We start from the raw sequence: 57,671 nt of genomic DNA on the forward strand, positions 1-57,671 counted from the left end.
GCAGAACCCGTTCTCCGTGGTCGGGTAGCCCTGCCGCGCCGTGTGCATGTCGAACGGCACGGAGCCGTAGTGCATCATCAGGTCCGGCCGGTCCAGGTCCGGCTCGGTGGCCGCGAAGATGCCGATCTCCCACCACTGTGTGGAGGACGTCGTCATCGGCTGCTTCGCCTCCCACTGGATCACCCCTTCGGGATGGTCCTGCATGTGCGAGCCGACGCCGGGGGCGTCCACCAGCACGTCGATCCCCACCTCCGCGAGGTGCTCCGCCGGGCCGATCCCCGACAGCATGAGCAGCTTGGGCGAATCGATGGCGCCCGCCGAGAGGACGACCTCGTGCCGCGCGGTGAACGTCCGGTGGTGGATCAGGTCCGGGTCGAGCACCTCGACGCCCGTGCACCGGGTGCCGTCGAAGAGCAGCCGCCTGGCGCGGTGCTCGGTGAGGATCGTCAGGTTGGGCCGGTCGAGGATCGGGTGCAGGTAGCTCACGGACGACGACGAGCGGACGCCGTCCTCCCGGGCGTTGATCTGGAAGAAGCTCGCGCCGGTGACGACCGTCGTGCCGTCGTTGAACTGCACGCGGGGGATGCCCGCCTGCTCGCACGCGTCCAGGACCGCCACGCCGCACGGGTCCGCCTGTGGGACCTGGCGGATCCGCACCGGGCCGTCGTGGCCGTGGTGGTCGCCGGGCTGGTCGTTGTTCTCGAGCTTCGTGTAGTACGGGCGGGACTCCTGCGCCCGCCAGCCGGTCGCGCCCATCGCCTCCCACTGGTCCAGGTCCTCGGCCGGCGCCCAGAACGCGATGCACGAGTTGTGCGAGGAGCAGCCGCCGAGCACCTTGGCACGCGCCTGGCGCATGAACGAGTTGCCGTTCGTCTGCGGCTCGATCGGGTAGTCCCAGTCGTAGCCGGACTCCAGCAGCCCCATCCAGCGGTCGAGCCGCAGGATCGCGTCGTCGCCGACGTCGGACGGCCCCGCCTCCAGCAGCGCGACCGTGACCGTCGGATCCTCGCTGAGCCGGGCGGCGACCGCGGCGCCGGCGGAACCGCCGCCGATCACCACGTAGTCGAAGGTCTGGTCAGTCATCGGTGCCTCCGAACCAACCGGTCACCGCCGGGCGCAGGTTCTGGTAGATGTGCTTGGACTCCTGGTACTCGCCCAGACCGGCCAGGCCGAGCTCTCGCCCGAACCCGGACTGCCCGTAGCCGCCCCACTCCGCCTGCGGCAGGTAGGGGTGGTAGTCGTTGATCCAGATCGTGCCGTGCCGCAGCCGGTTCGCGACCCGCTGGGCCTTGCCCGCGTCCTGCGACCAGACGGCGCCGGCCAGGCCGTAGATCGTGTCGTTGGCGATCTCGACGGCCTCGTCCTCGGTGCTGAACGTCTCGACGGTCACCACTGGACCGAACGCCTCGTCGACGACGGCGGAGCTGCCGCGCCGGACGCCGTCGAGCACCGTGGGCAGGTAGTAGAACCCCGCCTCCAGCTCACCCGTGCCCCACTCGCCGCCGCAGCGGACGACCGCGCCCTCCTCGACCGCCTTCGCCACGTACGCCGTGACCTTGTCCCGGTGGGCGGCGGAGATCAGCGGACCGGTCTCCGCGGCGTCGTCGAACGGGCCGCCCAGCCGGATCTGCCGGGCCCGGCGCACCAGCTCGTCGACGAAGCGGTCGTGGATCGACTCCTCGACCACCAGCCGTGCCCCGGCCGAGCACACCTGCCCCGAGTGCACGAACGCTCCGTTGAGCGCGTTGTCCACCGCGGCGTCGAAGTCGGCGTCCGCGAAGATCACGTTCGGGTTCTTTCCGCCCAGCTCCAGGGCCACCTTCTTGACGGTGGCCGCGGCGCTCGCGGCGATGACCCGGCCGGTGAGGAGGCCACCGGTGAACGACACCAGGTCGACATCCGGGTGGCTCGACAGCGGCGCGCCCGCCTCGGGCCCGGCGCCGAGCACGAGGTTGGCGACGCCGGCCGGGACGCCGGCGTCGGTCAGCACCTTCATGAGCAGGACCGCGGTGTGCGGGGTGAGCTCGCTCGGCTTGAGCACGAACGTGTTGCCCGCCGCGAGGCAGGGCGCCACCTTCCACACGGCCTGCAGCAGCGGGTAGTTCCACGGCGAGATGAGGCCGCACACCCCGACCGGCTCGTGCACCACGCGGCTGAGCACGTCGGCGCTGCCCGCGTCGACGACCCGTCCGGCGTCGGCGCCCGCCAGCTTGGCGTACCAGCGGAAGCAGGCGATGCAGTCGTCCATGTCGATGCGGCTCTCGACCAGGCGCTTGCCCGTGTCGTGGGACTCGGCGAGGGCGAAGTCCTCGGCGCGTTCGCTCAGCAGGTCGGCCACGCGGTGCAGCAGCTCGCCGCGCTCGGGCGCGGTCGTGGACCGCCACGGGCCGGCGTCGAACGCCCGGCGGGCCGCGGCGATCGCGCGCTCGGTGTCGGCGGCGGCCGCCTCCGAGACCTCCGCGACGAGCGAGCCGTCCGCCGGACAGCGGATCTCGCGGGTACCGCCCGCGGCCGCGGCCTCCCAGGTGCCGTCGATGTACAGGGTGGTCGGTGTGCTCATGGTGGTGCTCCCGGTCGGGACGTACGGGACGTGCGGGTGTGCGGTGGTCAGCTTTCGATCGGTTCCGTGTCGTGCGTCGGCGAGCTGCTCGCGTGCAGGAACAGCAGGTGCCGCTCGTACTGGTCGAGCACGTCGGCGATGAGCTGTTCCTTCGCGTAGTCGGTCACGTCGTAGCCCTGCGTGCCCTCCGCGAGCAGCACCTCGACGCGGAAGTACGTCTCGTCCTGGTCGGACGTGTTCATACGGAACGTCGGCGTGGGGTGCGCCTGCGGCCACAGCGTGTAGGTGAACGGGGCCTCCTCACCGTGCTCGACGGTCAGGGTGATGGCCGGCAGCCCGGTCTCGCCCACCGTCGCCTCCGTGCAGGACGTCGTGATGCCCTGCTCCTCGAGCGCGGCGGACACCTCGGTGAGGGCCGGGCGCACCGTCTTGTCGATGAACCGCAGCACGTGGCGCCGATCAGGGAAGCTGACCAGCCGCTTGAGCCGCTGCCGCCAGCCCGGCGCACCGGCCGCGCCCGGTTGCCCGATGCGGCCCGACAGGCTGGCCGGCAACGCGGTACGCAGGGTGTCGAACTTCTGGCCCTCGGTACGCAGCACCTTGTAGAGCGCGAACATCACACCGAACATCACGAGCGAGAACGGCAGGCCCATGATGATCGTGCCGGACTGCAGCGTCGAGATACCGCCGGCGAGCAGCATGCCCATCGTGAGGAGACCCGTGGCCGCCGCCCAGAAGACGCGCAGCCAGACCGGCCCGTCGTCGCCCGCCTGGTGCAGCTTGGAGGTCAGGTTGGACAGGACGAGCGCGCCGGAGTCGGCCGACGTCACGTAGAAGAGCAGACCGATGAAGATCGCCAGGCCGATGGTCGCCGGCGCGGCGGGGAACTGCTCGAGCAGGGCGTAGATGCCCGACGCCGGGTCGTTCATCGCCGCGTCACCGAACGCGGCACCCTCCGCGCCGCCGTTGCGCATGTGGTCGAGCGCGCTGTTGCCGAAGATCGACACCCACAGGAGCACGAAGACGAACGGGATGGTGAGTGTGCCGACCACGAACTGGCGGATCGTCCGGCCGCGGGAGATCCGGGCCAGGAACAGGCCGACGAACGGTGCCCAGGCCACCCACCAGGCCCAGAAGAACAGCGTCCACGCGTTCATCCAGTCGGTGGGAGCGACGTACGCATAGGTGTTCAGCGTCATTCCCGGCAGCTGGGAGATGTAGTCGCCGATGTTCATCACGAGTCCGTTGAGCAAGAACGTCGTCTTGCCGGTGACGAGCAGGAACAGGATCAGTGCGAGCGCGAGCACGACGTTGAGCTCGGACAGGCGCCGCACGCCGCGCTGCACGCCGGAGACCACGGACAGCGTGGCCATCACGACGGCGAGCGCGAGCAGCGCCACCTGAGCGCCGACGCCGATCGGAATCCCGATCAGGTCGGACAGCCCACGGTTGAGCATCTCCACGCCGATCCCGAGGGTGGTGGCCAGGCCGAAGATGGTGCCGAGGACGGCGGCGACGTCGACGGCGTCGCCGAGCTTGCCCCAGACCCGGTCACCGAACAGCGGGTGCAGCACGGAGCGGATGCTCAACGGCATGTTGCGCCGGTAGGCGAAGTAGGCGATGGCCATGCCCATGAGGGCGTACATGCCCCAGCCGATGATGCCGTAGTGGAAGAGCGTCCAGACGATCGCCATCCGGGCAGCCTCGACGGTGCCGCCCTCTCCGACGGGCGGGGCCAGATACTGGCTGGCGGGCTCGGCCACCGAGAAGAACATCAGGTCGGTGCCGATGCCCGCGGCGAACAGCATCGCGGACCATGTGAACAGGCCGAACTGCGGCTTGGACTGCTCCGGTCCCAGCTTGATGCGGCCGGCTCGGGAGAGGGCGACGCCGATGACGAAGACCAGGAACGCCGCGGCGGCGATGAAGTAGTAGGCGCCGAACCAGTCGGAGATCCAGGTGACGACGACACCGATGTACTGCTCGGTCCGTGCCGGCCAGATGATCGCGGCCAGGCCGACCACGAGGATCAGGGTCGCCGATCCGAAGAACACCGGTGGGTTGATGCTGCTGTGTCGGCGCCTCTCGGGCGGGCTGTCGGCTGCTGCGGTCGGACTCTCGGTCTTCGCCGGGCTGCTCATGTTTTCCTTCGTCGGGGGCTTCGGGCGATGACCACCGTACAACTACTGAAAGTTCACCCCCCGGTCGAAGTCACACCGGCGCGAGCCCCAGGTTGCGGCCCGCGAGGCCGCGGCGGCGCTTCGCGAGCCCGCGGGCGACGTCGGCCAGCACCCGGGCGCCCGGTGAGTCCGGCGCGGTCAGGACCACCGGCGTGCCGTCGTCCCCGCCCTCGCGGACGGCGACGTCGAGCGGGATCTGGCCCAGCAGCGGCACGTCCTTGCCCACGAGCTCGGTGAGCCGGGCCGACACCTTGGCGCCGCCGCCGGCGCCGAAGATCTCCAGGCGGGTGCCGTCGGGCTGCTCCAGCCACGACATGTTCTCGACCACGCCGACCACACCCTGCTGCGTCTGCGTCGCCACCGACCCCGCGCGCTCCGCGACCTCGGCGGCCGCCGTCTGCGGCGTCGTGACCACGAGGATCTCGGACGACGGCAGCAGCTGCGCCACCGAGATGGCGATGTCGCCGGTACCCGGCGGCAGGTCGAGGAGCAGCACGTCCAGATCGCCCCAGAACACGTCGGCCAGGAACTGCTCCAGCGCGCGGTGCAGCATCGGCCCACGCCAGACGACCGGCTGTCCCGGTGGCACGAACATGCCTATCGAGACCACCTTGACGCCGTGCGCGATGGGCGGCAGCAGCATGTTGTCGACCCGGGTCGGCTGCCGGTCGACGCCCAGCATGCGGGGGATCGAGAAGCCGTAGATGTCGGCGTCGATCACGCCCACCGAGAGGCCGTCCGCCGCCATGGCCACCGCTAGGTTCGCCGTGACCGACGACTTGCCCACGCCGCCCTTGCCCGACGCCACTGCGAACACCTTGGTCATCGAGCCCGGCTGCGAGAACGGGATGACGGGGTCGCCCGCGCCGCCGCGCAGCATCGAGCGCAGCGAGGAGCGCTGCTCCGGCGTCATCACGCCCAGCTCGACGTCGACACCGGCCACGCCGTCGACGGCTTCCGCTGCGGCCGTCACGTCCTTGATCAGCGTCGACTTCATGGGACAGCCGGCAACCGTCAGGTCGACGCCGACGGTCACGTGGGCGCCTGGTTCGGCGGTCGAGCTGGTCGCGACCACTACCGACCGGACCATGCCCAGATCGGTGATGGGACGCCGGATCTCGGGGTCGAGCACACTGGTCAGCGCGTCGCGGACGCGCGCCTCGAGTGCGGGGGAGTCGACTGGGGTCATGAATCGATCCTATGGGCCGGGTCCAGGGGGCCCGGAATCAGCGGGCTCTTTCATGCCTTTGCAATGAATGACACTAGAAAACGGTACGCTGCGTCACCACCAAGGGTGAGGAGGCCCCATGACCGAGTCACGCGTCCCCGCGCGGGTCCGGCGTGTCGCCTCCGAGGACCAGGCCCGCGAGCTCGCCGCCGCGCTGCAGCGGCCTGGCCGCGACCAGCCCGTGGTGGTGATCTCGACGCCCGCCGGGCGCGACGTCCCGTACGTGGACCCGAAGCGGGTGCTCGACGACGTCGCCGGGCTCGCCGAGGTGGTGGTGATCCCCACGGGCGACGTGTCGTGGGCGTTCTCGTCCGGCATGCCGCCGGACACCCAGGTCTACGGCGGTGCGTCCCGTGTCTACGGCACGGACCTGGAGTGGGTGCACCATCCGCGGCGCTCGCCCCTGCACTTCGCCTACTCCGCGGACGAGGACGAGCGGGTGCGGGACCGCCTGGTCAGCGACGTCATGCGGTTCGCGGTACGCGAGGGGATCGTCGGCGCTCCCCGGTCCGCCCCGGACACGGCGACCACCGAGGGCAAGGTGCTGGGCGTGCTCGGCACGCGCGCCCTGATCAGCACCGAGGACGGCGGCCAGGCCACCGTCGCGGAGGAGCTCGTCTTCGCCGACGTCGCGCTGGCGCGGGTGCTCGCGCCGGGCATGCGGGTCACCGGAGTGCTGGACCCGGCGCGCCGCCTCCTCGACATCCGCGGCATGCTGCCCGACGGCGACGCGCTGCGCCGGGTGGTCAACGCCACCTACCGCGTGGGTCACGTGGTGCTCTGCCGGGTCGAGGTGGTCGAGCAGGACGCGGTACGGATCGCGCTGGCGCCCGGTGTCGTCGTGCGCGTGCGCCGCGCGGAGATCACCGGCAACGACCTGGACCTGCTGAGCGACCTCTTCACGCCGGGCGAGGTCGTGGCGGCCCGCCGGGTGCCCGCGCCGCTCGACGGCCTGGCGCTACGGCTGGACGACGTCGACGAGACCGAGGACGAACCGGTCCCCGCGATCGCGCTCCTGGACGACGGGCCACCCTGGCTGGAGCTGCCGCCCCCGCTGCCGATCGAGCCCGCCGACACCTCGCGCCCCTCGCTGGCCGAGCCTCGCCGGCTCCCGTTGGTCGAGCTCGTCGAGACCGTCCGCCCCTCGCTGGTCGAGCCTGTCGAGACCTCTGATCCCTCGTTGGTCGAGCTTGTCGAGACTCCGCCCACGCCCGCCGACCTGTTCGGTCCGCGCCAGACGGAGCCGGTCCTCGAACGCCGGAGCTCCGATGCCGGCCCGGTGCCCACACCCCCGGGTGTCCAGCGGGCACCGACCCCCGGCGACGTGGCCGCACGGCACGCCGGCGGGCACGACGCGCTGCCGTCGCCCGCGTCGGCCGAGACACCCGCGGAACCGCCGGGCAAGGCGGCGCGCGACCTCAGCCTCTCCCTCGACGCGGCGCGGGCCCAGGTCTCCGCGCTCGGGAAGGAGCTGCTGGACGACAAGGTCAAGCGGCGCCAGGTTGAGCTGGAGGTGGACCGCCTGCTCGGCCGGGTCGGCGAGCTCACCGAACGGCTCGAACGCAGCGAGCGCCGCGCCGAGCAGCAGGCGACAGCCCTCCGCAAGGCGCGGCAGGAAGCGGCGCGGCTCCGCCGTCGGCTGGGGGATACCGGGGTCGAGGTGCCCGAGGACCGGCACTTCGTCGATGACGAGGAACAGCTCCGGTTCGAGGTGCTGAGCGAGTGGGCCCGGGCGATCCCGGCCGCCGACAAGGCCGGGCGCCCCCTCGCGGAGTACACGCTCGGCTCGCGGTTCCTCGCCTCCGTGACCGACGTCGAGGGGGTGAGCCGCGACCGGGTGGTCTGGACGCTCGTCATGGTGCTCACCGGGCTGGCGCCCGGGATGAACGGTCTGCAGGTCCACCGCCTGCGGACGGGCGCCGGCGGCGACGACCCCGCCAGGCACCGCGACGACGGAGCCGTGTGCTGGCGGGTGTCGTTGCAGGTCAACACCCCGTCTGCCCGGAGGCTGCACTACTGGAAGCTGCCGGGCGGGTCCTACGAGCTGTCGCGCGTCGTGCTCCACGACGACGTCGAGCCTTAGTTCCCGGTCCACGTCGCCGCCGGACCGGCCTGCCGGGCCGGCGGTTGCTCAGGCGGACAGGGTCGAACCGAGCGCCCGGGTCTCGTCGAACCCCGGGAGCACGAGGAACGTGGCGCTCGCCGTCGGGGTGACGAACTCCGTGAGCGCGTCGGCCTCGTCGAGCCGGTGCTGCGTGCGGACGAACGTGTCGAGCTCGCGCTGGAAGCAGACGAAGAGCAGCCCGGTCTCGCCGGGGTCGTCGCCGACGGCGGGCGTGGCGAACGTGTAGCCGCGCCGGAGCATGAGGCCGCTGCCCGTGAAGGAGGGGTGCGCCGCACGGGCGTGGGACCGCGCGGGCACGAGGTACTCGCCCGCGGGGGTCTTGGCGTGCAGGTCGACGTCGTCGGACAGGGTGCCGCCGGACAGCGGGGCGCCGTCGGAGCGGCGTCGTCCCATGACGGCGTCCTGGCCCTCGGGCGGCAGTCCGGCGAACCGTTCGGTGTCCAGGACGAGCCGCCGCACCACGCAGACGGTGCCGCCGGCCACGCGGGGGTCGCCGCCGTCGTCCGCCGTGGGCAGCCAGACCTCGCGAGCCAGCTCGTCGTCGCCGTGCGGGACGACTATGCCGTCGTGGAAGCCGAGCGGGTTCCGCACGACGGTGCCCTCGCCAGGTCCGCGAAAGCAGGGCTCGGACCAGCGGAGAACGGTGTCACCGAGCGCGGTGCGGAGCTCGCGGAGCGCGGTGGGCAGGGCCAGCGGGTCGGAGCCGTGCAGGGCGAGCAGGAGGTCGCCACCCTGGCGGCGCGGGTCCGTCGATCCGTCACCCGCGAACGCGGGCAGCTCCGTCGCGCCGGGGAGGCCGGGGTCGATCCCGGCGACGAGCCGGGGCCCGAGGCCGACCGTGACCGTGAGGTCACCGGGGCCGTCGGGGAGCGGCCCTGCGCTGTTCGTGACGGTGAGGATCGCCGCACCCAGGGCGGCGAGCCGTGGGCCGAGCGCCCCGGGGCCGTCCGGCAGGTCGAGTACCGCGAGCAGCCCGAACCGTTGCGGTGTGGCAGGCCGGGCGATCCCGGCCTGCGTGGCCCCGGTGGCCTCCACTCGGTCGGACGGCGGTTCCGGCGTGTCCGTGTCGGCCCGGGCGGACGTCAGCGTCCGGCCGTAGGCGTCCGGGCCGCCGAGCGCCCCGGCGGCGGCTATCCCGCCGGCCGTCGCCGCCAGGCCCGCGATCGCACCACCGGTGCCGAACAGGAGCTCTCGCCGGCTGACGCCGCTCATCCGTCATTCCTCGGGGTAGCAGGGAACGCACTCGGGTCGACGTCCTTGAGGACCGCCGGGACGGTCTGCGTGGCGTCCTCGAGGGTGACCTCGGCCCACTGCTCGCCGAGACGTACGTCCACCCGGTGCGCGACGCCGCTCTGGTCCACCCAGTAGTGGATGCCCGCGGTGTCCGGGTCGGCCCTGTCCGTCTGTCGGTCGGTCGGTCCTGCGAACACCGTGACCTCCTGCTCACCCGCGGTGTCCTCGCGCAGCCAGAGCGCGCCCCCCTGCCGGATGAGCAACGGGTTCTCGGGGCGGTCCGCGCCCAGGCCCGCGAGCACCGTCAGCACGACGGCGAGCGGCGAGGTGCGTGCGTCCAGCTTCCCGGCCTGCCAGCCGTCCAGCGACGTCACGGGTTCGCCGAGGTGGTCGCCGGCCCTCGTCGCGAGGACGCGGCCGTCCCAGACGACCTGGTCGGACGGTACGCCGTCGGCCGAGACGAGCCCGTAACCGGTGTGCGTCGTGTAGTCGTACCAGCCCTCGAGGGCCACCGCGTGGCCCTGGTCGGTGTACGTCGCCGTGACCTTGCGGCTGCCCGCGTCGAAGTTCCGGAACCGGACGCTCGCGAGCCGCTCGGACTCGGCCACCGTGACCGGGCGTACGGCGCTCTCCGGCGCTGCCGGTCCGGCGGCGCCCGCGGCGTCTCCACCGCCGGAACAGGCAGCGGTGAGCAGCAGCGTCACCGCGACGAGAGCACCGGCGACCTGTCGCCGCGTCACGCCACACCACTTCGTTCGGCGAGCAGGTCGGCGGCGGGAACGCCGTCGGGCAGCACTGCGTCGTCGGTCACGGCGGCGGGCAGCGGGCCGGGCACCGTCTCGACGTCGCTCATCCCGGGCTGGGGCGGTGGTGCGGGCACCTTCAGGAAGCTCACCCCGGGCGGAACGTCCACCCCGGGCAGCGCGTCGGGCGAAACCGTGGCGAGCGGCGACGTCGTCCCGCAGCGCGTACGGAGGTTCTCCGGCAGCGTGGACGGTCGCCCGCCCGCGCAGTTGTCCCGGGCCGGCGCCCGCTCCGCCGAGATGTTGGCGATGTCGACGCCGTTGGCGTCCAGGCCGGCGGCCGTCCAGGCGCCGTCCATCCGGTTCCCGACGGCCGCCAGGTCCTCCGTGTTGGCGAGCAGGACCCCCGCGCGCGGGTTCCCCGCCACGAGGTTGTCCCGCAGCACGTTGTCGCGGCCGCCGCTGATGCCCACGCCGATGCCGAAACCGCCCTCGGCATGTGCGGGAGAGTCGGCAGCGTCGTTCGAGCTGATGACATTGCCCACAATGGTATTGCCGTGCTGGGGCGTAAATGCCTCCAGATAGTTCGACAGCAGCGTCATCCCGATCCGGTTGTGCGAGAACCTGTTCCCGGTCACGACGACCGAGTCGGAGGCGTTGGCATTCTCGAAACCAACGGCATTGCGCTCGGTCACGTTATTGGTCACGAGAATGTCACAGTCCCTGCATTGCCCCACGTAGATGCCGGAGTCGGCGGAACCGGAGGCGTAGGAGTCCGCGATGACGCCGTGGCGGGCGTCGAACGCGTAGATGCCGTACAGCCCGTTGTTCGACGCCGTGACGTTCCGGATCGCGAACCGCTCGACGGGCGGGAACCGCGCGGGGTCGAGTCGTTCGTAGCCGTCCAGGCCGTGCGCGGTGGGGCCCGCCTCGTCGTGCATACCCGTGACGAGCACGCCGTAGTACATCGTGCGGCGCACGGTGAGGTTCTCGATGCGCACCCCGTCGGCGGTGGCTATGACGCCGGAGCTGCGCATGCCCCCGCCGTCGATGACCACCTCGTTGCGATCGGTCCCGCGGAGCGTGACGTCGTCCGTGCCGATGAGGACCTCCTCGGCGTACGTCCCCGGTGCGACGAGCACGAGGTCCCCCGGGGCCGCGGCGTCGATGGCCGCCTGGATCGTCTCGAACGCCTCGGGTACGTGCAGGACGCCAGGTGTCCCGTCGGCGGAGGACGTCGGCCCGGCCGCGCAGGCCACGACGGTAAGGACGGACGCAATTGCGGCGGTTCGGGGGATATATCCGAACAATGATTTTAAGTGCCTCTTCGGTGGCATGCGCGGAGTGTAGGCAGGCGCGCCTGCCGCGCACCTGTTGAACCGCAATGTGCCTGCTCCGAGACTTGTGTGCTCTGGGCACCCATTTTTTGGAGTTCCGATTCGTTCGGGAATGCACTCGGTTGCATTCCGGTGCGTCGCGGCAGAGTTTTCGGACAATACGCGAGCGGTAGCGCTCTCGACTTGCACTGCCTACTCGCGTGACATCTCATGACGTCGGATTGACGAGATGCGTAAAAGGCATTGTCCGTTTTATGACAGGAGAAAAAGACATGGGAATTCGCCAGCGCTCTGAGCGCGGTGCGCATGGGTGGTGGGCCTCCTGGGCCGGAGCTCATGAACTCACCCCGCGGCTCGACGTCCGACGAATCGGTGTCTCGTCACCGCGCAGCCTCGTTGCCGGCGGCGGAGCGCTCGCGCTCGCCGCAGTGCTGCTGGTCCCGGGAACGGTCCCGTCGGCCTCGGCGGCACCGGACGACGTGATCGCCGCGGGCCAGGTCTGGGAGGACAACGACGGCGACGGCGCGTACGACGACGACGGCTCCGACGGGTTCCTCGAGCAGGGCGTCGGCAACGTCACGGTCACCGTGACCGACGCACTCGGAAACTCCGCGACCACCCGCACCAACCGCATCGACGCGGCCGGCGGCTGGTCGATGACCGAGGGCGAGTTCACCGACCAGACCGGTGAGGTGCCCCACGTCGCGGACGGCGCGGACACCGCCGAGCTGCGCGTCACCTTCTCCGACATCCCCGAGGGCTATGCGTCGTGGCTGGCCGGGGACCTCGCGGACAACGGCACGTCCGTGCAGTTCGTCGCCGCGGGCGACCAGTCCGTGGACTACGCGGTGCTGCCGCCGGAGGACCACCGCCCCCAGTCGCCGGACGTCGTCACGGCGATCCACTCGGCGGGCGACCCGCTGGCCGAGGGGACGACGGGGCAGCCCGCGCTCGTCGTCACCGACTGGGCGACCGCCCAGGACACGGGCAAGCGCGACATCGCCACCGTCGGCGACGTCGGCACCGTGTGGGGCACCGCCTACGAGCAGGCCGGCAACGCTTTCCTGGCCTCGGCCGTGTACCGCAGGAACGCCGGCCTCGCCGAGCACCGGTGGGACGGTTCGACGGACCGGGCCCTCGGCGCCATCTACCGGATCCCGGACGCCGTCGACCCCGCGACGGGTGACGTCGCGGCAGGCATCGGGCCCGTGGGCGGCGTGGAGGCCTGGTTCTCCCTGACCGACCTCGGGATCGACGTCGGCACGGTCGCCTCGAACGCGGACCGCGCGCTGGCGGCCGGCGTCGACCCGACCGCCGACCTCGACGGGTTCACGAACGCCGCGAAGGTCGGCCTCGGCGGCATCGACACGTGGACCGACGGCGTCACGACGTACCTGTACGTGATGAACCTCGCCGACAGCAACCTGTACCGGATCGACATCTCGCCGACGAACCCCGTCAGCCCGGACTTCGACCCGGCCTTCGTGCCGGCCGCGGGCGACGTCGAGCAGATCGCGCTCGGCCTCGGTGCCGGCCAGCGTGCCTGGGCCGTCGAGGTGCAGGGTGACGAGGTGTTCGTGGGCTGGGCCGACACCGGCTCCGCACCCGGCAGCTGCGCCACCACCGCACCCGGCGAGTCGACCGACAACTGGCCGCAGTGCGGCTCCACGGAGCCGCTGCGCGGCTACGTGGGCAAGGTCCCGGTCGACGGCGGCGCCGTCGCGCAGGTGATGGACGTGGACCTGGGCTACCCGCGCGGCAACCCGATGTCCTACTGGGACGGGACGCAGCAGGGGAACGCCGAGCGGCACCCGCAGATCCGGCACTGGAACTCCTGGACCGACGTCTGGACGTGGGACAGCGCGGACGCGAACGGTGACGGCTGGCCCGACGGATCGGTCGGCTTCAGCAAGACCGCTGCCGGCGACCCGGACGGGGCCCAGGCCTATCCGCAGGCGATCATGTCCTCGATCACGTTCAACACCGCCGGATACATGACGGTCGGCATGACGGACCGCACCGAGCTGCAGGGCGGCAACCGGCAGTGGGCGGCCGACACCGGCCAGGACGGCGGAACGCCGCCGGAGATCGTCTTCGAGACGATCGCCCAGGGCGATGTGCTGCTGGCCGGTCGGAACGCGGACGGGACGTACACGCCCGAGACCGGTGCCGCGGCGGAGGGGACCGGCCTGGACGGCGAGACCACCCAGTGGGCGAACGGCACCGCGCCTATCCTCGCGTCCGGTCCGGGCGGCAACGAGTTCCACGGCGACGACCAGGGCCTTGACGGAACCGTCTCGGGCGTCACCCACGAGGAGATCGCGCTGGGCGCCGTGCTCGACGTGGCCGGTGCGACGGACGTGGCCTCCACGTCGTTCGACCCGCTCGCGACGCTGCGTGTGCAGGGCCTCATCTGGTTCGCCGACGGTGACGGCGCGGCGACGCGCGGAGTCGAGTTCACCGAGGACGACGGGAACACCGGACGGCCGACCGTCAGCTTCCAGAAGGGCGGTGGCCTCGGCGACCTCGACGCACTGATCCCGCCGGCTCCGGTCGAGATCGGCAACCGCGTGTGGTTCGACGGCAACGGCGACGGCCTCCAGGACGCGGGCGAGCCCGGCATCCCCGGTGTCACCGTCGAGCTGGTCGACGCCGCTGGCGCCGTCGTCGGCACGCAGGTCACCGCTGCCGACGGGACCTACTACTTCTCGTCCGACGCCACCGACACCGCGCACTTCACCGAGCTGGTGCACGGCGCGGAGTACACGGCGCGGTTCGTCACGCCGACCGACGGCGACCTCGCCGTCGACTACCAGGGTGCGGCGGTCACGGTCCCGTGGTCCGACGTCCTGTTCACCACGATGCAGGCGACCTCCGGCGACAACCCGCACGCGGAGACGGACAACGCCGACGGCGTGAACCCGCGCCCGGAGCCCCTGCCCGACGCGCCGGAGGCAGCGGAGGACGCGGACCGGACCGACTCGAACCCGGACCCGGCGACCGGCGAGTACACGTTCACCCTGGGCGGCTACGGCCAGAACGATCACTCGATCGACGCCGGTGTCGTGATCCTCGGCTCGATCGGTGACTGCGTCTGGTCCGACCTGAACGGCGACGGCATCCAGGACGAGGGCGAGCCCGGTGTCGAGGGCGTCGTGGTGAACCTGTACGACGTCGACGGCAACCTGGTCGACACGACCACCACGGACGCCGAGTGCGCGTACCTCTTCGAGGGCCTGCCGCTGGGCGACTACACGGTCGAGTTCATCGCACCGGACGGCTCCGTGCTCTCCCCGCAGGCCGCGGGCGATGACCCGGCGGTCGACTCGGACGCCGACCCGGCCACCGGGATGACGCCCGTCGTCTCCCTGACGCCCGGCAACCCGGTCGACCTCGATGTCGACGCGGGCATCGTCCCGACCGACGAGGTGCTGGGTTCGATCGGTGACTGCGTCTGGTTCGACGAGAACACCAACGGCCTTCAGGACGACGGCGAGCCCGGCGTCGAGGATGTGACGGTGATCCTGTTCGGGGCCGACGGCGACGAGGTGTCCCGGACCACCACGGACGCGGACTGCGCGTACCTGTTCACCGACCTGCCGCTGGGCGACTACGCGGTCGGGTTCACGGACCTGCCCGACGGGATGGCCTTCACCGAGATGGGTGCCGGGGACGACCCGGCGGTCGACTCGGACGCCGACCCGGTCACGGGACAGACGGGTTCGTACACGCTGACCGAGGAGGTCCCGGACCGCCTCGACGTGGATGCGGGCATCTACGAGCCGACGGAGCCGCTCGGTTCGATCGGTGACTGCGTCTGGTCCGACCTGAACGGTGACGGCATCCAGGACGACGGTGAGCCCGGAGTCGAGGGCGTGACCGTGACCCTGTACGACGCCGAGGGTGCCGAGGTGGCGACCACCACCACGGACGCCGACTGCGCGTACCTGTTCACCGGTCTGCCGCTGGGTGACTACGCGGTCGGGTTCACGGACCTGCCCGAGGGCTCGACCTTCACGACTCCTGGTGCCGGGGACGACCCGGCCCTGGACTCGGACGCGGACCCGGAGACCGGGACGACCGGCACGGTGTCGCTGACCGAGGAGGTCCCCGACCGCCTGGACGTCGACGCGGGTGTCGTCTCGCCCGATGCGGTGCTGGGCTCGATCGGTGACTGCGTCTGGTACGACGAGAACACCAACGGTCTGCAGGACGACGGTGAGCCCGGTGTCGAGGGTGTGACCGTGGTGCTGTACGACGCCGAGGGCATCGAGGTGGCGACCACCACCACGGATGCCGACTGCACGTACCTCTTCGAGGAGCTGGCGCTCGGCGACTACTCGGTCGGGTTCACGGACCTGCCTGAGGGCGCGACCTTCACCCTGCCGGGTGCCGGGGACGACCCCGCACTCGACTCGGACGCCGACATGGAGACCGGGGTCACCGGCACCGTGTCGCTGACCGAGGAGGTCCCCGACCGCCTGGACGTCGACGCGGGTGTCGTCTCGCCCGAGGCGGTGCTGGGCTCGATCGGTAACTGCGTCTGGTCCGACGACGACGCCGACGGCATCCAGGACGACGGCGAGGCCGGCGTCGAGGGTGTGACGGTGGTCCTGTTCGGGGCCGATGGCGACGAGGTGGCTCGTACCACCACGGACGCCGACTGCACGTACCTGTTCACCGACCTGCCGCTGGGTGACTACTCGGTCGGGTTCACCGACCTGCCCGAGGGCAAGACGTTCACCGTCCAGGGTGCCGGCGACGACCCGGCGCTGGACTCGGACGCGGACCAGCTCACGGGCCGGACGGGCACGTACTCGCTGACCGAGGAGACTCCGGACCGTCGGGACGTGGACGCGGGTGTCGTGTCGCCGGACGAGGTCCTTGGTTCGATCGGTGACTGCGTCTGGTTCGACGAGAACGAGGACGGTCTCCAGGACGACGGTGAGGCCGGAGTCGAGGGTGTGACCGTGACCCTGTACTCCGCCGACGGCAACGTGGTGGCGACCACCACCACGGACGCCGAGTGCGCGTACCTGTTCACGGGCCTGCCGCCGGGTGACTACACGGTCACCTTCGGGGGCGTTCCCGAGGGGATGTGCTTCGTGGCACCGGGGGCCGGCGACAAGCCGGCACTCGACTCCGACGCCGACCCGAAGACCGGTGAGACCGGACCGGTCGAGGTGACCGAGGGCAACCTCGACCGGTCGGACATCGACGCCGGCCTGCGTGACTGCGCCGAGGCTACGCCCGGGGAAGACCCGGGCGAGATGGCCAACACCGGCGCGAACGTGGCGCTGATCGCGCTGCTGAGCGTGCTGCTGGTCGCCGTCGGCACGATGCTCGTGGTGTGGCGTAACCGGCGTCGGAACGCCTGACGGTAGGTGAACCAGAGCGGACGGCCCTCGCACCCACCCAGGGTGCGAGGGCCGTCCGCTGTCCATGGAAGGCCTACGGCTTCTCCTCCAGCTCCTCCAGCAGGTTGCGGATCTCCGAGCGCACGAAGTCCCGGGTGGCGACCTCCGAGAGGGCTATCCGCAGCGCCGCCATCTCGCGCGCCAGGTACTCGGTGTCCGCGAGATTGCGTTCGCCGCGCTGCCGGTCCTGCTCGGCGGTGACCCGGTCGCGGTCGTCCTGCCGGTTCTGCGCCAGCAGGATCAGCGGTGCCGCGTAGCTGGCCTGCAGCGACAGCATGAGCGTGAGCGCGGTGAACCCGTTCGCGGCGCTGTCGAACCGCAGGTTCTCCGGGCCCCACGCGTTCCACACCAGCCACACGATGCAGAACACCGTGAGATAGATGAGGAACCGGGGCGTGCCGAGGAACCGGGCGATGCCCTCGGTGGCCTTCCCGACGGCGTCCTGGTCCATCCGGAACCGGGGGACCAGGCTGCGGCGCTGCGCGAGCGGGGTGTCCAGGCGGTCAGCCACGGTTCGCCTCCTGTCCTGTCGGCTCCTGTCGCAACGTCTCCCTGCGTGCGGACTCACGACGTGCCGAGGGCGCCGCCTGCGCGGCGATCGCCTCCAGCCGTTCGTCGTCGCTGCCGCGCCAGTCGTCCGGGAGGATGTGGTCCAGCACGTCGTCGACGGTGACCACGCCCAGCAGCCTGCGCTGGGCGTCGAGCACCGGGAGCGCGAGCAGGTCGTAGGCGGCGAGCAGGCGCGTCACCTGGCCCACCGAGGCGTCATGGGTGAGCCACTCGGTCTCGGCGTCCAGCACCGACGCGACGGCGGCGTGCGGCGGCTCGCGCAGCAGCCGCTGGAAGTGCGCGACGCCGAGGAACCGGCCCGTGGGCGTCTCGAGCGGCGGCCGCACCACGAACACCATGGAGGCCAGCGCCGGCGGCAGCTCGGCGCGCCTGATCTGGGCCAGCGCGGTGGCGATCGTGTCGTCAGCGCCCAGGATCACCGGCTCCGTGGTCATGAGACCACCCGCCGTGTCCTCCGCGTACTCCAGCAGACGCCGGACGTCTGCCGCCTCCTCCGGCTCCATGAGGTTCAGGAGCTGTGCCGCCTGCTCCTCGGGCAGCTCGTTGAGGAGGTCGGCGGCGTCGTCCGGCTCCATCGCCTCCAGCACGTCGGCCGCACGGTCTCGGTCCAGACCCGACAGGATCGACACCTGGGCGTCCTCCGGCAGCTCCTCCAGCACGTCGGCGAGGCGCTCGTCGTTCAGCGCGCTCGCGATCTCCAGCCGGCGTGCCGGCGCCAGCTCACGGATCACGTCCGCGAGGTCGGCGGCCCGCATGTTCTCGTACGCCTCCAGCAGACGAGCGGCGCCCTGCTCGACCGACCGGCTGGTGAGGTCCTGCACGGCGTCGACGGGAACCGTCAGGGTGGAGCCGCGACGGAACGGGGCAGACCCCCGCGCGGACCGGCGCCGCACGAACAGCTGGTCCACCAGCCAGTCGCCCGTGCGCTGCTGCGCGATCGAGACGTCCTCGATGGTCACCTCGCCCGAACCGTCGGTCAGCTGGACCCGGCGGTCCAGCAGCTCGCCCAGCACCATCGACTCCATGGCCCGCTGCTCGAACCGCCGCAGGTTCACCAGGCCGGTACTGATCACCTGGCCCGAGTCGATACTGGTCACGCGGGTCAGGGGGAGGAAGACGCGGCGTCGGCCCGGGACCTCGACCACGAGGCCCACCGCACGCGGCGCGCCCTTGGCCCGGACCAGCACGACGACGTCACGGACCCGGCCCACCTGGTCCCCGATCGGGTCGAAGACCACCGTCCCGGCCAGACGTGCGACAAAAACCCTGCTGCTGGCGCTCACGCTGGTCAGCCTACGACTCGCCCCTGGGCCACGCTCCTCGCCACCAGCCGCAAGGTAGGAGAGACTATGAGGCATGAGCATGTCTCGCCCGGGAGCCGTCCCGAAGGTCCCGACCCTGCCGGCCGGCGACGAGGTCGCCGCGTACTCCACCTACCTGGAGGCGCAGAAAGCAGTCGACTACCTCTCCGACAACAAGTTCCCCGTTGAGAACGTCACCATCGTGGGCACCGACCTGCGCATGGTCGAGCGCGTCACGGGGCGTCTGACCTACGGCCGGGTGGCGCTCGCGGGTGCCCTCTCCGGCGCCTGGTTCGGCTTCTTCGTGGGTCTGCTGATCACCCTGTTCGCGGGCGAGGCGGGCTTCCAGGTGATGTTCGCCGGGATCGCGCTCGGTGCGGGGTTCGGCCTGCTGTTCTCGATCCTGTCGTACACGTTCACCGGCGGACGGCGTGACTTCACGTCCTCGTCGCAGATCGTGGCCGCGACGTACGCGATCCTCTGCGGGCACGACCACGCCAGCGACGCGCGGGCGCTCCTGATGCGCTCGCCGAGCGGGCTGGGCAAGTCGCGCGGCGCCGCAACCGTGGGCGTCCCGGCGCCCGTCACGCCGCCGGTGCCTTCCGCTCAGATGCCTGGTGCTCCGGGTGCTCAGGCTCCTGGTCCGCAGGTACCCGGTGCCGAGCCCGCCGCTACGCCGACCCGCCCGACCGACCCGCGCTGGGTCACGCCGTCGGGTGAGCCTCGGTACGGCGCGATGCGGCCTGGTGCTGGTGCTGCTGGGGCGGCGCCGGCCGGGACGCCGTCTGATGCGCCTGCGGGCACGCCCGCCGCTACGACGGATGCGCCGGTCGACGCGCCCTCGGACACGTCGGCGCCGACTGGGTCGGTGACCCCGCCGGACCAGGCGGCGTCCGCCGCGGACGGCCAGCGACAGGACGAGTCGGACGACCAGGACGACGAGCGGACGACCCGCACGACGCCCCGCTACACCAACCCCTACGCCCCGCCGAGCGACGACCAGAAGTAGCTCAGGCTGCGTCGAGGTCGGCAGTCTGCTCTGAGGTCGGCAGTTGGCATCGAGGTCGGTCCAGCGCTGGACCGACCTCGATGCCAACTGCCGACCTCGGTGCGAGCGCTCAGCGAACTGCCGATGTCACGGCCCTGAGCGTCAGGCCGGTGGTAGGAGTGGGTTGATCCGTGCCTTCTTCACCACGTCCGGCGGCATGTGTTCGGTGAATCTGGCGAGCATCCCGCGGACATCACGCTTGTCCGATGCACTGGCGCGTTCCACGGTGACACCGGCGCGGCGGATGGCCTCGATACGGAACTTCTCGTCCATGAACTCCTGGGCAGGGTCGTGACCAGGGCGAACGCCGTCGGTTCGGTACTTGACCAGGCCGTCGAACTCGATGCCCAGATTCCACTGGTCGTAGCCGATGTCGGTGTGAAAGAGCCCGCGCTCGGTCTGGACCGGCATCTGGGTGACAGGCCTGGGAAGTCCCGCGCGCAGGAGCTCGTACCGGACCCAGGTCTCCCAGGCTGACTGAGCGCCTTCGTCCGCCAGCTCGATGACAAGCCGGGCCCGTCGAACGCCGCGCTGACCGGGTCGGGCGTCGAGCATCTTGAGCAGGTCCTCCCGTTCGACACCCAACGCCAAGGCGGAGTCGGCGATCACGAGGGCTTCCAGCGGATGCAATGTCAACGCGCAGTCGACGACGGTGCGCGCGAGCGATGTGACCGGCAGGCCCTCGGCCGCCGTGACCTCGTCGGGCGAGAGCTTTCCGCGGTGCCGCGCGATGTCTTCGGCTGAGCGCCCCGAGGCCCGATACCGCTGGTAGACATGCGTGCGGTCCGGCACTGTCCAGACAAGGCAGCCCAGGATCAAGGCCGCGGTCGTATGGCTGAAGACATGATCCGAGCGCAGCTGAGAGTGCAGGGCGCGGGCGCGCGCCAGCTCCCTGTTCCGCTTCTCACGCGGTGCCGACGACGACTCCGGACCGTCGACGTGGATCTCGTGCGCGTCGCAGTAAGCGCCGTGCCGGACGCGGATGAGGGTGCCCCGGCGGCATTCCTTCGCCAAGTGGTTCTTGTCGTGCTCGCGGGCCAGGATGACGCCGGGGATCGAAACGGCGGTGCCCGGGACTCGTGCGGTGTTCATGGCACGAGGTTGCCGCGTGGCGGGGAGGTGTGTGCTGGTTGGCAGCCTCGCTTGTGCACGGACTCGGCTTGGCGGCGCCTGTGGTCACACTCGAACCGTTGTGGCGCCGTGCCGATGGGCCGCCGGGGCTCCCGCGCGCCGTGCCAGTCCTGGCGCCTGTGCCGAGGTCGGCAGTCCGGCACCTCGGTGCGAGCGCTCAGCGAACTGCCGACCTCAGCGCCCCAGCTCAGCCACCACGGCGCCTCAGCGCAGCGACGCCATCCAGGCCTCGACGTCCTCCGGACGCCGGGGGAGCGCCGCCGACAGGTTCTCGTTGCCGTCGGCGGTGACCAGCACGTCGTCCTCGATGCGCACACCGATCCCGCGGAACTCCTCGGGCACGGCGAGGTCGTCGGCCTTGAAGTAGAGACCCGGCTCGATGGTGAACACCATGCCCGGCTCCAGGACGCCGTCGAGGTAGAGCTCGCGGCGCGCCTGCGCGCAGTCGTGCACGTCGAGGCCGAGGTGGTGCGACGTGCCGTGCACCATCCAGCGGCGGTGCTGCTGGCCGTCGTCGGAGAGCGCGTCGGCGGCGGTGACGCCGTCGGGCAGGAAGCCCCACTCCTCGAGGCGGGCCGCGATGACCTCCATGGCCGCCGCGTGGACGTCGCGGAACCTGGCGCCGGGCTTCGCGACGGCGAACGCGGCGTCGGCCGCGTCGAGCACCGCCTGGTAGATCTTGCGCTGCACGTCGGTGTACTCACCGTCGACCGGCAGGGAGCGTGTGATGTCCGCGGTGTAGAGCGAGTCGACCTCGACGCCGCCGTCGAGCAGCAGCACGTCGCCCGAGCGGACCTCGCCGTCGTTCCGGATCCAGTGCAGCGTGGTGGCGTGCTCGCCCGAGGCCGCGATCGTCTCGTAGCCCACGGTGTTGCCCTCGAGCCGGGCGTGGCCGTCGAACGTGGTCTCCACCACCCGCTCGCCGCGGCGGTGCTCCTTCGCGGCGGGCAGCGCGCGCACGACGGCCTCGAAGCCCTCGATGGTGCGGGCCACGGCCTCGCGCATCTGCTCGATCTCGTGCTCGTCCTTGATGAGCCGCAGCTCGGACGTGGCCTCGACGAGGGTCTCGTCGGTCACCGCGTCCTCGTCCTCACCGGCCTCCAGGCGCAGCTCCTCGACGAGCGACTCGACCACGTCGTCCGCGCCGGTCACCACGAGGAGGTGCACGCCGCCGTCGCCCACGTCCTTGGCCAGGGCGTCGCCCAGCTCGTCGATGTGGCGGGCCTCGATGCCGGTGAGCGTCTCGACGTCCGCCAGCGACGGGCGGGCGCCGACCCAGAACTCGCCGTAGCGGGCGTCGGCGTAGAACTCCTCGTTGTCGCGTGGCGCGAGCGGGCGCACGTAGAGCACCGCGTGGTGGTTGGTGCCGCCGTCGCCGGCGCCGTCCTCGACCGGGTGCAGCACCAGCACGGCGTCCGGTTCGTGGTCGGTGCCCAGGCCGGTGAGGTGCGCGAACGCCGAGTGCGGCCGGAACCGGTAGTCGGTGTCGTTGGAGCGGGTCTTGAGCGAACCCGCGGGGATCACGAGGCGCATGCCCGGCAGCCGCTCGGAGAGCGCCGCACGTCGGGCGACCGTGTACGGCGCGGCGGCCGACGCCGTCAGGCCGAGCTCGGCGCGCGGGGCCCACTGCGACATCACGAAGTTCTTGAAGGCGGTGGAGCCCGGGCGGTGTGAACGGTTGGCCCCGCGGTCGGCGGTTCCCTGCTCGTCAGGCTGCGAAGTGGTGGTGGGTTCGCTCATACGCCCAGTGTTTCACGCACGCCGGTTGAAGTCCGCAAGCGCCCTGGTGAGCACCCGGTTGAAGGCCGCGGGGGCCTCCATGTTCACGTCGTGCCCCGCACCGGGGATGACCACGAGTGACCCGTCGTGGGCCGCGGCGAGGTGGCGCTGCTCCTCGATGCGCATGGCGTCGCGGGCGCCGTTGACGAACCAGAGCGGGATCCGTGCGGCACGCACGTTGGCGATCGAGGAGCGTCCCGCGAGGTGGGTCAACGCGTCGGTCACGACGTCCCAGGTGGGCCGGTACATCTCGGCGGTCTGCTGCGGGGCGATCTCGACCTGTCGCAGGTCGGAACCGCCGGGGGCGCTCCGCAGGGGGCGGAACGGGAGGCGCACCGAGGGTACGGACAGGCGCGGACGGTGCACGCTCGGGTGCACCACCCGGCCGGTCAGCCGGCGTCCGAGGTAGGCGGCGTTCGCGACGCCCCTTGCGACGTCCCGGTAGAGCCGCACGGGCTTGCCCTTCGGGTCCGAGGTGCAGCCCGCCGCGAGGATGCCCACCAGGCGGTCTGCGGCTCCCTGTTGAGCGGCCCAGGCGAGGGATGTGTAGCCGCCCAGGGACAGCCCGACCAGTGCGATCGGCCCGGAGGGGAGGGTCGCGACGGCGTCGTCCAGCGCCTCGAAGGCGCCGTCCATGGTGAACCGGTCGTGGCGTCGCGCGCCGTGCGCTGGTAGGTCGACGGCGACGGCCGCGTGGCCGGCGGCACGCACGTGCCGCACCTGGTTCTCCCAGATGGCGCCGGAGCTGCGCATGCCGTGCACGAAGACGACGCTCGTCGGAGCGTCCTGCGGGGTCTGGTTGCTCGTCATCCCTTCGATGATGCGGGAAAGGCTGGGGCGGGCGGCGTACGACGGCGGAACGGTCGGTGAACGGTCTGTGTGGGCCTGATGCTTCTCGGTCAACAGGGCCGACGACGCCCGGGGTGCCGCACCTCACGCCGCTCGTGACGCCCGACGGGCCCTTGGCTCTCTACCCTTGTGGAGTGATCGACCTCCATACGCACTCCACCGCGTCAGACGGCACCGACTCGCCAGCGCGTCTGGTCGAGGTCGCCGCACTCGCCGGTATCAAGACGCTGGCCATCACCGACCACGACACGACCTCGGGCTGGGCCGAGGCCGCCGAGTCGGCCGGGCGTTTCCAGATAGGCCTGGTGCGCGGCGCCGAGATCTCGGCGCTCGCCCGCACCACCGGCTGGGGTACCGGTGTGCACCTGCTCGCTTACCTGTACGACCCGACGCACCCCGACCTGGTGGCCGAGACGGAGCGGACGCGCGACGACCGCACGTCCCGCGCCCGGCGCATGGTGGCCCTCCTCGGCGAGGACTACCCGATCACGTGGGACGACCTGCTCGCCCAGACGAAGCCCGGCACGACGATCGGCCGCCCGCACATCGCGGACGCGCTGGTGGCGGCAGGTGTCGTGCGCGACCGGGACGAGGCGTTCGCCACGATGCTCCGCACCGGCACGCGGTACTACGTGGGCCACTACGCGCCCGACGCCGTCGCTACCGTCAAGGCGGTCCGGGCAGCGGGCGGGGTGCCGGTCTTCGCGCACCCCGGGGCCGACGCGCGCGGGCGGGTGGTCCCCGACTCGACCATCGAGGAGCTGGCCGCGGCCGGGCTCGCGGGGCTCGAGGTGGACCACCGCGACCACACCCCGGACACGCGCCGCCGTCTCCGCGACATCGCCGAGTCCCTGGACCTGCTGGTCACGGGGTCGAGCGACTTCCACGGGTCGGGCAAGCGCAACCTCATCGGCGAGAACACGACCGAACCCGAGGTGCTCGAGGCGATCGTGGAGCAGGGCACCCTCGAGGTGCTCCGGTGAGCTGGTTCGACGTAGCGCTCTTCACCGAGGTCTTCGTGACGCTCTTCGTGATCATGGACCCGCCGGGCACCGTGCCGGTCTTCCTCGCACTGACCTCGCGGATGACCGCGCACGACCGCAAGCGCGCGGCGCGTACCGCGATCTTCGTGGCCTTCGGCGTGATCGTGGTGTTCGCGGTGTTCGGCCAGCTGCTGCTGGAGCACATGGGGATCTCGCTCGCGGCGCTCCAGGCGTCGGGCGGGCTGCTCCTGCTCCTGGTCGCGCTGGAGCTGCTGATGGGCAAGATGGACGCCGGTGGGACGGACGCCGGCGGGGCCGCCAAGAACGTTGCCCTGGTGCCGCTCGCGACTCCGCTGCTCGCCGGCCCCGGCACGATCGTGGCCACCATGGTGTTCGTGCAGCAGGGCGTGAGCGCCGGCGAGTCCGCCACCGGGCACTACGCGTCGATCGGCATCGGCATCGTCGCGGTGTGCGTCTGCACCTGGGCGGCCATGCGGTTCGCCGGTCTGGTGCACAGGGTGCTCAAGGACTCCGGCGTGACGCTGGTGACCCGCATCGCCGGTGTGCTGCTCGCGGCGATCGCGACCCAGATGATCGCGAACGGCGTCATCGAGTTCGTCCGCATGGTCTGATCCGTGTCAGACACACAGGTCACCCGAGTGACCTGTGTGTCTGACACGTCAGATGTCGATGGTCTCCAGGGTCACCGACACCGGCTTCTCCGGGTCGAGGCTCTCGGCCTGCCGCACCTTCTTCTTCATGGGCAGCACGTAGCCGCCGTCCTTGTCGCTCGGGAAGACGGAGGTGGTCCAGGTGGTCTTCCCCACGGTCACCCGCACCCGGATGGAGCCGAACCCGCGCGGCGGCAGCGGGAGGTCGGCCAGCTCGTCGGAATGGTCGGGCGGCACGGTCACGAACCACCAGGAGTCGGTACGCACCTGCCACTGCCACAGGGGAGCGGTGAACTCGATCTGCACGGGTAGCAACCTACGCGATGGGCCGCGAAGCAGAGCGCTTGTCCGAGTCTCCCTGGAGTGCCCAGGGAGAAGACTCGGACAAGCGCTCTGCTTCGCGGCCCATCGCGGATCGCCGGGGTCAGCTCTCCGTCTGACCACCACGCGTACGACGGCGGTTGCGGCTCCGGCGGCGGCGCTGGCCGCCGTCCTCGTCGCCGCCCGACGTCGGGAGCTCACCCGACGCCGCGCTGTCGCCGCTGGTCACGGCACTGCTTGTCGATGCGCTGCTCGTCGGTGCGCTGCTGGTCGCGGCGCCGCCGTCGGGCCGCGAGGTGGAGCGAGACTCGCTGTGCGAGCCGCCCTGCCGCCCGCCCGAGCGGGACGCGCCGGAGCGCGGCGCCCCTGAACGAGGCGCGCCGGAGCGTGAGCCGCCGGAGCGGGATCCGCTGTTGCGCTTGCCCGTCTCGCCCAGGTCCTCGACGTCCTCGGCGTCCAGCCCCGCGAGGTGCTGCGCGGACCGCGGCAGGCGGCCCTTGGTGCCCTCGGGAATGCTCAGGTCGGCGAACAGGTGCGGCGACGTGGAGTACGTCTCGACCGGCTCGGGGTACCCGATCTCGAGCGCCTTGTCGATGAGCGACCAGCGCGGCACATCGTCCCAGTCCACGAAGGTGACGGCGGTACCGGTGTTGCCCGCGCGACCGGTGCGGCCCACCCGGTGCAGGTAGATGCGCTCGTCCTCGGGGCACTGGTAGTTGACCACGTGCGTGACGTCGTCGACGTCGATGCCGCGGGCGGCGACGTCGGTCGCGACGAGCACGTCGATCTTGCCGTTGCGGAACGCGCGCAGTGCCTGCTCGCGTGCGCCCTGGCCCAGGTCACCGTGGATCGCGCCGGCCGCGAAGCCGCGCGTCTGCAGCTCGTCCGCGACCTTGGCGGCAGTGCGCTTGGTGCGTGCGAACACGATGCTGCGGCCGCGGCCCTCGGACTGGAGCAGACGGGCGAGCACCTCGATCTTGTCCAGGGCGTGGGCCCGGTAAACGACCTGCTTGATGTTCTTGACCGTCGCGCCCTGGTCGTCCGGCTCGGCGGCCCGGATGTGCGTGGGCTGCTTCATGTAGCGGCGGGCCATGGAGACCACCGCGCCCGGCATGGTCGCGCTGAACAGCATGGTGTGCCGCTGCGCGGGGGTACGGGCAAGGATCTTCTCGACGTCGGGCAGGAACCCGAGGTCGAGCATCTCGTCGGCCTCGTCGAGCACTACGGTCGCCGCACGGAGCAGGTTGAGGTGACCCTGGTTCAGCAGGTCGATCATGCGACCCGGCGTGCCGACCACGACGTCGACGCCGGTCTTCATGGCCTCGATCTGCGGCTCGTAGGCACGGCCGCCGTAGACCTGCACGATCCGCACGCTGCGCCGCGACGACGCCGCGCTCAGGTCGTTCGCCACCTGCACGGCGAGCTCGCGCGTGGGGACCACGACTACCGCCTGCGGCTTGCCGGGGGCGACGAGCTGGTCGTAGCCGGGCTCGCCGGGGGCGACGACGCGGTGCAGCAGCGGCACGCCGAAGCCGAGCGTCTTGCCGGTACCGGTCTTGGCCTGGCCGATGATGTCGTGCCCGCTCATCGCGACGGGAAGCGTCATCGCCTGGATGGGGAACGGGTGGGTGATGCCCGCGTCCTTGAGCGCGTCGACGATCTCGGGGCGGACGCCGAAGTCCGCGAACGTCACGTTCTGCGCCTGGATGGCGGACGGGCTGGAGTAGTCGGGGCCCGAACCGGTAGCCGGCTCGGGACTTGTCTCAATGACCGCGTCTGCGGCCGGGGTGTCTGTGGTAGTCACTGGCGCCTTCATCTCTCGCGGCGCGGTGGGCCCTCATGGCCCGGCGATCGCGCCTTCGTGCGGCAGCCGATCGTGAAAATCATCGCGCGCCGGGTATGGACCCAGGCTGCGCGTCCTGTCGGGGCGGCCTCTGGGAGGCCGAAGCACAGGCTCGGGGGTCGGAACGTGACGACCGGGCAACCGATGTACGGGATTCATGGTACGCGCACGATGTTTCCGAGTGGTTAGCGAAACACGGTGAATAGCCCAGTTAGTAACCAACGCCACGTGGCGGACGGCGCGTGCGGGTGTGCCGTCCGCCACATGGTGTGGGGTAGAGCTTGCTCAGACCGCGCCGAAGCCGACCTTGCGCTGCTCCTCGGAACCGATCTCGACGTAGCCGATCGCGGCGCCGGGGACGATCACGAGGCGGCCACGCGAGTCGGTGAGCTCGAGGGTGCCACCGGCCAGGGCCTTCTTGACGGCAGTCGCGACGGCGTCCGCGTTCGCATCCGTCTCGACCACGACCTCGCGAGGCAGGTTCTGCACACCGATGGTGACGTCCACTTTTACTCCAGTTCGGTCGGGGATTGCGCCGTGTGCCCGGTGATCCGGGGACCCGGCCTGTCGATCCTAGTCACGCGTCGGCGCCGTCTGCCCGCGGTTTCGCCGTGAGCCGACAGGAGAGTTGGCACCTGCCCCGGACGGAGGAGCCGCGAGCCCGCCGGTCCGCATTCCTGTGGACAAGGGCATGGGCGCGCGGGCGCGTGCGTGGCACCATGGTCGGCGTGAGCAGACAGTCCTCCGCACGGCGCGCCGGTCGGCACGCTCGTGGAGGTGCGCCCGCCGGGCTCCTGACGGAGGGCGTGGCCGCGAGCCGTTCCGTGGCGCGGAAGGTGCGTCGCCGCGCCGCGCAGGACCCTCGGCGGGCGGCGGTCGCACTCAGCCTCTGCCTGGTGGCGGGGCTGGGTGGAGGCATCGCGGTCACCATGAGCACGGAGCCGGACGCGTCCGCAGCGGTCGTGGCCGGGGCCGTCGAGGACAGCCTGGGCGCCGAGGCTGCCGCCGCGGTGCGGAACGCGTACGAAGCGGCGAGGTCCGGCGAACGGACGTCGCCCCCCGCGACGACGACGGCGCCGGATGCCGTCTCGGCGGCCGAAGCCGCCTCGGGGACCGGGGCAGGCGTGGGCACCGCCGCCGAAGGGTCGCTCGAGCCGCCGGCCTCCGAGCTGCCCGAACCCCAGGCCGCGGCCTCGGGGGGAGTGCCGTCCGTCGAGAAGTCGGCGCCGCCGTCGCCCGGACCGAGCCCTCGCGCCGCCACCAGGCCGACGGCGGAACCTGGCTCCGGCCTGCTCGGTACGAGCGTCGCGGTGGAGGAGGAGCTGTCCGGGAGGCTCGTCGTGGTCGGCGGGTCTCGTCTCGCGCCCGCCGAGGGGAAGGTTTGGCGTGTCCAGATCGCCGTCGAGAAGGGTCTGCCGGTGGATCCGGAGGTCTTCGCCGAGTCGGTGCTGGCCACCCTGAACGACCCGCGCGGCTGGAACGCCGCTGACGGATCTACCTTCGCCTGGACCGACTCCGACGACTACGACGCACGTGTGGTGCTCGCGAGCCCCGGGACGACCGACCGGCTCTGCCTCCCGCTGGACACGATCGGCGAGCTCTCGTGCGGCATCGAGGAGACCGCGGTGCTCAACTTCAAGCGCTGGGCGACGGGCTCCCAGGCGTGGGAGAGCACCGGGCGCTACCGGCAGTACCTCGTGAACCACGAGGTGGGGCACGTGATCGGATACCGCCACGACCTGTGCGCCGGTGAGGGCGAGCACGCGACGGTGATGGTGCAGCAGACCACCACCACCAGCGGCTGTGTCCCGGAACCGTGGCCTGTTCCCGACGCGCCGGTACCCGACGGGGACTGAACACCCCTCCACAGGACGAAACAGGCATTGCCGACTCCCCAGCGCGGGGCGCCGGGGAGTGTCAGTGGCTCGTGGTTCGATCGTTCGCGTGACACCATCCCTCGCTCTCGCACCTCGGCTGACGCCGCCCGGGCACCGTCCCGACGCGGCCGGATCTGCGCTGGTCGAGGGCGGTGTGCCGCTCGACGACACCCAGGCGGCAGCCGTCCAGGCCGCGCTGAGCAACCGGGCGACGCTGGTCCTCGGGGCGCCCGGGTCGGGCAAGACCACGGTCACCTGCGAGGTCGCCGTGCGGGCGCTGGACTCGGGCGTGCAGCCCGAACGTGTACTGGTCCTCGCCTCCTCCCGACGGGCCGCGGCGCGCCTGCGCGACGAGGTAGCGGCCCAGGCCGGGCGCACGGTCGGCGCGCCGATGGTTCGCACGGCGTCGTCAGCCGCGTTCGCGGTGCTGCACAAGCGTGCCGCCGCGCTCGAGCAGCCGACGCCGACCCTGGTCTCGGGCCCGGAGCAGGACCTGGTGCTCGCCGAGCTGCTCGCCGGTCACGTGGCTGGTGAGGGACGGCCGCTCGCGCTGCCTGCCGGTCTGCCCGAGGAGTCGCTCGGCCTGCGCGGCCTGCGCCAGGAGCTGCGTGACCTGCTCATGCGTGCCGCCGAGCGAGGACTCGGTCCCGTCGAGCTGGACGAGATGGGGCGCGCGAACGGCCGCCCCGAGTGGGTGATGGCGGCGCAGATCTACGAGGAGTACCTCGACACGATGGCGCTGCGGCTCGGCACGCCTGACGCCGGGCCGCGCTACGACCCCGCGGTGGTCATCGACGAGGCTGCCGAGTCGCTGCGTTCCTGGGAGGACGAGGTGCCGGGCATGGCCCGGCCCACATGGGACCTGGTGGTGGTCGACGACTACCAGGAGGCCACGGCGGCGACGGTCCGGCTCCTGCGCGTGCTGCACGACGACGGCGCACGGCTGGTCCTGCTGTCCGACCCGGACTCCGCGGTCCAGACCTTCCGTGGTGCCGCGCCGGGGCTCACGGGCCGTGCCGCGGCGCCGGCCGGCCCCGGTCGAGCCTTCGGCGCGTTCGACGCCGAGACGATGGTGCTCGGGACGGTGTGGCGGCAGCTGCCCGAGCTGCGTGCGGTCACGCGCGCGGTGACGAACCGGATCCCGGTGTCTGCGAGTGCCGTGCACCGACGGGCGACGGGGTATGCGCCCGCCCCCTCGGAGCCACCCACCGGGGCCCCGGCGTCCGTCCAGGTGGCGGTGCTCTCGGGCGCGGCACAGGAGGCGGCCTGGATTGCCCGCGAGCTGCGGGCCGAGCACCTGCTGCGCGGCACGCCCTGGGAACGGATGGCGGTGATCGCCCGCAGCGGTACGCGGTTGGCGGCCCTACGGCGTGAGCTGGTCTCGGCGTCGGTGCCGGTCGCGCTGCTCGGGTCGGACCTCCCGCTGCGGGACGAGCCCGCGGTGGCGCCGCTGCTGGCGGCCGTGAAGACGTGCGCGGGCGCGCCGCGCGGGAGCCTCGAGGCACTGATCGCCGAGGAGCTCGACGGCGGCGAGCCGGTCCTGGACCCCGAGACGGCCGCACACCTGCTCGTCTCGCCGATCGGCGGGCTCGACGCCGTGGCGCTGCGCAGGCTGCGGCGTGCGCTGCGGTCGGAGGAGCTGTCGGCGGGCGGAGGCCGCACGTCGGACACCCTGCTGGTCGAGGTGCTGGCCGATCCGGCGCGTGCGGCTCTGCTGCCGACGCAGGTGCGCCGCGGGCCGCTCGCCGTGGCACGGGTGCTGGCCGCCGGGCGCGAGGCCGCAGGGGAGCCGGGCGCCACGGCGCAGACGGTGCTCTGGGCCGTCTGGGCGGCGACCGGTCTGGCCGAGCGGTGGAGCGCCTACGCCCTCGCCGGTGGTCCGGCGGGCCTGCGGGCCGACCGCGACCTCGACTCCGTGCTCGCGCTGTTCCGCGCGGCGGAGACCTTCGTGGACCGGATGCCGGGCGCACCGGTCGCCGCGTTCGTCGACTACCTCGCATCACAGGACCTCCCGGCCGACTCTCTGGCTGCGTCGGCACAGGGTGCGGGCGCCGTCGAGGCGCTCACGCCGCCGGGGGCCGCCGGGCGAGAGTGGGACGTGGTGGTCGTGGCCGGTGTGCAGGACGGCGTCTGGCCCGACCTGCGACTGCGCGACTCCCTGCTGGGCTCGCAGGCGCTCGTCGAGCTCATCGCCGGCCGGTCGGAGGACGGCCGGGTCGTCGGCGCGGAGGCTCGGCGGCAGGTCCTCACGGACGAGCTGCGCGCCTTCGCGGTAGCGGTCTCCCGCGCCCGACGGCGCCTCCTGGTCACCGCCGTGGAGGACACGGAAGAAGCTCCCAGCGTGTTCTGCGACCTCGTGTCGCCACGGAACGACGGCGGCGACGGGCCCGACCCCCGGCGCGTGCCGGTCGGCCCGCCGCTCGACCTGCGCGGCGTGGTGGCCGCCGCCCGGACGGAGCTGGTGCGCGCGGCCGCGCTCTCCACGCCGGGCAACCAGCCTGCCGCCGTCCTCCTCGCCGACCTCTCGGCAGCGGGCGTCGCCGAGGCGGACCCGAGCACCTGGTACGGCGTCGCCGGGGTGTCGAGCGAGGTCCCGCTGTGGGGTGTGCAGGACACGGTGAAGGTGTCGCCGTCGAAGGTCGAGACGGTGACCACGTGCGCCCTGCGCTGGGCGCTCGAAGCCGCGGGCGGCACCAAGCCGGACGCCACGCACCAGACGCTCGGCACGCTGCTGCACTCGATAGCGCAGAGCTATCCGAAGGGGTCGCTCACCGAGCTGAAGAAGGAGCTGGACCGGCGCTGGCCGGAGCTCGCGCTGCCCGAGGGCTGGCCCTCGCTGCAGCTCCGCAAACGGGCCGAGCGCATGGTGGAGCGGCTCGCGGACTACCTCGCCGACTCGGGTGAACCGCTCCTCGTGGAGGCCGACTTCGACCTGCAGGTGGGGCGCGCCCGGCTGCGCGGCCAGGTCGACCGCGTCGAGGACGCGGGCGACGGCGGCGTGACGGTGGCCGACCTCAAGACCGGCAAGTCCGCGGCCAGCAAGGACAAGGCGGCAGAGAACCCGCAGCTCGGCGCCTACCAGCTCGCCGTGGAGGAGGGCGCGCTCGACCTGCCCGACGGCACGGTCAGCAAGGGTGCGAGCCTCGTCTACGTCGGCACCGAGACCGTGTCGGCGAGCGTGCGGAACCAGCCCGCCCTCGTCCCGGACGAGGACGGCAACAGCTGGGCGCGCGACACCGTGGAGGGCGCCGCCGACACGATGGCCGCAGCGAAGTTCGCGGCGAAGAACAACGACCTGTGCGAGGTGTGTCCGGTGCGGCGTTCCTGCCCGCTGCAGCCTGAGGGACGGAAGGTGGTCGAGTGACCAGGCACGAGCCGGAGATCCGGCTGTCCGCGCGCGCGATCGCCCGGCTGCTCGGCCGCCACGAGCCCACCGACGAGCAGGTCCGGGTCATCGAGTCGCCCCTGGAGCCGGCGCTCGTCGTCGCGGGTGCGGGCTCCGGCAAGACCGAGACCATGGCCGCGCGCGTCGTCTGGCTCATCGCCAACAAGCTGGTCCAGCCCGAGCAGGTGCTCGGCCTGACTTTCACGCGCAAGGCCGCAGGCGAGCTCACCCAGCGTGTGCAGACACGGCTGGCGCAGCTCAACCGCGCACTGGGCGAGGAGTCGGGCGAGGCACTCGCCGGCCTGGACCTCGACCGGCCCACCGTCGCCACCTACAACGCCTACGCCGCCTCCCTGGTCGCCGACCACGGTCTGCGCCTCGGCGTCGAACCGAGCGCCCGCCTGCTCGGCCAGGCCGAGCAGTGGCAGCTCGCCTCCCAGGTGGTCGAGTCCTGGGACGAGGACCTCGGCACCGACAAGGCGGTCAGCACCGTCACCGGCGCCGTCGTGGCCCTGTCCGGCGCGCTGGGCGAGCACCTCGTCGACCCCGCCGACGCCCGCGACCGCCTGACCGAGATGGCAGAGCACCTCGAGTCCATCCCGCTCGGACCGAAGCAGAAGAAACGCACCAAGGACGTCGACAAGCTCATCAGCTCGGTCGCCGAACGGGCCCGGTTCGTGGACCTCGTCGTCGAGTACCGCCGCCGCAAGCGCATCGCCGAGGCGCTCGACTTCGGCGACCAGGTCGCCTTCGCCGCCCAGCTCGCCCGCGAGGTGCCGCTCGTGGGCGCCGCCGAGCGCGCGCGGTTCGAGGTGGTGCTCCTCGACGAGTACCAGGACACGTCCTACGCCCAGGTCGAGCTGCTGTCCGGCCTGTTCGGCGGCGGCCACCCCGTGACCGCCGTCGGCGATCCGCACCAGTCCATCTACGGCTGGCGCGGCGCCTCCGCGGCGGGCCTCGCCCGCTTCCCGGGCCGCTTCCAGCGCGACGACGGCGTCCCCGCCGCCGTGCACTACCTGTCCACCTCCTGGCGCAACGACGCCGCGGTGCTCACCGCCGCGAACATCGTGTCGGGCCCGCTGCGCTCGCGGACCGGGGCGGGCACCAACGTCGAGGTGCCCCCGCTGGACCTGCGGCCGGGTGCGGGCGAGGGGGTGGTGTCGGCGCACGTCGCGGCCACGCTGGAGGAGGAGGCAGAGGCGGTCGCCGAGTGGGTGGCCGCACGCTGGCGTTCCGGCGCCCACCCGGACGGGCGGTCGACCGCCGCCGTCCTCTGCCGGGCCCGAGCGCAGTTCCCCACCCTCGAGGTGGCGCTGCGCCGTCGCGGTCTTCCGGTCGAGGTGGTCGGCCTCGGCGGTCTGCTGTCCACGCCCGAGGTGGTCGACGTCGTCGCGCTGCTCCAGGCCGCGCACGACCCGTCCCGCGGTGACTCGCTGATGCGCCTCCTGACCGGCCCGCGCCTCAACCTCGGAGCCGCCGACCTCCATGCGCTGGGCTCCTGGGCGGCGGACCTGGCGCGGATGGACGACCCGCGCACGGCCGCGGCGTCCGCGGCTCGGGTGGACGGCGCGGACGGTTCTGACGGCGACGTGGACGACGATCCCCGTGTCGTCGAGGGCGACGTCTCGGACCACCGTTCGATAGTCGACGCGCTCGACGACCTGCCGCCGGCCGGGAAGCCGGCTCGCGACGGCCGAGTGCTGTCCCAGGACGCTCACCTGCGGCTGACCGCGCTGGCCCAGCTGCTGCGGGACCTGCGTGGCCTCACGTACCTGTCGCTGCCCGAGCTCGTGGTCCAGGCGGAGCGCGCCCTTGGCCTCGACGTCGAGGCGGCCACCGCGGCCGCCCTGACCAGCGCCGGTGTCGGTGGAGCGGTGAGCGATCGTGGCCGCGAGCACCTCGACGCGTTCCGGGACGTGGCCGCGTCGTTCGCGCAGTCGTCGGACACGGCCACGCTCGGCGCGTTCCTCGCCTGGCTCGGCGTGGCGGGGGAGAAGGAGCGCGGCCTCGACATGCCCGTGCACGAGCCTGACCCGGACGCCGTCCAGGTGATCACGGCGCACGCCGCCAAGGGGCTGGAGTGGGACGCGGTGGCCGTAGCGGGCCTGGCCGACGGGGCCTTCCCGACGTGGGACAGGGGTGCGCGGTCGGGGGAGTCGTCGTCGGGCTGGCTGTCCGACCTGGGCGAGCTGCCCTACCACCTGCGCGGCGACGCGGACGACCTGCCGAACTTCGGCTGGGAGCGTGCCTCCGACACCAAGGACCTCGTCGCGCTGCGCGACGAGTTCAAGTACGAGTGCGGCGAGCACCGCCTCGCCGAGGAACGCCGGCTGGCGTACGTGGCGTTCACGCGCGCCCGGCGCGAGCTCTTCCTCACCGCCTCGTGGTGGGGTTCGGCGAGCCGCCCGCGGGGCGTCTCCCCGTTCCTCGCCGAGCTGGCCGACGCGGGTCTGGTCAACACCGACCTGTGGGCCCCCATGCCGGCCCCGGACGCCGAGAACCCGCGCAACGCGGAGGAGCTGACGGCGGTCTGGCCCGCTCCGGACGGGGGCCAGGACCAGGCCGGGACCGCGCCGGACACGGCCGGAGGCCAGTTGCTGACCGCCCGGGGCGTGCTGCGTGCCACCGCCGAGCGCGTGGACGAGGCCGCGGAGGAGCGCCTCGTCGCCCTGGCCGCCATGCGCCTGCCTGCCGATGCGCTCACCGCGCCGCGGGGCGCCGTCACCGACGCCGCAGGCCATGACCTCGTCGACCTCGCCCGCATGCTCCTTGCCGAGCGGGACCGGCACGCCGACCGAGAGATCGCCTTCCCGGCGCACGTATCGGCGTCCGGGCTGGTGCGGCTCGCCGCGGACCGCGAGGCGTTCGCCCTGCAGCTCCGCCGCCCTGTGCCGGTGCAACCGACGGTGCACGCCCGCCGGGGTACCCGATTCCATGAGTGGGTGGAGCAGTTCTTCACGTCGGCCACGCTGCTCGACGTCGACGACCTGCCCAGCGCCGAGGACGAGGACCTGCCGGAGGACACCGACCTCGACAAGCTGCGCGACACGTTCCTCGGCTCGGAGTGGTCGGCTCGCACGCCCGTGGCGGTGGAGGTCGACGTCGAGACGCCGGTGGCCGGCGTCATGCTGCGCTGCCGCATGGACGCCGTCTTCCGGGACCCCACCACAGGACCGGCCACCGGATCGGACGCAGTGGTGGTCGTGGACTGGAAGACCGGCCGCGAACCGCTCGACGCCGCGGCCCGAAGCGCCCGCGAGGTGCAGCTCGCCGTGTACCGCCTGGCGTGGTCACGCTGGACGGGATTGCCGTTGGAGCAGGTGAGCGCCGCGTTCTACTACGTCGGCTCGGACACGACGGTCCGTCCGGAGCGCCTGCTCGACGAGGCGGAGCTGGAGGCGCTCATCCGCGGCGAGTGACCACGTGCCCTCTGACTACGCGCCCTCTTCGAGCGTCGCCTCGTCCAGGTCCTCCAGCATCGACGTCGCGTCCTCGACCACCTCGGGCAGCCGGTGCCGTACGCCGTGCAGCAGCCACCGCGCGAGCGCCAGCTCACCCACGAGCATCGCGCGCTCGGCCAGGCGAGGATCGCTCAGCTCGGTGCGCCGCAGTTGATATGCCTCCATGATCGAGTCGACCGCTTCGAGCGGAGCCGCCGCGATGAGCCACGCGAGGTCGTCGGCGGGGTCGGCTACGCGGGCCTCCGCCCAGCCCGAGATCGCGACCACCCGCTGCCGGTCCACGAGCAGCTGGTCAGGGGCCAGGTCGCCGTGCGCGACCACAGGCTTGAACTTCCAGAGGGAGACGTCCTCGAGGGCCGTCTCCCAGCGCCGCAGCAGAGTGGGCGGGATCCGGCCGGTCCGCGCGGCCTCGTCCACCTCGGTGAGCCGACGCTCGCGGTACTCGGACGCCGTGTAGCTGGGTAGGCCGCAGGTCTCCACGACTGACGTCGGCAGCTCGTGGATCGCGGCGATCGCCCGGCCCAGGTCTGCCGCCAGGCCGGGGCCCGGCTCCAGCGCCTCGACGTCGAGGGTGCTGCCGATGATCCGCCGGTGCACTACTGCCCGGCCACCTTCCGGCAGCAGCGCGTAACCCGCGACCTGCGGCACGACGAACGGGAGCACGCCCGTGTCGATGTACAGGCGAAGTGCGTCCAGCAGCTCGATCTCGGCCTCGAGCGCCGCGCCGGCCACCGTGCTGCGGGGCGCTCGGACCACCCACTCCTGGTCGTCCTGGCCCGTCACGACGGCGACGTCGTAGTCGCCCGCGAGCTCGCCGACGCGCACCGACTGGGCGTCGAGACCAGGTACGGCGGCGGTGGAGAGGGCGGCGAGAGCGAGGGGCGTGCGGGACACGTGCTCAACCGTATTGCAGTGTTCGCGTGCCATGGCACAGCGCGGTGGTGTGTCCCCGCTCCAACGGGGGACACACCACCTTCTGGGACCGGGGAGCGCTACGTGCGCGCGGGCGTGCGCGGCCGCGCGTGCATGAGGGCATGGCCCGCGCCGAGGGTGATGAACAGGCCGCCGGCCCACCAGACGCCCGAGGTGAGCATTCCCGGAGAGAGAGCGGAACTCACCAGCGCCGCGCCGCCGACCAGGGCCAGGATGACCCCGGCCCAAGGCTTGCCGAGGGCCATCAGCACACCAAGAGCGGCGAAGCCGCCGGTGTAGAGCACGGTCTCGAGGTTCAGGTCCCAGCTGCCGACGAGCGCTCCGCCGATACCAAACGCCATGGGCAGAAGGGCGAGCACACCTCCGGCGATGCGCCAGCCGGCTGCGGGCGGTCCGTTGCGGGCGATGACCGGTACGACGAGTGCGCCCCACGCGATCCAGGCGGTGGGCGCGAATGCCCAGCCCTCGGGGAAGACGAAGCCCACGACCGACAGCATGACCGCTACCGCGGCGGTGAAGACCGTACGGGCACGCGGGGAGGCGAAGTTCGGGAGCGCTGCGATGAGTGCAGGTACCAGGCTCAGCAGCACGATCCCGAAGCCGTGCGCCTCGAACTGGGTGTTCGGCACCTCGAGGGAGTCGTCCGGGTGCCAGAAGGAGACGAACATCGCGGTGAAGACCGCGACGCCGGTCGCCACCCACAGCAGGATGCGCCTCATCCGGTCGGTCCGGCCGGGCTCGTGGCCCAGCTCGGCCCGCACCCGTTCGGTGAACTGCGCGGGGTCGCCGAGGCTCTCGGCGGCCTGTTCGGGAGTGCGCCCGGCGTCCTCGGCTTCCACGAAGTGGGCGCGTACGTCGTCGAGCACCGCTTCGCGCTGTTCGGGGGTGAGCGCCTTCAGGCGCTTGCCGATGTCACGCAGGTAGGACTCTTCGGCCTTCATCGCGTTTCTCTCGGTCGTGGTGGTCATCGTGATTCCTCCAAGGATGTCGAGTGCTACTGGTGCGCGGGCTTGCGCGGCCGCGCGTGCGCGAGGGCGTGGCTCACGCCGACGGTGAAGAAGAGCCCGCCGGCCCACCAGAAGAGAAGCGTCAGCATCCCCACCGGATCGAGCGACGTAGAGACCAGCAGCGCTACACCGCCCACGGCCAGGACGATGCCGGGCCATGCCTTGGCGAAGGTCATGAGCACCGCGAGGCCAAAGGAGACCGCGATATAGAGCACGCCCCAGAAGTTGGTACCGAAGCTGCCGACGAGGAGAGCCGACAGGAGGTAGAGCCCCGGCAGGGCCGTGAGAACCGCGGCGGCGATGCGCCAGCCTGTCGAGGGCCGACCGTTACGGGCAAGGATCGGCGTGATGAGCGCCGCCCACACGAGCATGGCGGTGGGCTGGTAGAACAAGAGTTCGATGTCCATGGGGTACACGCCGAAGACGCTGATGTTGGTCGCCACCGTCAGCGTGATTGCCACCGCGGCCGTCGCGATCGTGCGGGCCCGCAGGGGCACGAGGATCGGAAGCGCTGCGAGCAGCGCGACGAGCAGGTGCAACAGCACGACCTCGAAGCCGTGCTCGACGACAACCTCTAGGTCGGGTTCGTCGCTGGGGAACACAAACGTCTCGAACATCGTGGTGAAGACCGCGACGCCGGTCGCCAGCCACAGCAGGATGCGCCTCATCCGGTCGGTCCGGCCGGGCTCGTGGCCCAGCTCGGCCCGCACCCGTTCGGTGAACTGCGCGGGGTCGCCGAGGCTCTCGGCGGCCTGTTCGGGGGTGCGGCCGGCGTCCTCGGCTTCCGCGAAGTGGGCGCGGACGTCGTCGAGCACCGCTTCGCGCTGCTCAGGGGTGAGCGCGCGCAGGCGCTTGCCCACGTCGCGCAGGTAGGCGCCCTCGGTGTTCGCGGTCATCGTGGTCCTCTCGGTCATCGTGGTGTTCTCGGCCGTTCTCGTGTTCTCAGTCATCGTGATCCCTCCAGCAGTGCGTTGACCTGCGCGGCGACCGACGTCCAGACCTGGGCGAACGCGGCGAGCTGACTGGTGCCGTCATCGGTGATGGCGTAGTAGCGGCGGGGGCGAGCAGTGCCGGACGAGTCCCATCGGGGCTCGACGAGTCCGTTCTCACGCATGCGGGCCAGCAGCGGGTAGAGGCTGCCCTCGCTTGCGATGAGCCCGCGTGCGGTGAGGTCGTCGGCCAGCTCGAGGCCGTACTTCTCACCGCGAGAGAGCAGCGCGAGCACGCAGTACTCGAGCACTCCCTTACGGAGGTTCGTTGCGATGCGCTCTTCGATCATGTTGAGAACCCTAACCTTGCGTAGCAAGACTTGCAATACAAGTCTTGCGAAACAAGTCTTGCGAGGCAAGGTCCGGATGTGCGCGATGGCAGGTGCCTGAGCTGCCGCGATCCGGGCGCCAGGACGGCCGACTACTGTCGACCCTGTGTCAGCTCTCGACCTCCCGTTCGCCCGTGCCGCCCACTACCGCGCCGCCCACCGCCGCGCCGAACCCGGCCTCGTCGGCGACCTCCTCAAGGAGCGCGGCACCCAGGTGCTGGTCGTCCGCGGGAACCGGGTGGCGATGGCCGGTCAGCGCGTGGCGCTCTTCGCGCCCGACGACGTCGCGCACCTCGCCGTCGGCCTGCACCTCTTCCTCGGGGAGGCGGACGGCGTGGCCTACGTCGCCGCGGTCCTGGCCGACGCCGAGGCCGATCCCGAGCTCGACGTCGACTGGGCGGGCCTGCGGACCCTCGACGAGCCGGACCTGGAACAGGGCCTCGTCGTCGAGGCCATCGCCCTGTCCCAGTGGCACGCCGTGCACACCCACTGCCCGCGATGCGGCACGCGGACCGAGGTCGCGCAGGGCGGCTGGATCCAGCACTGCCCGAAGGACGACACGAACCAGTTCCCGCGCACGGACCCGGCGGTGATCATGGCGATCACCGCCGCCGACGACAGGCTGCTCCTGGCCCGTGGCCCGCAGTGGGGTCCGGGCCGGCGGTCGGTGCTGGCCGGCTTCGTGGAGCCGGGCGAAGGACTCGAGCAGGCCGTGGTGCGCGAGACGATGGAGGAGGTAGGTGTCGTCGTCGACCCCGGCACCGTCGAGTACCGCGGCAGCCAGTCCTGGCCGCTGCCGGCGTCGCTCATGCTCGGCTTCCGGGCCCGCGCGACCACGACACGCCTGGTGCGGCAGGAGGACGAGATCGCCGAGGCGGACTGGTTCACCCGCGCGGAGGTCGCAGCCGCGGTGGCCGACGGCGACCTGGGCCTACCGGGGCGCGCCTCGATCGCACGCTCCCTGATCGAGGACTGGTACGGCGGCCGGCTCGAGGACTGAGGTGGTCGGGCGGAGACGCGAATGGTCGGCAGTTCGTCAGGTGGTCGGCACCTCGGACTACCGACTACCTGACATTCTGCCGACCATCCGGGAGGTCGCGGGCCGACCCGGCCGGGTCAGTTCGACAGCGCCAGCCGGACGTCCGCGAGGCTCGGGTTGGTGGCCGCCGAACCGTCCGGGTAGACCACCGTGGGAACCGTCTGGTTCCCGCCGTTGACCTGCTCCACATAGGCCGCGGCCTCGGGCTGCTCCTCGATGTCGATGACCGTGTAGCCGATGCCCTCCGAGTCGAGCTGCGTACGCAGCCGGCGGCAGTACCCGCACCAGGTGGTCGAGTACATCAGGACCGTGCCGTCCGCCGGGAGGGGCGAGTGGCTCGACGTGGTCGTATCGGACATCAGTACTCCTTGTCAGTGGGTGCTGCGAGAATCGCAGACGATGCTCACCCAGACCAACTCCGCCGCCGGTTCGAATCATCCTGGACCGATGAGCCCCGACGCCATCCTGACCGCCCTCGACCCCGAGCAGCGCGAGGTGGCGCTCGCGCTCAACGGGCCGGTCATGGTGCTCGCGGGCGCCGGCACGGGCAAGACGCGCGCCATCACCCACCGCATCGCCTACGGGGTGCGCATCGGCGTGTACGCGCCGACCAGCGTGCTCGCGGTGACGTTCACGGCCCGCGCGGCGGGGGAGATGCGCACGCGGCTGCGCGAGCTCGGCGTCCAGGGTGTGCAGGCCCGCACCTTCCACGCCGCGGCGCTGCGGCAGCTCGGGTACTTCTGGCCGCGCGTGGTGGGCGGTGCCCCGCCCCGGCTGGTGGAGCACAAGGCGCAGATCATCGCGGAGGCGGCCCGTCGGCTCGGCCTGAGCGTGGACCGCGTCGCCGTCCGCGACCTGAGCAGCGAGGTCGAGTGGGCGAAGGTCTCGCTCGTCACTGCCGACGACTACGAGAAGGCGCTGCTCGCGACCGGCCGCGAGGCACCTTCGGGCTACGACCCGCAGACGGTGTCGCGCCTCATCACGGCGTACGAGGACGTGAAGACGGAACGCGAGGTCATCGACTTCGAGGACGTGCTCCTCATGCTCGGGGACATGCTGAACAGCCACAAGATCGTGGCGGACGAGGTGCGCTCGCAGTACCGGCGCTTCGTCGTGGACGAGTACCAGGACGTCTCGCCGCTCCAGCAGTTCCTCCTGGACCAGTGGCTCGGCGGGCGCAAGGAGCTGTGCGTGGTGGGCGACCCGTCGCAGACCATCTACTCCTTCACCGGCGCCTCGCCGCGCCACCTCCTGGAGTTCCGGCGGACCTACCCCGAGGCGCAGGAGATCCGGCTCGTGCGTGACTACCGCTCCACGCCGCAGGTGGTGAACCTGGCCAACGAGGTGCTCAAGCGTGCCGGGCGCGGAGGCGGTGCGCACCAGGCGCTGGAGCTCATCGCGCAGCGCAAGCCGGGTCCGCCGATCGCCTTCACGGCGTACGACGACGACGAGGCCGAGGCGAAGGGCGTCGCCAGCAGGGCGGCCCGCCTGATCCAGTCGGGCGTGAAGCCGAGCGAGATCGCCGTGCTGTACCGGACCAACTCGCAGTCCGAGGCGTTCGAGGCCGCGTTCGCCGACGCCGGGGTGGGTTACCTCGTGCGCGGCGGGCAGCGCTTCTTCCAGCGCAAGGAGGTGCGTGACGCGATAGTGCTGCTGCGTGGCGCCGCCCGCTCGGCGGATCCGGAGCTGCCCATGCCGGACCAGGTGCGTGACATCCTCGCCACCGCCGGGTGGGCCGATCAGCCGCCCACGGCGCGTGGCGCCGCCCGGGAGCGCTGGGACGCCATGCAGGCGCTCGTCTCGCTCGCGGACGACCTGGCCGCCGCCGCGACCCCCGAGAGCCCCGCGACGGTCGCACTGCTCGTCGCCGAGCTCGACGAGCGTGCCGCGGCGCAGCACGCGCCGACCGTCGAGGGTGTCACGCTCGCCTCGCTGCACGCGGCCAAGGGCCTGGAGTGGGACGCCGTCTTCCTCGCCGGCATGAGCGAGGGGCTGATGCCCATCTCGCTGGCGGAGTCCGAGGACGCCGTGCACGAGGAGCGCCGGCTGCTGTACGTCGGGATCACCCGCGCGCGCGAGCACCTGGAGGTGTCGTTCGGGCGGGCGCGGAACCCGGGCGGCCGGCCCACGCGCAAGCGCACCAGGTTCCTCGACGGGTTGTGGCCGGAGGACCCGCGCTCGCCCAGGGCACGCACCACGCCGAAGGGCCAGGCCCGGGCGCTGCTGACCGGCGAGCACGACGTCGCGCTCTTCGACGCCCTGCGCGACTGGCGCCTCGAGGTCGCCCGCGAGACGGACAAGCCCGCCTACACGGTGCTCACGGACGCGACGCTGGCGGCCATCGCGGAGATCCGACCTTCGGCCATAGCCGAACTAGCTCGCGTGGACGGGATAGGTCCGGCAAAGATCGACAGGTACGGCGCCACGATCCTCGCGATAGTGGCGAGTGCACCGAGCACCTGAGCGGCCCACAGCGGTCTTCAGGTGGTCCGGCGAGGGGAACTTTCGAGTGGTTCGGAGGCTCCGGAACGGCTGCGGTGTGGGCCGTTCCGGGACCGGCGAAAAACTTCTCAAGAAAGTTTGGAAAAAGAGTTGGCTCGCCTCGGTGCCCCGGCATAGTGTTCACATGTCCCTGACGGCAGTGGGCGAGACCTTAAGGTCTGGCCCGGATTCGAGTGAGGAGGTGGGTGTCTTGGAGATGAACATGATTCCGCAGACGGATCTGCACGCGTGCACGTACGTGCTCGGCAACGAGCCCGTTCAGGCAATCGGCGCAGCTCTGCCTTTCCGCGCGCGCACTCACCGCGGAGGCAACAAGCCGTCCGCTCTCGCACCCGACTCCGCATCTCCAGGAGACTCGCCGGTCTAAACGACCGAGTCATCCAGGCCGCGGAGTCCATCTAGGACCCGCGGCCTTCATTCTTGCCCGGACACCCGGCCCCGCCAGGGCCGGCCGGCCGAGATCTAGCCCGGGGTCCTGTTCCCCCAGACGTTCATCGACGACGTTCTTCTTTACAGGACACAGGAGACAACCGTGCGCCTCACTGCGCTCCTCGACACTCTTCCCCAGGGCGGTTCGGGCCCCTGGGACCCACCTCAACACCCCGTCACGAGCGGGATCGGTTCGGACTCGGCGGAGTTCAACCGGCTGATGGACACACTGCTGCCGTGCCGTACCAACGACCCGGAGCTGTGGTTCGCCGAGCACAGCACTCAGGTGGAGCAGGCCAAGGCCCTGTGCCGCACCTGCCCCCTGATCGAGGGCTGCCTCGCCGGCGCCCTCGAGCGGAACGAGCCCTGGGGCGTCTGGGGCGGCGAGGTCTTCGTCGACGGCGCCGTTGTCGCCCGCAAGCGCGGCCGGGGACGGCCGCGCAAGTCGGAGAACGTCGCAGCGGCCTGATCCAGTGACACCGCCGGAACACCGCCGGACGCGGCACCTGTCAGACACCGCTGGACGTGTCAGACCCTCAAGTCACCAGAGTGACCTGAGCTTCTGACACGTCCAGTGGTGTCTGACGGCGTCAGGCCGGCAGGACCACGCACCCGCAGCGCGGGTGCGGCTCCGCCGGCCGGACGCGGGGGAGCCCCGCCGGGAGCGAGATCTCCAGGCATGCACCGACGGCCGCGGGCCGGTGTCCGTCCAGCTGGGCGAGCACCTGGCTCGCGGCCGTCGCCGCTGCCACCGCGGCGAGCGTCGCCTCCTGCGTCGGCTCCGACACCTTGCGCAGCTGGGTGGCCAGCGCGGGCCACTCCCGGTCGACATCGGCACGGGCCAGGTCCACGCACGTCACGCAGGCCGACCGGCCGGGCCGGACGAACGGCCCGACCACCACGTCCGCCTCCCGTACCACCACCGGCAGGTGCGGTACCCCGAGGCCGAGCAGCCGCTGGTACCGCGCCGGGTGCGCGGCATGCGGCTCGGTGACGACCACCACGTCGAGGGCCGTCGGGTCCAGCCCTGTCCCGCCCGCCCTGCTGTCGTCGACCCGCACCGTCGCACGCGGGGAGCGTTCCGCCAGCAAGGACCGGACGGCCTCGTCGCGTGCCTGCCCGACGTCGACCGCCCGCAGACCGCCCAGCCCGACGTCGGTGATCTGCACCGGCAGCGGGTCGTGCAGCAGCAGCCCGCCGACGCCCGCCGTCGCCAGGTGCAGCGCGACCGCCGTACCCAGCCGCCCGAGCCCGACGACGCCGACCACCCGCCGTGCGCGGTCGGCCAGGGTCGTGAGCCCCGCGCCGTCGGGCCGCAGCATGCCGAGCACCGTCGCGTCCGCGGCGCCGTCCGCCGGGGCCGTCACCGCGCCGACCGTTGCCGGCACGGGGACCAGCACGCCCGCGCGGAACAGGGCGGTCATGATCTCGTCGCGCCGCTCGGCGGGAACGCCGCACCGCGCCGCCGACTGCTCGACGGTCACGTGCCGCCGTTCGCCGATCTCCTCGAGCCACGTCTCCTCGGCGGGCGTGAGCCCGGTCAGCACGAACGACCAGCGTGGGTCCGAACCGCACTGCATCTGGCCGCCGCCGCGACTGAGCACCGGTGTGCCCGGCCGCAGCCGGAGGAGGGGAGGGGGCTTCATGGCGACAACGATGCACGACGGCGTCGCGCGCCCCCGGCCCTCGTCCACAGTTCCAGAGGTATATCCAAAGTGTCGTGCGGACCGGAAGTTCCCGTGTGCGCCCAGAGCCAAATGGACGGCGCAGAGCTTGCCGACCCCGTTACGGTGACCTTATGAGCGACCAGCACCAGCCCGGCGAGACTCCCCAGTCGTGGGAGGAGATGCTGCGCTCGATGCTCGGCGACGGCGCAGACGAAGTGATGGCCGAGATGCGCGAGCGGGGCATCGACCCGACCGCGCTCGGCGGCCCACCCGACCCCGTGATGATGCAGTACGCGCTGGCCCAGGTGCAGAAGATGCTCTCGGCCGAAGGCACAGGACCGGTCAACGCCGACGTCGCGCACGACGTCGCGCGGCAGGTTGCCGTCAGCAAGGGCGACCCGTCGCTGACCGGCAAGCAGGCCAAGGAGGCCACGGACGCGCTCGCGGTGGCCGAGCTCTGGCTCGACGCCGTCACCGAGCTGCCGCCCGCCGGCGGGAAGCGGCACGCGTGGAACCGGTCCGAGTGGGTCGAGGCGACGCTGCCGGTGTGGAACGAGCTGGCGGCGCCAGTGGCCTCGTCCGTCTCGGAAGCGCTGGCCACGGTGCTGCGCGACCAGCTCCCCGAGGGTATCGACGACGGCGAGGCGATCCCCGGGATGCCCGCCGGTGTCCTGCACGGGCTCGGCGGCTCCATCGACCCGACCCAGATGATGCGCCGGCTCGGCTCAGCGGTGTTCGGCATGCAGGTCGGCCAGGCCGCCGGCACACTCTCGCAGGAGGTGTTCGGCGCCACCGACGTCGGCCTGCCGCTGCTCGACAGCTCCGACACCGTGCTCCTGCCCACCAACGTCGCCGCGTTCGCCGACGGTCTGGACGCCCCGCTGGAGGAGGTCCGGCAGTTCCTCGCCGTCCGCGAGGCCGCGCACGCCCGCCTGTTCACCCACGTCCCGTGGCTCCGGTCGCACCTGCTGTCGATAGTGGAGCGCTACGCCCGTGGCATCACCATCGACCTCGACGCGCTCGAGGCGCAGGTGCGCGACATCGACCTCGCCGACTCCGACGCACTGCGCAGCGCCCTGTCCGGCGGTGTGTTCGGGCTGCAGAACACGGACGAGCAGAAGTCCGTGCTGCTGAACCTGGAGACGACGCTCGCCCTGGTGGAGGGCTGGGTCGACGAGGTCAGCGCCATCGCCGCCCTGCCACACCTGCCCCACGCCATCCCGCTGCGCGAGATGATCCGGCGCCGACGTGCCGCGGGCGGTCCCGCCGAGCAGACGTTCTCGACGCTGGTCGGGCTGGAGCTGCGGCCGCGCCGGTCGCGCGACGCGGCGACCCTGTTCTCGATAGTCTCCCGCGCCCAGGGCACCGAGGGGCGCGACGCAGTGTGGGACCACCCCGACCTGCTGCCGGGCACGCAGGACCTCGACGACCCGTCGAGCTACCTCGTGCGCCGCGAGGCCGCGGAGAACGAGCACGCGGACGTCGATGCCGCGCTCAAGGAGATCTTCGGCGAGGACTGAGTTCGCTGTGGGCGCGACCGCTGCGCCTGTAACGGGCACGAAGCAGCAGCCATGGCGCTCACGACACCGGGGTCAGTCTTCCCCGTCGTCCGAGGTGATGTCGCCAGGGTCGTCCTGCGCGAACGACGCGCCCTCGAGGAACCCGCGCGCCCGGTCCGTCCTGGGATAGACCTCCAGGATCTTCCAGAACTCCGGGCCGTGGCCCGCGTGCAGCAGGTGCGCCAGCTCGTGCAGCAGCACGTAGTCGAGCACCCAGGACGGCATGCCCTGCAGGCGGGTCGAGATGCGGATGGACCCGTCGAGCAGCGTGCACGACCCCCAGCGCCGACCCTGGTTCGACGACCATCGCACGCTCGAGGGCTTGGCTTGGCCGTCGAGATACTTTGCCGAGAGCTCGCCTGCGCGGTCCATCAGTTCTTGGTCGGACGGACGGCGGCGCCGTTCCTTGTCCTCCAGCCGGGCCACCATCTTGGCCACCCACTCTCGTTCCTGAGCCCGAGAGAAGCGCGCGGGAATGGCGACGATGGTCCGTCCACCGTCGCGATATGCGCTCACCGTGGCGGTGCGACGGCGGCTCCGGCGCACCTCCACGGACGTCAGGGCGTCGTGGGCCACGGAATGACCGTAGCGTGTTATCGGCGCGACGTGGGGTGGAACACACCGTTCAAGTGGAAAATCTTTGCACGACGGCGTAGTGATTGGCGTAGAGGTACGGCGTGGCGACCGGCATCGTGCGGTCACGCGCGGCGTCGCCGTCGGGCGGCTTTCACGGAAACCTCAGCCAAGTGAGGAATGATGGCCCGGTGACCGATATGCGCGACCGCCAGCACGCCCCGCAGCCCGACCCGTCGCCCTTCGACGACGAGCCGGTAGCGGTCGCCCCGATCTCGCGCCGCACGGTGACGCTCGGTGTCTCCCTGCTGGCGACCGCGGTCCTCGCCGCGGTGGCGCTGGTGGTGCCGACGCCGTACGCGATGCGTTCGCCGGGGCCCACCGAGGACACGCTGCAGCGGAACCTGATCCAGATCGAGGGCGCCCGGACGTACGAGTCGACGGGCGAGCTCCGCCTCACGACCGTCTCCGTGCTGGGCGGGCCGGGTTATCCGATGCTGTCCGGCCAGGTGATCCAGGGCTGGCTGGACCCGAAGCGATCGGTGCTGCCGGTGGAGGCGATCTTCCCCGAGGCGACCACCCAGGAGCAGCAGAAGAAGCTCAGCCAGGCGGAGATGGTGTCGTCGCAGGAGTCCGCGACGGCGGCGGCGCTGACCGAGCTCGGTTACGACGTGCCCGCCGTCCTCGACGTGGCCGGGACGGAGCCGGGCTCCGGGGCCGAGGGCAAGCTCTCCGAGGGCGACGTGATCGTCGAGTTCCAGGGTGAGCCCGTCGGTACCTATGCCGACCTCATCGACGGGCTCGCCGAGACTGACCCGGGAGACGACGTGACGCTCGGGGTCCGGCGCGGCGAGCGCACGGCGGACGTCGACATCACGACGTCGGGCAACGGCGAGCGGGCGGTCCTCGGCGTCTTCATCGACCCGCGCTACGACTTCCCCGTGGACGTCTCCATCGAGATCGAGAACATCGGCGGGCCCAGTGCGGGCACCATGTTCGCGCTCGGCATCATCGACAAGCTGACCGCCGAGGACGAGGCGAACGGAGAGGTGATCGCCGGCACCGGGACGATGAGCCCCGAGGGCACGGTCGGTGCGATCGGGGGCATCGAGCAGAAGCTGTACGGGGCGGTGCGGGACGGCGCCAAGTGGTTCCTCGCACCGGCGGACAACTGCGCCCAGGTGGTGGGCAACGTGCCCGCCGGGCTGAACGTCGTGAAGGTGGCCACGCTGGCCGAGGCACGCGACGCCGTCGAGCAGATCGGACGCGACGAGGGCGGCGACCTCCCGACCTGTTCCTGACCTCCCGGTGCAGATGTTGACCGTGTGTTGCACATCTGGAGGATGTGGGAACCTTGTGCTGGGAACCTTGAGCAGAGCCCGGCCGTTCCACCTGGGTACGGCCCAACCATTTGATGACGTGAGGTAACGCAGTCGTGTCCTTCGCCGCAGCACCTCGCCGCCCTTCCGGCGGCGCACCCCGAGCCCGACGACGCAGTCCGCTGGGGGTGGCGATAGTCGCGGTCGCCGCCGTGATCGCAGCCCTGCTTCTCCTAGCCCAGTTCTGGACCGAGGTGATGTGGTTCGGTCAGCTCGGGTTCTCCCGGGTGATCTGGACCGAGTGGGGCATGCGCGCCGCCCTGTTCGCCGCCGGGTTCCTGTTGATGGCCGGAACCGTGTTCTGGTCGTTCACCGCGGCCTACCGGTCCCGCCCCATCTACGCACCCAGCACACCCGAGCAGGCGACGCTCGACCAGTACCGTGAGGCGGTCGAGCCGCTGCGCCGGGTCGTCATGGTCGCCGCGCCGGTCCTCGTCGGCTTCTTCGCCGGTGTCGCTGCCTCCGCGCAGTGGCGGACGGTGCTGCTGGCGTTCAACAGCGAGCCCTTCGGCGAGAACGACCCCGAGTTCGGCATGGACCTCGGCTTCTTCGTCTTCCTGCTGCCCGCGCTGCGGTTCACCGTCGGGTTCCTCATCTCGGTGGTGGTGATCGCCGGTATCGCCGGGCTGGTCACGCACTACCTGTACGGGGGCCTGCGGGTCGGACCGGCCGCAGCGGGTGGTCCGCGGACCACCACCGCCGCGCGCGTCCACCTCGCCGTCATCGGCGCCGTCGGCCTGCTGCTGATCGCTGCCAACTACTGGCTGGACCGGTACTCGATCCTGACGAACGCGGGCGACCGGTTCGACGGTGCCTCGTACGCCGACGTGCACGCGGTGATCCCCGCCAAGGGCATCCTCACCGTGGTCGCGATCTTCGTCGCGGCGCTGTTCATCGTCACCGCGTTCCGTGGCGACTGGCGCCTGCCGGCGATCGGTGTCGGCCTCATGGTCGTGTCCGCCATCGCCATCGGTGGTATCTACCCCGCCGTCGTGCAGCGGTTCCAGGTGAACCCGAACGCGCAGGAGCTGGAGGCGGAGTACATCCAGCGCAACATCGACGCGACGCTGACGGCGTTCGACATCGACGGTGTCGAGAAGGAGCAGTACGACGCCACGACGGAGGCGGAGGAGGGCGCGCTCCGTGCGGACGCCGACACCGCGGCCTCGATCCGCCTGTTGGACCCGCAGATCGTGTCGCCGTCGTTCCGCCAGCTGCAGCAGAACAAGCAGTACTACAACTTCAACGACTCGCTGTCCGTCGACCGCTACGAGATCGACGGGGAGTCCCGCGACACCGTGATCGCGGTGCGCGAGCTGAACCTCGACGGCCTCGGCCAGGACCAGCGCAACTGGGTCAACGACCACACCGTGTACACGCACGGCTACGGCGTCGTTGCCGCGTTCGGCAACCAGCCCGGCCCGGACGGCCGTCCGGCGTTCTTCGAGGGTGGCATCCCGTCGCAGGGTGCGATCACCGACCTGGAGGGCGAGTACGAGCCGCGCATCTACTTCAGCCCCAGCACCGAGACGTACTCAGTCGTGGGTGCGCCCGAGGGCACGAAGCCGTGGGAGCTGGACTACCAGGCGGACGATGCCGACGACGGCGGTCAGGTCAACACGACGTTCACCGGCGACGCCGGGCCCGACGTCGGCTCCTTCGGGAGCAAGCTGCTGTACGCGCTGAAGTTCGGCGAGGAGCAGCTCCTGTTCTCCGACCGCGTGACGAGCGAGTCGCAGATCCTCTACGACCGTGACCCGCAGCAGCGCGTCAGCAAGGTCGCTCCGTGGCTCACCCTCGACAACCGGGTGTACCCGGCGGTCGTGGACGGTCGCGTGAAGTGGATAGTCGACGCGTACACGACCAGCGACGCCGTCCCCTACTCCACGTCGACGCCGCTCGACGAGGCGGTCGCGGACACGCTCACCACTGCCTCCGGTGCTCCGATCGAGCTGCCGCAGGAGGTCAACTACATCCGCAACTCGGTGAAGGCCACGGTCGACGCCTACGACGGGTCGGTCGACCTGTACGCGTGGGACGCCGAGGACCCGGTCCTGAAGGCCTGGACCAACGTCTTCCCTGGTTCGGTCAAGCCGCTGTCGGACATCTCCGCCGACCTGATGAGCCACGTGCGCTACCCCGAGGACCTGTTCAAGGTGCAGCGCACCCTGCTCAGCCAGTACCACGTGACGGACTCCGCCGAGTTCTTCTCGGGCCAGGACTTCTGGAACAACCCGACCGACCCGGTGTCGGACGCGGCCGCCGCGCCGCTGCAGCCGCCGTACTACCTGACGCTGAAGATGCCTGGGCAGGAGGAGTCGTCGTTCTCGCTGACGTCCACCTTCATCCCGGGCGGTAACACGGACCGCGAGGTGCTCACCGGGTTCCTCGCCGTGGACGCCGACGCGGGCAGCGAGGCGGGCGAGAAGGCCGAGGACTACGGCAAGCTCCGTCTGCTGGAGCTGCCACGAGACACGACGGTGCCCGGCCCCGGTCAGGTGCAGAACAACTTCGACTCGAACCCGACGATCTCCGAGCAGCTGAACATCCTGCAGATCGGCGCGTCCACGGTGCGGCGGGGCAACCAGCTGACCCTGCCGGTCGGTGGCGGTCTGCTGTACGTGCAGCCCGTGTACATCCAGTCGACCGGTGGCACGCAGTTCCCGCTGCTGCGCAAGGTGCTCGTCGCCTTCGGTGACGACATCGGGTTCGCGGACACGCTCGACGAGGCGCTGGACCAGGTGTTCGGCGGTGACTCGGGTGCACAGGCGGGCGACGCGGGTACGGCCGAGGACGAGGCGCCCACCGCTCCGCCGACGGGTGAGGGCGAACCGGGTACGGCTCCGACGCCCGAACCGTCCGGCGAGCCGAGCGGCGAACCCACCGGCGGTGCCGGCGCGGGTGGCACCGGGTCGGACCTCGACGTCGCACTGCAGGAGGCCGCCGACGCCATGGCGGACGCCAACGCCGCCCAGCGGGACGGCGACTGGACCGCCTACGGTGAGGCGCAGGACCGTCTGCAGCAGGCGCTGGAGGACGCGATAGCGGCCGAGGAGGCGCAGAGCTCGGCCGGCTGACCAGCCGCCGCGCTCCGAGCGCACCATGACGAAGGCTCCCCGGTGCTCGCACCTGGGAGCCTTCGTCATGCTCAGCCGAGCCGGCGGGCCACCACCACCGAGTTGACGACGTCGTCGGTGGGATGGACCACCTCCAGCACCTCGAATCCGGGCATGGCGCGCAGGTCTACCGGTGGGTAGAGGAGGGTGCGCAGGCCGCGCGCGCTCCGCGCGAGCAGCATGGCGCCGGGCCGCATCGAGTCGGCCATCCGCGCGAGGATCGCCGCCTTGGCCGACGGCGTCTCGCCCACCAGCGCGGCGAGCACCACCGCGTCGTGCGCCGCGAGGTCGACGTCGGCGGCGTCGGCCTGCTCGAACCGGACCCGTGGAGTGCCGACCCGCGTGGTGACCCGTCGGGCGAGAGCGACCGCGACGGGGTCCCGGTCCAGGCCGACGACGGGGCAGCCGAGCGCGTCGGCGTACCCCACGGTGCTCAGGGGGAGCGGCCCGCACCCGAGCACGGCCACGGACGTCGGTGTGCCGCCCGCGTGGGTGAGCAGGCGCACCTCGAGGGCGGTGAGCCGGTGATAGTTGTCGAGGTACGGGAACTCGTTCAGCGCGGACGCCGGATCGGACGCCGCCGAGATGCGCTCCGCCCAGGTGTGCTCGAGAGCTGTCTCGCCGCGTGCCGAGAGATCGCGGACGACGTCCTTGCGATCTTCGACCTCCGGGTGCGCGAGGATCTCGACGGCCTGACGGTCGGGCACCGCGAGGATCGTCTGCACCAGCTCGCCGAAGAGAGCGTTGGTGCGGGGGTCCGGTCGCAGGTGGGGGAGTGCGGCAAGCTGGTCGGTGAGACGGACGATCCGGTCGGCGGTCAGGGTGGTGGCGCTCAGCTCCGTCGGCATGAGGAAGATCGTTCCACGGCCGCATCGGTTCGATCGCTTGTGACCTGCGTCTCTACCGCCCGACCCAGTTTGCACTCAGCCCCCGGGCGTGCGTAAAGTAGGGGTTACCGCCGCGGGGTGGAGCAGTTCGGTAGCTCGCTGGGCTCATAACCCAGAGGTCGCAGGTTCAAATCCTGCCCCCGCTACAGATGCGAAGTCCCAGGACGTCGCAAACAGCCGGACCTACGAAATCGTAGGTCCGGCTGTTTTTATTTGCGAGTCGGCCGCAGGGCCGGCCGCCACGGCCTGTGCCACCTGACGCTCTTCGGGTCTGGCCCGTCTCCGCCCGCGAGCTCGACGTCCTCGATGGGCTCTCACCGGGCGCGTCGAACCAGCGCATAGCACCGAGCGCTCCATCTCCGTGCGGACGGTGCAGCTCGAGAACGACTCCTGCGGCTTGACCTGACCAACTGCGCCAGCTTCCACCAGAACGGGAGTCGGGATGTGTCAACCTCCTCGGCCCTGACGCGCGGCGCCCAGGGAGGGCTACAGGCGCGGGTCGACGTGGATCTTGGGTCCGGCGTCCGCGTTCGCCGGGCGGGAGCCGGCCAGGACGTCTGCGACGTCGTCGAGCTCGACGGTGGCCGCGACGAGCGGCCGACCAGGACGACACGTCCGCCGGGGTCGACCAACTCGGCGGCGAGGGCCGGCAGGCGCACGTCGTCGGAGGCGTCGACGGCGGCGTCGAACGCCAGCGAGCGGTCGAGGGCGTCGGCGGTCCACACGCTGTCGAAGCCGAGTGATCCGGCGAACTGGCGGGAGCGTTCGCCGCGGCCGAGGAGGCGCTGAGAATCCAATCGCATGAGCGTTACGTGAGGTTAGGCCAAAAACTGCCAAACCCTGACGGCCTCTTGACCGTCCATGATGCCGGCTTCTATGGTCGGACCGGTCGGATGTGCCAAATCCTTTTGGCCTCACCGTGGCAAAGGAGCCCACAACGATGGCTGACGCGAGTTCTATCCCGTCGATCGAGATGTCCCGCCGAGCATTCCTCTTTGTCGGCTCTGCCGTGGCGGCTGCGGGGTACGCCACCCTCCCCTCGACGCACGCGTACGCCGCGTCGGAATCACCTGCGACAGCAACTGACGAGCCGCCGCCCACCCGCCCCCACCGGACGCTGCTCGGGGTTCTCTGAGCCCACTTCCAGCCAGTTCAGACAACGAGACGGGACAGCCATGCCTTCGACGATCTATGACGTGACAACGTGGACCATTCCGGGAAGCCCCGCGACGACCGCGGAAACTGACATCGGCGCGATCATCAACAGCATCATCGCCGACATCAAGGCCGCTCAGCCGGCCCAGGGATCCAAGCCTGGCGCCGTGATCTACATCCCGCCGGGCGACTACTCGCTGAAGACGCGCATCCTGATCGACATCAGCTATCTCCAGATCAAGGGCTCAGGGCACGGGTTCACCTCGTCCAGCATCCGGTACAACTCCGGGAACACGTCCTCCTGGCACGAGATCTGGCCCGGTGGGAGCCGCATCCGGGTCGAGAACACTGACGGGAACGCCGAAGCGATCCTCATCCACAGAGATGGACTTCCCCGGCTGAGCTCGATCGAGCTGATGGACTTCTGCATGGACGGCGTGTCGTTCACCCCCGACCAGAACAGCTACCGCAACGGGAAGATCGGGATCCGATCGACCACACCCACCGACTCCCTCCGAATCGTCGGCATGGGGATGGTCTACCTCGAACGAGCCATCGTGGTCGTCGAGGCCGACGCGCTCCACATCACGAACAACTTCCTCTGCGAATGTGGCAGCTGCGTCGAGCTGGTCGGCTCCGGCCAGGCGAGCATGGTCAACGACAACCTGATCGGTGCGGGTCCAGCGGGCTTCTCGATCTTCGCCGAGGACCACTTCGGGCTGATCATCTCGGGCAACAACATCTTCCCTCGCGGAAAGAGCTCGGTGCACCTCAAGAACGCCACCAACAACATGGTGTCCGCGAACCGTCTGCACGCCTTCTACTCCGGCATGATCACGATGGAGGGGGCCTGCCACAACAATCTCGTCTCGGCGAACCACTTCCTGCGCAACAGGGAGTCGTTCCCGGCGTTCCAGAACACCCCGCACCCCGAGGACGACCTGTTCGGTCTGGTCCAGGTCCGAGGCAGCGGGAACACGGTCGTCTCGAACCACTTCTCGTTCGACGTCCCCAGCAACACCATCATCCCTTCGGGCGCCAAGCCGACCATCGTGCTGGTGCGGTCCGGCGACAACAACTACGTCGCCACGAATCATCACGCCGCGAACGTGGCGGTGAACGCCGTCTTCCTCGACGGAGGCACCACCAACACCAAGGTCCTCGACTGCGGATCCGCGTCCGAGTTCCAGGCTGCGAACGGCGCGACGTTCGGATTCCGCGCGACGCCGTAGCCGTGCACGACGCCGTCGCCCCGCGCGACCGCACCTCCATCCGCACCCGACAACGACGTCAAGGACGGAGTCACATGTCTGTTCTACGTGCCCGCAGACCGCCCACGATCGCAGCGCTGGCTCTCGCGCTCAGCCTCACCTTCGCCGGGATCGCGCTCCTCGACCCGGCGCCGGCGGCAACAGCCGGCGAGCCTGCCGACTATCCGGAGTCACCGTACGCAGCCACCGACTACAGCGAACCCTTCCGCGGACAGTTCCACTTCAGTCCGCAGAACGGCTTCATGAACGACATCAACGCGCCGCTCTACTACAGAGGCGTCTACCACCTCTTCTTCCAGCACAACCCGCACGGTCTCGCATGGGACACGGTGCACTGGGGCCACGCGACGAGTACCGACCTCCTGCACTGGGAGCAGCAGCCGATCGCACTCGAACCCGGAGTCCACCCGGGCAATCTCTGGTCCGGGGCGGGCTGGGTCGACGTGGACAACGTCACCGGGCTCAAGACGGGAAGCGACGATCCGATCCTCCTGTTCACGAACACGGAGGGGGTCAGCATCGCGTACTCGACGGATGGCGCGAAGACCTTCCAGATGTACGACGACGGCGCCAAGGTCATCACCAACCCGGTCGAGAGCCGTGACCCGAAGGTTCAGTGGGATCCGGTGCACAAACGCTGGGTGATGGTCACGTTCCAGGCCGGCGCCGGTGCCGTGTTCTACACGTCGACCGATCTGCTCGACTGGACCCACCGGGGAGTCTATTCGGCCAGTTGGTTCTCCGAGTGTCCGGATCTCTACCAGCTCCCCGTCGACGGCAACTCGTCCGACGAGAGATGGGTTCTCCAGGATGCCAGCGGCGAGTACGTGATCGGATCCCTCGACGCGTCAGGCATGTTCGTCTCGGACTGGACGAGCCCGCAGCGGATGGAGTGGGGCATCTCGGGGGCCGCCTTCGCTCCTTCCACCTGGTACGCGCCGCTGACCTTCAACCAACTCCCGGGCGGGAGGGTCGTGCAGATGGGGTGGCAGCCGAGCAATGCCGGCGTCACGTGGACCGGCAACGCGTCATTCCCTGTCGATCTCGCGCTCAAGACCTATCCCGAGGGCATCCGGATCACGCGCACCCCGATACCCGAGATCTCGACGATCCGCGCCACGACCCGGACGTGGGGGCCGCGCACGATCACCACCGACCCCGCGAGCGATCCGTTCATCGGCGAGCTCGCGGACACCTACGAGATCAATGCTGTCTTCGACATCGGGAACACCACCGCATCCGAGTTCGGATTCAGGCTGCATGTGCGCCCCGACGGTTCGAGCGATCGGACCGTCTCCTACTCGGTCGGCGGACAGAGGCTCTACGGGCAGTCGATGCCTCCGATCTCAGGCCTGGTGACGATCCGGCTCCTCGTCGACCGAGGGCAGCTCGAGGTCTTCGGGAACGACGGCAAGACCGTCGTGAGCGACAACGTGTCGTTCGACTCGTCCGCAGGGAGCCAAGGAATCCAGCTCTACGCGTCGGGGGGCTCGGCGTCGCTGGTCTCGCTCAGCCTTTCCCGCATCGCGTCCACCTGGACGCCCGCTCCCGCCGGGAGAGCACCCGACAACGCCATCGTGTCCACCGCCCGGCAGGACAAGTGCGTGGACCGCGACGTCGCCTCGGGGCGAGTGCAGCTCTGGGACTGCCTCGGGAACGCGCAACAGTCCTGGGAGCTGGACGATCAGGGCCGGCTCTCCACGGGAGGAGTCTGCGCCGAGGTTCCGCACGGGCAGACCGCCAACTTCACTCTCGTCCACGTGGCGCCGTGCACCGGAGCCGCCAACCAGCAGTGGCGGCAGGGCAACTTCGGCTCGCTCGTCAACCTCGCGTCCGGGCGTTGCCTGGACCTCCCGGAGGCCAACTTCAGCAACGGCCGTCAGCTGCAGATCTACGACTGCGTGGGCACGCGGAACCAGAGCTGGGTCGGCCCGCCAGGTCAGACGTCGGAGCAGACTCCGGAGCCGGCGCGGGCCGCTATGAGCCGATCACCGGCGTTGCCCGCACCGCATTGAGGCGCCGGTCCGCGACGACCTGTGCCTCGGTCCCGGAGTCGAGGACCGTGTTCCGGGCTGATCCGGGATCGACCATGACCGTCGTGACGGTGAGACCGTCCGACGCATCGGTCGCGAGCAGGGCATCCACCTGGGCCGCGAAACAGGAGTCGCTCGTCGCGGCGTGCACGTCCAGGGCGACGATGTGGTTGCTGGAGACGTAGTTGCCGGATCCCGCTGCCACCCGGATGATGACCGGCGTCGAGCCGGCCGGCCGGATGCCCTGCGCATCGATGATCTCCGAGAAGTGGTTGCCGATGACGGAGTTGTTGCTGCCGCTCACGCGAAGGAGCCCGTAGGTGTCCTCACGTCCGTTGTCGATCCCCAGGAAAGGCGTCCAGGGCTCGTGGTCCCGCAAGAAGTGGTTCGAGGACACGAGGTTTTCTGAGCTCCCCGACCCGAGAACAACCATCCCCGGGTAGAACGAGTGCAGGCGGTTGTTGCTGATGCTCGAGCGCGTCACTCCGCTGAGCTGAATGCTGCTCGCTCCACGGGGAAAGATGTTGTTCGCGGTGATCAGCAGCCCGCCGTGGTTCTCGGCGTAGATCGAGTGCCCCTTGAAACCGGCTCCGATCAGGTTGTCGGTGATCTTGGACGCCTGCCCCCACCCGCGCAGCTCGACGCAGCTCCCGCACTCGGCGATGAAGTTGTCGTGGATCGAGAGCGCGTCCGCGTTGTGCAGCACCAGGGCGTGCTCGAGATACACGAATCCCATGCCGTTGACGCGGAACGAGTCGTTG

General features: G+C 71.1%; 41 protein-coding genes and 1 tRNA gene (2 of these 42 only partly in view). 18 read left to right on the forward strand and 24 right to left on the reverse strand.

Annotated features, from left to right (window positions below):
- From ACQEVI_RS16415 to ACQEVI_RS16430, 4 genes are all read right to left on the reverse strand, one after another.
- Positions 1 to 1,083: the 5' portion of a GMC family oxidoreductase gene (locus ACQEVI_RS16415; protein ID WP_432900681.1), read on the reverse strand. Its footprint begins 471 nt before the window's first position; the window shows 1,083 of its 1,554 coding nt (coding positions 1-1,083); the start codon lies at positions 1,081 to 1,083; its stop codon lies off the left edge, out of view.
- Positions 1,076 to 2,560, reverse strand: a complete 1,485-nt coding sequence (locus tag ACQEVI_RS16420; RefSeq protein WP_432900682.1) for an aldehyde dehydrogenase family protein — start codon at positions 2,558 to 2,560, stop codon at positions 1,076 to 1,078. The genes ACQEVI_RS16415 and ACQEVI_RS16420 overlap by 8 nt, the downstream gene beginning before the upstream one ends.
- A gap of 47 nt (positions 2,561 to 2,607) precedes the next feature.
- Positions 2,608 to 4,701 carry a choline BCCT transporter BetT gene (betT, locus tag ACQEVI_RS16425; protein ID WP_432900683.1) on the reverse strand — a complete coding sequence of 698 codons (2,094 nt, stop codon included), beginning with the start codon at positions 4,699 to 4,701 and terminating at the stop codon, positions 2,608 to 2,610.
- Between the two features lie 70 nt (positions 4,702 to 4,771).
- A complete protein-coding gene (locus tag ACQEVI_RS16430; RefSeq protein WP_432900684.1) occupies positions 4,772 to 5,929 on the reverse strand; it encodes an Mrp/NBP35 family ATP-binding protein in 1,158 nt (385 codons plus the stop codon).
- A 118-nt stretch (positions 5,930 to 6,047) separates the two neighbouring features.
- On the opposite strand from ACQEVI_RS16430, the gene ACQEVI_RS16435 reads away from it, so the two are divergent.
- Positions 6,048 to 8,051 carry a hypothetical protein gene (locus ACQEVI_RS16435; RefSeq protein WP_432900685.1) on the forward strand — a complete coding sequence of 668 codons (2,004 nt, stop codon included), beginning with the start codon at positions 6,048 to 6,050 and terminating at the stop codon, positions 8,049 to 8,051.
- Positions 8,052 to 8,099: 48 nt separating this feature from the next.
- Here the strand turns inward: ACQEVI_RS16435 and ACQEVI_RS16440 are convergent, their stop codons facing one another.
- The 3 genes from ACQEVI_RS16440 to ACQEVI_RS16450 are packed head-to-tail and all read right to left on the reverse strand — an operon-like array spanning position 8,100 to position 11,406.
- The gene (locus tag ACQEVI_RS16440; RefSeq protein ID WP_432900686.1) at positions 8,100 to 9,305 is read right to left on the reverse strand and encodes a Dyp-type peroxidase; all 1,206 of its coding nucleotides are present in this window, start codon (positions 9,303 to 9,305) and stop codon (positions 8,100 to 8,102) included.
- Positions 9,302 to 10,066, reverse strand: a complete 765-nt coding sequence (locus ACQEVI_RS16445; protein WP_432900688.1) for a hypothetical protein — start codon at positions 10,064 to 10,066, stop codon at positions 9,302 to 9,304. The genes ACQEVI_RS16440 and ACQEVI_RS16445 overlap by 4 nt, the downstream gene beginning before the upstream one ends.
- Complete coding sequence (locus ACQEVI_RS16450) at positions 10,063 to 11,406, reverse strand: right-handed parallel beta-helix repeat-containing protein (RefSeq protein ID WP_432900689.1); 1,344 nt, start codon at positions 11,404 to 11,406, stop codon at positions 10,063 to 10,065. Before ACQEVI_RS16450 ends, ACQEVI_RS16445 begins: the two co-directional genes overlap by 4 nt.
- 272 nt (positions 11,407 to 11,678) lie before the next feature.
- On the opposite strand from ACQEVI_RS16450, the gene ACQEVI_RS16455 reads away from it, so the two are divergent.
- Complete coding sequence (locus tag ACQEVI_RS16455) at positions 11,679 to 16,784, forward strand: SdrD B-like domain-containing protein (protein ID WP_432900690.1); 5,106 nt, start codon at positions 11,679 to 11,681, stop codon at positions 16,782 to 16,784.
- Between the two features lie 73 nt (positions 16,785 to 16,857).
- On the opposite strand, the gene ACQEVI_RS16460 is transcribed toward ACQEVI_RS16455, so the two are convergent.
- Both ACQEVI_RS16460 and ACQEVI_RS16465 read right to left on the reverse strand, forming a co-directional pair.
- A complete protein-coding gene (locus tag ACQEVI_RS16460) occupies positions 16,858 to 17,334 on the reverse strand; it encodes a DUF1003 domain-containing protein (RefSeq protein WP_432900692.1) in 477 nt (158 codons plus the stop codon).
- On the reverse strand, positions 17,327 to 18,676 hold the full coding sequence (locus ACQEVI_RS16465) for a magnesium transporter MgtE N-terminal domain-containing protein (protein ID WP_432900694.1): 1,350 nt from the start codon (positions 18,674 to 18,676) through the stop codon (positions 17,327 to 17,329). The genes ACQEVI_RS16460 and ACQEVI_RS16465 overlap by 8 nt, the downstream gene beginning before the upstream one ends.
- Before the next feature lie 73 nt (positions 18,677 to 18,749).
- On the opposite strand from ACQEVI_RS16465, the gene ACQEVI_RS16470 reads away from it, so the two are divergent.
- A complete protein-coding gene (locus tag ACQEVI_RS16470) occupies positions 18,750 to 19,703 on the forward strand; it encodes a general stress protein (protein ID WP_432900695.1) in 954 nt (317 codons plus the stop codon).
- 141 nt (positions 19,704 to 19,844) lie between these two features.
- Here ACQEVI_RS16470 and ACQEVI_RS16475 read toward each other — a convergent pair whose 3' ends face one another.
- From ACQEVI_RS16475 to ACQEVI_RS16485, 3 genes are all read right to left on the reverse strand, one after another.
- Positions 19,845 to 20,834, reverse strand: a complete 990-nt coding sequence (locus ACQEVI_RS16475; protein ID WP_432900697.1) for a hypothetical protein — start codon at positions 20,832 to 20,834, stop codon at positions 19,845 to 19,847.
- Between the two features lie 243 nt (positions 20,835 to 21,077).
- Entirely contained in the window at positions 21,078 to 22,613 is a 1,536-nt protein-coding gene (locus ACQEVI_RS16480) for an aminopeptidase P family protein (protein WP_432900699.1), read from the reverse strand.
- A gap of 12 nt (positions 22,614 to 22,625) precedes the next feature.
- Positions 22,626 to 23,462, reverse strand: a complete 837-nt coding sequence (locus ACQEVI_RS16485; RefSeq protein ID WP_432900700.1) for an alpha/beta fold hydrolase — start codon at positions 23,460 to 23,462, stop codon at positions 22,626 to 22,628.
- Between the two features lie 173 nt (positions 23,463 to 23,635).
- Between ACQEVI_RS16485 and ACQEVI_RS16490 the strand changes: the two genes are divergently transcribed.
- Together ACQEVI_RS16490 and ACQEVI_RS16495 are read left to right on the forward strand one after the other, a co-directional pair.
- Positions 23,636 to 24,484, forward strand: coding sequence for a PHP domain-containing protein (locus ACQEVI_RS16490; protein ID WP_432900702.1), 849 nt, complete (start codon positions 23,636 to 23,638; stop codon positions 24,482 to 24,484).
- Positions 24,481 to 25,116, forward strand: coding sequence for a MarC family protein (locus ACQEVI_RS16495; RefSeq protein WP_432900704.1), 636 nt, complete (start codon positions 24,481 to 24,483; stop codon positions 25,114 to 25,116). The genes ACQEVI_RS16490 and ACQEVI_RS16495 overlap by 4 nt, the downstream gene beginning before the upstream one ends.
- Before the next feature lie 48 nt (positions 25,117 to 25,164).
- Here ACQEVI_RS16495 and ACQEVI_RS16500 read toward each other — a convergent pair whose 3' ends face one another.
- From ACQEVI_RS16500 to ACQEVI_RS16510, 3 genes are all read right to left on the reverse strand, one after another.
- Positions 25,165 to 25,461, reverse strand: coding sequence for a DUF1905 domain-containing protein (locus tag ACQEVI_RS16500; RefSeq protein ID WP_432900705.1), 297 nt, complete (start codon positions 25,459 to 25,461; stop codon positions 25,165 to 25,167).
- 118 nt (positions 25,462 to 25,579) lie between these two features.
- Complete coding sequence (locus ACQEVI_RS16505) at positions 25,580 to 27,280, reverse strand: DEAD/DEAH box helicase (protein WP_432900707.1); 1,701 nt, start codon at positions 27,278 to 27,280, stop codon at positions 25,580 to 25,582.
- A 324-nt stretch (positions 27,281 to 27,604) separates the two neighbouring features.
- On the reverse strand, positions 27,605 to 27,826 hold the full coding sequence (locus ACQEVI_RS16510) for a DUF3107 domain-containing protein (RefSeq protein WP_419704087.1): 222 nt from the start codon (positions 27,824 to 27,826) through the stop codon (positions 27,605 to 27,607).
- Positions 27,827 to 28,047: 221 nt separating this feature from the next.
- Between ACQEVI_RS16510 and ACQEVI_RS16515 the strand changes: the two genes are divergently transcribed.
- The 3 genes from ACQEVI_RS16515 (at position 28,048) to ACQEVI_RS16525 (ending at position 36,000) form a co-directional block, all read left to right on the forward strand.
- Complete coding sequence (locus ACQEVI_RS16515; RefSeq protein ID WP_432900709.1) at positions 28,048 to 29,175, forward strand: DUF3152 domain-containing protein; 1,128 nt, start codon at positions 28,048 to 28,050, stop codon at positions 29,173 to 29,175.
- Between the two features lie 88 nt (positions 29,176 to 29,263).
- Positions 29,264 to 32,560, forward strand: a complete 3,297-nt coding sequence (locus tag ACQEVI_RS16520; RefSeq protein WP_432900711.1) for an ATP-dependent helicase — start codon at positions 29,264 to 29,266, stop codon at positions 32,558 to 32,560.
- The gene (locus ACQEVI_RS16525) at positions 32,557 to 36,000 is read left to right on the forward strand and encodes a UvrD-helicase domain-containing protein (RefSeq protein ID WP_432900713.1); all 3,444 of its coding nucleotides are present in this window, start codon (positions 32,557 to 32,559) and stop codon (positions 35,998 to 36,000) included. Before ACQEVI_RS16520 ends, ACQEVI_RS16525 begins: the two co-directional genes overlap by 4 nt.
- Before the next feature lie 15 nt (positions 36,001 to 36,015).
- Here the strand turns inward: ACQEVI_RS16525 and ACQEVI_RS16530 are convergent, their stop codons facing one another.
- The 4 genes from ACQEVI_RS16530 to ACQEVI_RS16545 form a co-directional block, all read right to left on the reverse strand.
- On the reverse strand, positions 36,016 to 36,936 hold the full coding sequence (locus ACQEVI_RS16530; RefSeq protein ID WP_432900715.1) for a macrolide 2'-phosphotransferase: 921 nt from the start codon (positions 36,934 to 36,936) through the stop codon (positions 36,016 to 36,018).
- A gap of 98 nt (positions 36,937 to 37,034) precedes the next feature.
- The gene (locus tag ACQEVI_RS16535) at positions 37,035 to 37,943 is read right to left on the reverse strand and encodes a DUF1700 domain-containing protein (RefSeq protein WP_432900717.1); all 909 of its coding nucleotides are present in this window, start codon (positions 37,941 to 37,943) and stop codon (positions 37,035 to 37,037) included.
- Positions 37,944 to 37,969: 26 nt separating this feature from the next.
- Complete coding sequence (locus tag ACQEVI_RS16540; protein ID WP_432900719.1) at positions 37,970 to 38,932, reverse strand: HAAS signaling domain-containing protein; 963 nt, start codon at positions 38,930 to 38,932, stop codon at positions 37,970 to 37,972.
- A complete protein-coding gene (locus tag ACQEVI_RS16545) occupies positions 38,929 to 39,261 on the reverse strand; it encodes a PadR family transcriptional regulator (RefSeq protein ID WP_432900721.1) in 333 nt (110 codons plus the stop codon). The genes ACQEVI_RS16540 and ACQEVI_RS16545 overlap by 4 nt, the downstream gene beginning before the upstream one ends.
- Positions 39,262 to 39,406: 145 nt before the next feature.
- On the opposite strand from ACQEVI_RS16545, the gene nudC reads away from it, so the two are divergent.
- Positions 39,407 to 40,300, forward strand: a complete 894-nt coding sequence (gene nudC / locus ACQEVI_RS16550) for an NAD(+) diphosphatase (RefSeq protein WP_432900723.1) — start codon at positions 39,407 to 39,409, stop codon at positions 40,298 to 40,300.
- A gap of 116 nt (positions 40,301 to 40,416) precedes the next feature.
- Here nudC and ACQEVI_RS16555 read toward each other — a convergent pair whose 3' ends face one another.
- Positions 40,417 to 40,698, reverse strand: a complete 282-nt coding sequence (locus ACQEVI_RS16555) for a mycoredoxin (protein ID WP_432900725.1) — start codon at positions 40,696 to 40,698, stop codon at positions 40,417 to 40,419.
- Positions 40,699 to 40,786: 88 nt separating this feature from the next.
- On the opposite strand from ACQEVI_RS16555, the gene ACQEVI_RS16560 reads away from it, so the two are divergent.
- Entirely contained in the window at positions 40,787 to 42,802 is a 2,016-nt protein-coding gene (locus ACQEVI_RS16560) for an ATP-dependent helicase (RefSeq protein ID WP_432900727.1), read from the forward strand.
- A 571-nt stretch (positions 42,803 to 43,373) separates the two neighbouring features.
- The gene (locus ACQEVI_RS16565; protein WP_116673785.1) at positions 43,374 to 43,739 is read left to right on the forward strand and encodes a WhiB family transcriptional regulator; all 366 of its coding nucleotides are present in this window, start codon (positions 43,374 to 43,376) and stop codon (positions 43,737 to 43,739) included.
- Between the two features lie 121 nt (positions 43,740 to 43,860).
- Here the strand turns inward: ACQEVI_RS16565 and ACQEVI_RS16570 are convergent, their stop codons facing one another.
- The gene (locus tag ACQEVI_RS16570; RefSeq protein ID WP_432900729.1) at positions 43,861 to 44,916 is read right to left on the reverse strand and encodes a ThiF family adenylyltransferase; all 1,056 of its coding nucleotides are present in this window, start codon (positions 44,914 to 44,916) and stop codon (positions 43,861 to 43,863) included.
- Between the two features lie 152 nt (positions 44,917 to 45,068).
- Between ACQEVI_RS16570 and ACQEVI_RS16575 the strand changes: the two genes are divergently transcribed.
- The gene (locus ACQEVI_RS16575) at positions 45,069 to 46,457 is read left to right on the forward strand and encodes a zinc-dependent metalloprotease (protein WP_432900731.1); all 1,389 of its coding nucleotides are present in this window, start codon (positions 45,069 to 45,071) and stop codon (positions 46,455 to 46,457) included.
- 72 nt (positions 46,458 to 46,529) lie between these two features.
- On the opposite strand, the gene ACQEVI_RS16580 is transcribed toward ACQEVI_RS16575, so the two are convergent.
- Complete coding sequence (locus ACQEVI_RS16580) at positions 46,530 to 47,072, reverse strand: M48 metallopeptidase family protein (RefSeq protein ID WP_432900733.1); 543 nt, start codon at positions 47,070 to 47,072, stop codon at positions 46,530 to 46,532.
- 197 nt (positions 47,073 to 47,269) lie between these two features.
- Here ACQEVI_RS16580 and ACQEVI_RS16585 point away from each other — a divergent pair, with 197 nt between their 5' ends.
- Positions 47,270 to 48,370 carry a YlbL family protein gene (locus ACQEVI_RS16585; RefSeq protein WP_432905965.1) on the forward strand — a complete coding sequence of 367 codons (1,101 nt, stop codon included), beginning with the start codon at positions 47,270 to 47,272 and terminating at the stop codon, positions 48,368 to 48,370.
- A 134-nt stretch (positions 48,371 to 48,504) separates the two neighbouring features.
- A complete protein-coding gene (locus ACQEVI_RS16590; protein ID WP_432900735.1) occupies positions 48,505 to 51,525 on the forward strand; it encodes a UPF0182 family membrane protein in 3,021 nt (1,006 codons plus the stop codon).
- A gap of 71 nt (positions 51,526 to 51,596) precedes the next feature.
- Here the strand turns inward: ACQEVI_RS16590 and ACQEVI_RS16595 are convergent, their stop codons facing one another.
- Positions 51,597 to 52,412 carry a nicotianamine synthase family protein gene (locus ACQEVI_RS16595; RefSeq protein WP_432900737.1) on the reverse strand — a complete coding sequence of 272 codons (816 nt, stop codon included), beginning with the start codon at positions 52,410 to 52,412 and terminating at the stop codon, positions 51,597 to 51,599.
- A 111-nt stretch (positions 52,413 to 52,523) separates the two neighbouring features.
- On the opposite strand from ACQEVI_RS16595, the gene ACQEVI_RS16600 reads away from it, so the two are divergent.
- The 4 genes from ACQEVI_RS16600 (at position 52,524) to ACQEVI_RS16615 (ending at position 56,892) form a co-directional block, all read left to right on the forward strand.
- A tRNA-Met gene (locus ACQEVI_RS16600) sits at positions 52,524 to 52,597 on the forward strand.
- A gap of 298 nt (positions 52,598 to 52,895) precedes the next feature.
- A complete protein-coding gene (locus ACQEVI_RS16605; RefSeq protein ID WP_432900739.1) occupies positions 52,896 to 53,240 on the forward strand; it encodes a hypothetical protein in 345 nt (114 codons plus the stop codon).
- A 407-nt stretch (positions 53,241 to 53,647) separates the two neighbouring features.
- Complete coding sequence (locus ACQEVI_RS16610) at positions 53,648 to 54,838, forward strand: NosD domain-containing protein (RefSeq protein ID WP_432900741.1); 1,191 nt, start codon at positions 53,648 to 53,650, stop codon at positions 54,836 to 54,838.
- Between the two features lie 74 nt (positions 54,839 to 54,912).
- Positions 54,913 to 56,892 carry a ricin-type beta-trefoil lectin domain protein gene (locus tag ACQEVI_RS16615; protein WP_432900743.1) on the forward strand — a complete coding sequence of 660 codons (1,980 nt, stop codon included), beginning with the start codon at positions 54,913 to 54,915 and terminating at the stop codon, positions 56,890 to 56,892.
- Here ACQEVI_RS16615 and ACQEVI_RS16620 read toward each other — a convergent pair.
- Positions 56,855 to 57,671 carry the 3' portion of a right-handed parallel beta-helix repeat-containing protein gene (locus ACQEVI_RS16620; RefSeq protein ID WP_432900745.1) on the reverse strand. It continues 518 nt past the right edge of the window, so 817 of the gene's 1,335 nt are visible here — the last part of the coding sequence; its start codon lies off the right edge, out of view — the gene reads right to left on this strand; it ends in the stop codon at positions 56,855 to 56,857. The two genes, ACQEVI_RS16615 and ACQEVI_RS16620, sit on opposite strands and share 38 nt — an antisense overlap.

The sequence above is a fragment of the Promicromonospora sp. CA-289599 genome (assembly GCF_050936155.1).
In the GTDB taxonomy this organism is placed as follows: domain Bacteria; phylum Actinomycetota; class Actinomycetes; order Actinomycetales; family Cellulomonadaceae; genus Promicromonospora.

Excerpts from the sequence above, each read along its gene's own strand:
- ACQEVI_RS16420 (WP_432900682.1), bottom strand. The coding sequence starts at position 2,560 with ATGAGCACACCGACCACCCTGTACATCGACGGCACCTGGGAGGCCGCG.
- betT (WP_432900683.1), bottom strand. The coding sequence starts at position 4,701 with ATGAGCAGCCCGGCGAAGACCGAGAGTCCGACCGCAGCAGCCGACAGC.
- ACQEVI_RS16430 (WP_432900684.1), bottom strand. The coding sequence starts at position 5,929 with ATGACCCCAGTCGACTCCCCCGCACTCGAGGCGCGCGTCCGCGACGCG.
- ACQEVI_RS16435 (WP_432900685.1), top strand. The coding sequence starts at position 6,048 with ATGACCGAGTCACGCGTCCCCGCGCGGGTCCGGCGTGTCGCCTCCGAG.
- ACQEVI_RS16440 (WP_432900686.1), bottom strand. The coding sequence starts at position 9,305 with ATGAGCGGCGTCAGCCGGCGAGAGCTCCTGTTCGGCACCGGTGGTGCG.
- ACQEVI_RS16450 (WP_432900689.1), bottom strand. The coding sequence starts at position 11,406 with ATGCCACCGAAGAGGCACTTAAAATCATTGTTCGGATATATCCCCCGA.
- ACQEVI_RS16455 (WP_432900690.1), top strand. The coding sequence starts at position 11,679 with ATGGGAATTCGCCAGCGCTCTGAGCGCGGTGCGCATGGGTGGTGGGCC.
- ACQEVI_RS16470 (WP_432900695.1), top strand. The coding sequence starts at position 18,750 with ATGAGCATGTCTCGCCCGGGAGCCGTCCCGAAGGTCCCGACCCTGCCG.
- ACQEVI_RS16475 (WP_432900697.1), bottom strand. The coding sequence starts at position 20,834 with ATGAACACCGCACGAGTCCCGGGCACCGCCGTTTCGATCCCCGGCGTC.
- ACQEVI_RS16480 (WP_432900699.1), bottom strand. The coding sequence starts at position 22,613 with ATGAGCGAACCCACCACCACTTCGCAGCCTGACGAGCAGGGAACCGCC.
- ACQEVI_RS16485 (WP_432900700.1), bottom strand. The coding sequence starts at position 23,462 with ATGACGAGCAACCAGACCCCGCAGGACGCTCCGACGAGCGTCGTCTTC.
- ACQEVI_RS16535 (WP_432900717.1), bottom strand. The coding sequence starts at position 37,943 with ATGACCACCACGACCGAGAGAAACGCGATGAAGGCCGAAGAGTCCTAC.
- ACQEVI_RS16540 (WP_432900719.1), bottom strand. The coding sequence starts at position 38,932 with ATGACTGAGAACACGAGAACGGCCGAGAACACCACGATGACCGAGAGG.
- ACQEVI_RS16545 (WP_432900721.1), bottom strand. The coding sequence starts at position 39,261 with ATGATCGAAGAGCGCATCGCAACGAACCTCCGTAAGGGAGTGCTCGAG.
- ACQEVI_RS16555 (WP_432900725.1), bottom strand. The coding sequence starts at position 40,698 with ATGTCCGATACGACCACGTCGAGCCACTCGCCCCTCCCGGCGGACGGC.
- ACQEVI_RS16560 (WP_432900727.1), top strand. The coding sequence starts at position 40,787 with ATGAGCCCCGACGCCATCCTGACCGCCCTCGACCCCGAGCAGCGCGAG.
- ACQEVI_RS16570 (WP_432900729.1), bottom strand. The coding sequence starts at position 44,916 with ATGAAGCCCCCTCCCCTCCTCCGGCTGCGGCCGGGCACACCGGTGCTC.
- ACQEVI_RS16575 (WP_432900731.1), top strand. The coding sequence starts at position 45,069 with ATGAGCGACCAGCACCAGCCCGGCGAGACTCCCCAGTCGTGGGAGGAG.
- ACQEVI_RS16585 (WP_432905965.1), top strand. The coding sequence starts at position 47,270 with ATGCGCGACCGCCAGCACGCCCCGCAGCCCGACCCGTCGCCCTTCGAC.
- ACQEVI_RS16595 (WP_432900737.1), bottom strand. The coding sequence starts at position 52,412 with ATGCCGACGGAGCTGAGCGCCACCACCCTGACCGCCGACCGGATCGTC.
- ACQEVI_RS16615 (WP_432900743.1), top strand. The coding sequence starts at position 54,913 with ATGTCTGTTCTACGTGCCCGCAGACCGCCCACGATCGCAGCGCTGGCT.